This is a genomic window from Oleispirillum naphthae (assembly GCA_027864655.1).
GTDB lineage: Bacteria > Pseudomonadota > Alphaproteobacteria > Rhodospirillales > Rhodospirillaceae > Oleispirillum > Oleispirillum naphthae.
The window spans coordinates 1-56898 of sequence record JAQAZG010000005.1 but is presented as its reverse complement, the minus strand read 5'-3'; the positions used below and the strand labels follow the sequence as shown (position 1 = coordinate 56898).

General features: G+C 68.8%; 49 protein-coding genes, 1 tRNA gene and 1 pseudogene (1 of these 51 only partly in view). 21 read left to right on the top strand and 30 right to left on the bottom strand.

Annotation, left to right across the window (positions count from 1 at the left end; all coding sequences use genetic code 11):
- From O7R11_RS07075 to O7R11_RS07025, 11 genes are all read right to left on the bottom strand, one after another.
- On the bottom strand, positions 1–467 hold the beginning of the coding sequence (locus O7R11_RS07075; RefSeq protein WP_337996801.1) for an ABC transporter ATP-binding protein. The gene continues 697 nt to the left of window position 1, outside the view; only the first 467 of its 1164 coding nucleotides appear in the window; the start codon lies at positions 465–467; its stop codon lies off the left edge, out of view.
- Positions 464–1525: a FecCD family ABC transporter permease gene (locus tag O7R11_RS07070; RefSeq protein WP_337996800.1), complete on the bottom strand. Its 1062-nt coding sequence runs from the start codon at positions 1523–1525 to the stop codon at positions 464–466. Before O7R11_RS07070 ends, O7R11_RS07075 begins: the two co-directional genes overlap by 4 nt.
- Positions 1526–1527: 2 nt before the next feature.
- Positions 1528–2640, bottom strand: coding sequence for an ABC transporter substrate-binding protein (locus tag O7R11_RS07065; protein WP_337996799.1), 1113 nt, complete (start codon positions 2638–2640; stop codon positions 1528–1530).
- Positions 2622–3437: a hypothetical protein gene (locus O7R11_RS07060; protein ID WP_337996798.1), complete on the bottom strand. Its 816-nt coding sequence runs from the start codon at positions 3435–3437 to the stop codon at positions 2622–2624. The genes O7R11_RS07065 and O7R11_RS07060 overlap by 19 nt, the downstream gene beginning before the upstream one ends.
- Positions 3438–3447: 10 nt before the next feature.
- Positions 3448–4215, bottom strand: coding sequence for a cytochrome c biogenesis protein CcsA (ccsA, locus tag O7R11_RS07055; protein WP_337996797.1), 768 nt, complete (start codon positions 4213–4215; stop codon positions 3448–3450).
- 133 nt (positions 4216–4348) lie between these two features.
- Positions 4349–5335 (bottom strand): Bug family tripartite tricarboxylate transporter substrate binding protein, encoded by a 987-nt coding sequence (locus tag O7R11_RS07050; RefSeq protein WP_337996796.1) that lies wholly within the window; start codon positions 5333–5335, stop codon positions 4349–4351.
- A 193-nt stretch (positions 5336–5528) separates the two neighbouring features.
- Entirely contained in the window at positions 5529–6587 is a 1059-nt protein-coding gene (locus tag O7R11_RS07045) for a LacI family DNA-binding transcriptional regulator (protein WP_337996942.1), read from the bottom strand.
- Between the two features lie 52 nt (positions 6588–6639).
- A complete protein-coding gene (garD, locus tag O7R11_RS07040) occupies positions 6640–8163 on the bottom strand; it encodes a galactarate dehydratase (protein ID WP_337996795.1) in 1524 nt (507 codons plus the stop codon).
- The gene (locus tag O7R11_RS07035; RefSeq protein WP_337996794.1) at positions 8160–9665 is read right to left on the bottom strand and encodes a tripartite tricarboxylate transporter permease; all 1506 of its coding nucleotides are present in this window, start codon (positions 9663–9665) and stop codon (positions 8160–8162) included. Before O7R11_RS07035 ends, garD begins: the two co-directional genes overlap by 4 nt.
- A gap of 21 nt (positions 9666–9686) precedes the next feature.
- A complete protein-coding gene (locus tag O7R11_RS07030) occupies positions 9687–10127 on the bottom strand; it encodes a tripartite tricarboxylate transporter TctB family protein (RefSeq protein WP_337996793.1) in 441 nt (146 codons plus the stop codon).
- A 76-nt stretch (positions 10128–10203) separates the two neighbouring features.
- Positions 10204–11247, bottom strand: coding sequence for a type 2 periplasmic-binding domain-containing protein (locus tag O7R11_RS07025; protein WP_337996792.1), 1044 nt, complete (start codon positions 11245–11247; stop codon positions 10204–10206).
- Between the two features lie 315 nt (positions 11248–11562).
- Between O7R11_RS07025 and O7R11_RS07020 the strand changes: the two genes are divergently transcribed.
- The 4 genes from O7R11_RS07020 (at position 11563) to glxR (ending at position 15634) form a co-directional block, all read left to right on the top strand.
- Positions 11563–12912, top strand: a complete 1350-nt coding sequence (locus O7R11_RS07020) for an enolase C-terminal domain-like protein (RefSeq protein WP_337996791.1) — start codon at positions 11563–11565, stop codon at positions 12910–12912.
- A 136-nt stretch (positions 12913–13048) separates the two neighbouring features.
- A complete protein-coding gene (locus O7R11_RS07015; protein WP_337996790.1) occupies positions 13049–13762 on the top strand; it encodes a FadR/GntR family transcriptional regulator in 714 nt (237 codons plus the stop codon).
- Between the two features lie 189 nt (positions 13763–13951).
- Complete coding sequence (locus O7R11_RS07010) at positions 13952–14728, top strand: aldolase/citrate lyase family protein (RefSeq protein WP_337996789.1); 777 nt, start codon at positions 13952–13954, stop codon at positions 14726–14728.
- Positions 14729–14752: 24 nt separating this feature from the next.
- Positions 14753–15634, top strand: coding sequence for a 2-hydroxy-3-oxopropionate reductase (glxR, locus tag O7R11_RS07005; protein ID WP_337996788.1), 882 nt, complete (start codon positions 14753–14755; stop codon positions 15632–15634).
- A gap of 63 nt (positions 15635–15697) precedes the next feature.
- On the opposite strand, the gene O7R11_RS07000 is transcribed toward glxR, so the two are convergent.
- The 7 genes and pseudogenes from O7R11_RS07000 to O7R11_RS06970 form a co-directional block, all read right to left on the bottom strand.
- A complete protein-coding gene (locus O7R11_RS07000; RefSeq protein ID WP_337996787.1) occupies positions 15698–16558 on the bottom strand; it encodes a MurR/RpiR family transcriptional regulator in 861 nt (286 codons plus the stop codon).
- 189 nt (positions 16559–16747) lie between these two features.
- Positions 16748–17566, bottom strand: a complete 819-nt coding sequence (locus tag O7R11_RS06995; protein WP_337996786.1) for a nitroreductase family protein — start codon at positions 17564–17566, stop codon at positions 16748–16750.
- Between the two features lie 73 nt (positions 17567–17639).
- Positions 17640–19004, bottom strand: a complete 1365-nt coding sequence (dcuC, locus tag O7R11_RS06990; RefSeq protein WP_337996785.1) for a C4-dicarboxylate transporter DcuC — start codon at positions 19002–19004, stop codon at positions 17640–17642.
- Positions 19005–19052: 48 nt separating this feature from the next.
- Positions 19053–20180 carry a M20 family metallopeptidase gene (locus O7R11_RS06985; RefSeq protein ID WP_337996784.1) on the bottom strand — a complete coding sequence of 376 codons (1128 nt, stop codon included), beginning with the start codon at positions 20178–20180 and terminating at the stop codon, positions 19053–19055.
- A 466-nt stretch (positions 20181–20646) separates the two neighbouring features.
- A complete protein-coding gene (locus O7R11_RS06980; protein WP_337996783.1) occupies positions 20647–21855 on the bottom strand; it encodes a putative capsular polysaccharide synthesis family protein in 1209 nt (402 codons plus the stop codon).
- 126 nt (positions 21856–21981) lie between these two features.
- Positions 21982–22263, bottom strand: a pseudogene (locus O7R11_RS06975) (sulfate adenylyltransferase subunit CysD); the annotation flags it as partial.
- Between the two features lie 246 nt (positions 22264–22509).
- Positions 22510–22599 (bottom strand) — tRNA-Ser (locus O7R11_RS06970).
- Between the two features lie 193 nt (positions 22600–22792).
- On the opposite strand from O7R11_RS06970, the gene rplU reads away from it, so the two are divergent.
- The 14 genes from rplU to O7R11_RS06900 all read left to right on the top strand — a co-directional run bounded on the left by rplU (position 22793) and on the right by O7R11_RS06900 (position 36043).
- Positions 22793–23095, top strand: a complete 303-nt coding sequence (gene rplU / locus O7R11_RS06965; RefSeq protein WP_337996782.1) for a 50S ribosomal protein L21 — start codon at positions 22793–22795, stop codon at positions 23093–23095.
- 26 nt (positions 23096–23121) lie between these two features.
- Positions 23122–23382, top strand: a complete 261-nt coding sequence (rpmA, locus tag O7R11_RS06960; protein WP_337996781.1) for a 50S ribosomal protein L27 — start codon at positions 23122–23124, stop codon at positions 23380–23382.
- A gap of 91 nt (positions 23383–23473) precedes the next feature.
- A complete protein-coding gene (obgE, locus tag O7R11_RS06955) occupies positions 23474–24511 on the top strand; it encodes a GTPase ObgE (RefSeq protein ID WP_337996780.1) in 1038 nt (345 codons plus the stop codon).
- Positions 24512–24736: 225 nt separating this feature from the next.
- Positions 24737–25888, top strand: a complete 1152-nt coding sequence (proB, locus tag O7R11_RS06950) for a glutamate 5-kinase (protein WP_337996779.1) — start codon at positions 24737–24739, stop codon at positions 25886–25888.
- Positions 25889–25914: 26 nt separating this feature from the next.
- A complete protein-coding gene (locus O7R11_RS06945; RefSeq protein ID WP_337996778.1) occupies positions 25915–27180 on the top strand; it encodes a glutamate-5-semialdehyde dehydrogenase in 1266 nt (421 codons plus the stop codon).
- An 8-nt stretch (positions 27181–27188) separates the two neighbouring features.
- Complete coding sequence (locus O7R11_RS06940; RefSeq protein ID WP_337996777.1) at positions 27189–27845, top strand: nicotinate-nucleotide adenylyltransferase; 657 nt, start codon at positions 27189–27191, stop codon at positions 27843–27845.
- Between the two features lie 47 nt (positions 27846–27892).
- Positions 27893–28381: a ribosome silencing factor gene (gene rsfS / locus O7R11_RS06935; protein ID WP_337996776.1), complete on the top strand. Its 489-nt coding sequence runs from the start codon at positions 27893–27895 to the stop codon at positions 28379–28381.
- A gap of 9 nt (positions 28382–28390) precedes the next feature.
- The gene (gene rlmH, locus O7R11_RS06930) at positions 28391–28849 is read left to right on the top strand and encodes a 23S rRNA (pseudouridine(1915)-N(3))-methyltransferase RlmH (protein WP_337996775.1); all 459 of its coding nucleotides are present in this window, start codon (positions 28391–28393) and stop codon (positions 28847–28849) included.
- 339 nt (positions 28850–29188) lie between these two features.
- On the top strand, positions 29189–30736 hold the full coding sequence (gene gpmI / locus O7R11_RS06925; protein ID WP_337996774.1) for a 2,3-bisphosphoglycerate-independent phosphoglycerate mutase: 1548 nt from the start codon (positions 29189–29191) through the stop codon (positions 30734–30736).
- Between the two features lie 10 nt (positions 30737–30746).
- Complete coding sequence (locus tag O7R11_RS06920) at positions 30747–31970, top strand: murein hydrolase activator EnvC family protein (RefSeq protein ID WP_337996773.1); 1224 nt, start codon at positions 30747–30749, stop codon at positions 31968–31970.
- On the top strand, positions 31967–33265 hold the full coding sequence (locus tag O7R11_RS06915) for a S41 family peptidase (RefSeq protein WP_337996772.1): 1299 nt from the start codon (positions 31967–31969) through the stop codon (positions 33263–33265). The genes O7R11_RS06920 and O7R11_RS06915 overlap by 4 nt, the downstream gene beginning before the upstream one ends.
- A 30-nt stretch (positions 33266–33295) precedes the next feature.
- Positions 33296–34732: a divergent polysaccharide deacetylase family protein gene (locus O7R11_RS06910; RefSeq protein ID WP_337996771.1), complete on the top strand. Its 1437-nt coding sequence runs from the start codon at positions 33296–33298 to the stop codon at positions 34730–34732.
- Complete coding sequence (locus tag O7R11_RS06905; RefSeq protein ID WP_337996770.1) at positions 34729–35244, top strand: RNA pyrophosphohydrolase; 516 nt, start codon at positions 34729–34731, stop codon at positions 35242–35244. The genes O7R11_RS06910 and O7R11_RS06905 overlap by 4 nt, the downstream gene beginning before the upstream one ends.
- Before the next feature lie 91 nt (positions 35245–35335).
- Positions 35336–36043 (top strand): GGDEF domain-containing protein, encoded by a 708-nt coding sequence (locus tag O7R11_RS06900; protein ID WP_337996769.1) that lies wholly within the window; start codon positions 35336–35338, stop codon positions 36041–36043.
- Between the two features lie 63 nt (positions 36044–36106).
- On the opposite strand, the gene atpC is transcribed toward O7R11_RS06900, so the two are convergent.
- The 6 genes from atpC to O7R11_RS06870 form a co-directional block, all read right to left on the bottom strand.
- On the bottom strand, positions 36107–36532 hold the full coding sequence (atpC, locus tag O7R11_RS06895) for an ATP synthase F1 subunit epsilon (RefSeq protein WP_337996768.1): 426 nt from the start codon (positions 36530–36532) through the stop codon (positions 36107–36109).
- Between the two features lie 15 nt (positions 36533–36547).
- On the bottom strand, positions 36548–37969 hold the full coding sequence (atpD, locus tag O7R11_RS06890; protein ID WP_337996767.1) for a F0F1 ATP synthase subunit beta: 1422 nt from the start codon (positions 37967–37969) through the stop codon (positions 36548–36550).
- A gap of 59 nt (positions 37970–38028) precedes the next feature.
- Positions 38029–38937 carry a F0F1 ATP synthase subunit gamma gene (locus O7R11_RS06885; protein WP_337996766.1) on the bottom strand — a complete coding sequence of 303 codons (909 nt, stop codon included), beginning with the start codon at positions 38935–38937 and terminating at the stop codon, positions 38029–38031.
- A 23-nt stretch (positions 38938–38960) separates the two neighbouring features.
- Positions 38961–40493 (bottom strand): F0F1 ATP synthase subunit alpha, encoded by a 1533-nt coding sequence (atpA, locus tag O7R11_RS06880; RefSeq protein ID WP_337996765.1) that lies wholly within the window; start codon positions 40491–40493, stop codon positions 38961–38963.
- The gene (locus O7R11_RS06875) at positions 40493–41044 is read right to left on the bottom strand and encodes a F0F1 ATP synthase subunit delta (RefSeq protein WP_337996764.1); all 552 of its coding nucleotides are present in this window, start codon (positions 41042–41044) and stop codon (positions 40493–40495) included. The genes atpA and O7R11_RS06875 overlap by 1 nt, the downstream gene beginning before the upstream one ends.
- 267 nt (positions 41045–41311) lie before the next feature.
- Positions 41312–43537, bottom strand: a complete 2226-nt coding sequence (locus O7R11_RS06870; protein ID WP_337996763.1) for a primosomal protein N' — start codon at positions 43535–43537, stop codon at positions 41312–41314.
- A 131-nt stretch (positions 43538–43668) separates the two neighbouring features.
- Here O7R11_RS06870 and O7R11_RS06865 point away from each other — a divergent pair, with 131 nt between their 5' ends.
- The 3 genes from O7R11_RS06865 (at position 43669) to O7R11_RS06855 (ending at position 46686) form a co-directional block, all read left to right on the top strand.
- Positions 43669–44409, top strand: a complete 741-nt coding sequence (locus tag O7R11_RS06865) for a DUF484 family protein (RefSeq protein ID WP_337996762.1) — start codon at positions 43669–43671, stop codon at positions 44407–44409.
- The gene (locus O7R11_RS06860) at positions 44388–45347 is read left to right on the top strand and encodes a tyrosine recombinase XerC (RefSeq protein WP_337996761.1); all 960 of its coding nucleotides are present in this window, start codon (positions 44388–44390) and stop codon (positions 45345–45347) included. Before O7R11_RS06865 ends, O7R11_RS06860 begins: the two co-directional genes overlap by 22 nt.
- A gap of 235 nt (positions 45348–45582) precedes the next feature.
- A complete protein-coding gene (locus O7R11_RS06855) occupies positions 45583–46686 on the top strand; it encodes a methyl-accepting chemotaxis protein (protein WP_337996760.1) in 1104 nt (367 codons plus the stop codon).
- Here O7R11_RS06855 and O7R11_RS06850 read toward each other — a convergent pair whose 3' ends face one another.
- From O7R11_RS06850 to O7R11_RS06825, 6 genes are all read right to left on the bottom strand, one after another.
- Complete coding sequence (locus O7R11_RS06850) at positions 46687–47379, bottom strand: response regulator transcription factor (RefSeq protein ID WP_337996759.1); 693 nt, start codon at positions 47377–47379, stop codon at positions 46687–46689.
- Complete coding sequence (locus O7R11_RS06845; protein ID WP_337996758.1) at positions 47379–48956, bottom strand: sensor histidine kinase; 1578 nt, start codon at positions 48954–48956, stop codon at positions 47379–47381. Before O7R11_RS06845 ends, O7R11_RS06850 begins: the two co-directional genes overlap by 1 nt.
- A gap of 24 nt (positions 48957–48980) precedes the next feature.
- Positions 48981–50435 carry a TrkH family potassium uptake protein gene (locus tag O7R11_RS06840; RefSeq protein ID WP_337996757.1) on the bottom strand — a complete coding sequence of 485 codons (1455 nt, stop codon included), beginning with the start codon at positions 50433–50435 and terminating at the stop codon, positions 48981–48983.
- A 365-nt stretch (positions 50436–50800) separates the two neighbouring features.
- Positions 50801–52216 (bottom strand): dihydrolipoyl dehydrogenase, encoded by a 1416-nt coding sequence (lpdA, locus tag O7R11_RS06835; RefSeq protein ID WP_337996756.1) that lies wholly within the window; start codon positions 52214–52216, stop codon positions 50801–50803.
- A gap of 228 nt (positions 52217–52444) precedes the next feature.
- Complete coding sequence (gene odhB / locus O7R11_RS06830) at positions 52445–53677, bottom strand: 2-oxoglutarate dehydrogenase complex dihydrolipoyllysine-residue succinyltransferase (protein WP_337996755.1); 1233 nt, start codon at positions 53675–53677, stop codon at positions 52445–52447.
- Between the two features lie 48 nt (positions 53678–53725).
- Positions 53726–56728: a 2-oxoglutarate dehydrogenase E1 component gene (locus tag O7R11_RS06825; RefSeq protein WP_337996754.1), complete on the bottom strand. Its 3003-nt coding sequence runs from the start codon at positions 56726–56728 to the stop codon at positions 53726–53728.
- Positions 56729–56898 lie beyond the last annotated feature (170 nt).

The window sequence follows — 56898 nt, the reverse complement described above, 5'->3', positions numbered from 1 at the left end:
AGGGCGCGGGCGAGCACCGCCTTCTGGCGCTCGCCGTCGCTCAACTGGTCCACCGGGCGGTCGGCGAGATGGTCCGCCGCCACCGCGGCGAGGGCGGACATCACCACCGCCACGTCGGCGGGGGCGAGGCGGCCCATGAGGCCGGTGTGCGGATAGCGCCCGAGCGCGGCGAACTCGAACACCGAGAGCAAGGGCGGCCGCGCCGGGTCGGTCAGGCCCACCGCCATGACGCGGGCGAGGTCGATCGCGCGCATCGCCTGCAAGTCCCGGCCGCACACCCGCACCCGTCCCGACACCGGCTTCAGGTGGCGCGACAGGGTGCGCAGCAGCGTGGTCTTGCCCGCGCCGTTGGGCCCGAGCAGGGAGACGAACTGCCCGGCCTCCACCGCGAGCCCGACGCCGGAAAGCACCGCGCCGCGATAGCCGACGCAGAGGTCCTCGCAGGCCAGAACGATTCCGCCGCTCATCCCTTCATCCCCCTCTTCATCAACAAGGCGATCACCACCGGCGCGCCGAAGAACGCGGTGATCGAAGACAGCGGCAGTTCCACCGGCGACAGCCACATCCGCGCGATGAGGTCGCACAGGCTGGTCACCGCCGCGCCCATCAGGCAGGCCCCGGGGATGAGCACGCGGTTGTCGGAGGTGCCGAAGCTCAGGCGCGCCATGTGCGGCACCGCCAGCCCGACGAACGCCACCGGCCCCGCCATCGCGGTGACCAGTCCGGCGAGCGAGGAGGCGAGCAGCAGAATCAGCACCCGGAAGCGCCGGATGTTCACCCCCATCGAGGCGGCGTAGTCTTCCCCCAGCAGGAAGGCGTTGAGCGGCTTGCTCATCAGGTAGATGCCGCCGAGCAGCGCCCCGCCGAGCAGCACCAGCACCTCGATCTCCACCCACTTGAAGCCGGAGAAGCTGCCGAGCTGCCACAGCACGAAGCCCTTGATCCGCTCCTTTTCCGCCAGAGCGGTGAGGATGGCGGTCACCGCGCCGCACAGGTAGCCGGTCATCAGGCCGACGATCAGCAGGGTGACGCCGTTCTTCACCCGGCCGGCGATCGCCGCCACCAGGAAGGTCACGCCATAGGCCCCGAGGCACGCGGCGATGGTGTTGAGGTAGGGGCTGAAGACGGCGAAGCCGAGGCCGAGGGTGGTGAGCATCACCAGGGAGACCATCACCGTCGCGCCGGAGGAGATGCCGAGAATGAACGGCCCGACGATGGGGTTGCGGAAATACACCTGCAACAGCAGGCCCGAGGTGGCGAGGAACGCGCCGCCGAGCACCGCCGCGATGGCGCGCGGCAGGCGGATGTTCCACAGGATGAAGCCGGCGTCGTCGGCGGCACCGGGGTGGAGCAGAGCCTCCCACAACCGGGCAACCGGATACGCGACCGAACCGATGCGGACGTTGGCCAGCATCAGCGCGGCGACCAGCGCCGCAAGGCCGCAGAACACCAGGAAGCGGCGCTGCGCCGCCTGCGACAGCGCGGGCCGGGCGAGCGCGGCGGGGGAACGGACGAGACTGGTCATGCTCAACGGTCCTTTGCGGGCGCGGGATCTTCATCCGGCAGTTCGACGAAGAACCGCAGTTCGTGGCCCGGATAGGCCTGCGGGTGGAGGATCGCCGCGATCTCGGTGAGGATTTCGTCCAGCCGGTCGGCGGACTGCGCATAGTGCGGCAGCGGCGCGTAGGTTCTGCCCTCCGGCCCGAGCGGGCGGACGCGGGCGAGCAGCGGGTTGGTGCGGGCCAGCGCCGCCTTGGAGGTCGCGCCGCGGTCCGGCGTGCGGTAGGTGAAGTAGATGTCGGCGTCCTTGCCGCTGTAGAGGAAGCGCTCCGTCGAGATCTCGATGCACGAGGTGCCGTAGACGTCGTCGAACAGGTAGTCGCTCTGCGCCAGGCCGATCAGTTCCGACACCCAGGCGTTGCCCGGCTCCACCAGGACGCGTTTTTCGAAGATGTCGCCCCACATCGCCTTGGGCTGCGGCATGCCCCTGGTGCGGGCGCGGATGCTCTCCAGCGCGGCGCGCAGCTTGCGGTAATAGTCCTGGGCCTGCGCCTCCTTGCCGAAGAAGGGGGCGATGAACTCGACGAAGCGGATGTGGGTGTTGAGGCAGGTGGCCACCGGCGTGGACGTCACCACCGTGGGAATGCCCAGGCTGTCCATCATCGGCACGATCGAGGGGTCCCAGGTCAGCACCAGGTCGGGGTGCTGCGCCTTGATCCGCTCGTAATCGACGCGGCTGAAGTCGCCGACGAAGGCGATGCGGCCTTCGTCGAAGCCCCGGCGCATGTAGTCCACCGCCCACTTGTCGCGCGGATAGGTGACGCCGACGATGCTCTCCTCCTCCCCCAGCGCCTTGAGGATGCCGGTCTCGAAGGGGCGGTAGGCGACCACCCGGCGCACCGGCGCCTCCACCACCATGGCGGGGGAGAACCCGGCGGGGTGCGGCGCGCCGCGCGGCACCAGGGCGAGGGCGCGCCCCGCGCCGTCGCGCACCTCGGTGTAGGCGGCCTTCCGGTTGACCGAGAACTCGCCGATGCTGAGGAAATCCGGCGTCTTGTCCTTCGCCTCGTCCTTGCAGGCGGCGAAAAGCGGCAGCAGCGCAAGAACCGGGAGGAGGAAGCTCAAGCGTGGGGTGTGCATGGATGGTTTGCCTTTTTCATGCCGCGGCCGAGGAGGTAGAGCCCCAGGCCGACGGCGAACAGCGCCAGCCCCGCCAGATAGACCGGCGCGGAGGGGTCGCGGCGCAGGGTGATGCGGATGAAATCGCCGCGCCGCATGCCGCCCTTCGCCTTGCGGGGGCCGAAATCGTTGAGGTAGAGGCCGTAGCCGCCGAAGCGCACCGGCCGGTTGAAGTCGAGCGCCGCTTCGCGGCTCTCCGCCGCCGCATCGAGACGCAGGCGCGCGTTGGCATGCAGCACGTAGCCGTCGAAGGCGGCGAGCCGTTCGCCGCGGTAGGCCTCGGGGGCGAAGCCGAGGAAGGTCACCACCCCGCCGCCGGGCAGTTGCAGCGATTCCCCGGCGCGCAGGCCGCGCCCCGGCAGGCTGGTGGAGAAGAGATAGCTGCACACGTAGCCGGTGAGGATCAGCAGCACCGCGTAGTGCATGATGTGGGGGGCGAACCTGACCACCCAGTCGCGCTTCCAGCTGCCGGTGGCGAGGATCTGCAACACCCGCTCGGTGGTACAGGCGAAGGTGTTGGCCGCCAGCGCCGCCAGCAGCGCGAGAAGGCCGAAGAACCATGCCGTCGCCGCCGGGTTGTAGACGCCGTAGGTGCGCAGCCAGTCGAACAGGCCGACGTCGCCCAAGGGCACGAACACCCCGAGGTTGGCGCGCAGCGACACATACCCCAGCGCAAGGTCGAGGGTGAGGAGGAAGCACAGCGCCACGGTCGCGCGGATGCTGCCGAGGGTGCGCCAGAAGCGCAGCGGAAGACTCATCGCACGCCGCTCACCAGGAAAAAGGGGGATGGAACGGCCCGAGGTCGGGGCCGCAGTTGAGCACGAGGATCAGCCCCACCCCGGCCACCGCCATCGCCGCGCGCGCGGGCGCGCTCCACGAGCGGGTGAGGTGCAGGTGGATCAGCCCGACGTAGAAGAACCAGGTGGCCATGGCGGTGATGATCGAGGCGTCCTCCCACACCACCGGCGTGCCCCAGCCCGCATAGCACCACAGCTCGCCGCCGAACAGCGAGAGGGTCCAGAAGGCGAAGCCGCGCGCCAGCCAGGAAAAGGCGCGCCGCTGCGCATCCTCGCCCGCCCCCGGCGCGGCGAGCGCGGCGGCGGCGTGGATGCCGCAGAGGAAGAGGGCGGCGCGGCCGAGCAGCCCGAAGGCGAGCAGGGCATGGGCGAACGGCGAGATGGTCTTGATGAACGGCAGGTAGAAGTCCTTGGGGAAGACCGCCGCGAGCGCCCCCACCGCGAACCCCAGCAGCAGCACGCCGCGCAGTACGAAGAGGCGCTGCGCCCCGTCCTGCCGCCGCAGCGCGGCCAGGCCCAGCGCCCCCAGCACCGGCGGCAGGCCCGCCGCGCCGAGGAACATCGGCGTCATCGGCCAGGCGCGCCAGTAGCGCGCCCCGAGATAGGCCGCGCCGCACGCCGTGGCGAGAACCAGCAGCATCCGCGCGGCGGCAACGCCGCGCCGTCCGGCGAAAGCGGCGGCGGCCCCCAGCCCGAACAGCAGGGCGGACAGTTCGGCGATGTGTCTGACTTCGTTCATGCTTGCCCGCATCCGCCCCGCCGCGACACGACGGTCGCGCAGTCGAAAATTCCCCCCTGCGGGAGCCCTGCGGGCATCCCGAAGTTTTGGTACACTATAACATAGATTTTTGGCTTTCAAGCGCGGCGCGGCGCTACTTCGTCTTGCCGTTCATGCCGTAGAGGCCGATGGCGCGGATGACGTTGCCCGCAACCACCGCGTCACGCTCCGCCAGGCGCTTGAACTCCGCGCTGCGGCGGTAGTCCACGTCCTCGCCCATGCCCGTCATCTTGGCGAGGAAGGCCTTGTCGTGGAAGGTCTTGTCCAGCGCCGCCACCAGCTTGGCGCGCACCGCGGCGGGCAGGCCCTTGGGCGCGATCAACCCCTTCCACGCCGCCCAGGTGAAGTCCACGCCCAGTTCCTTGGCCGTTTCCGCGTCCGGAAAGGCGGGGATGCGTTCGTCCTCGAACACCATCACCACCCTGAGGTTGCCCGCCTTGACATGGTCGATCAGCTCGGCGGGATGCGCCACCACCGCCTGGATGTGGCCGCCGATGCAGGCGGTGATCGCCGCGATGGAGCCGCCGAAGGGGAGGCTCTTCACCTGCACCCCCGCGGCCATGGCGAAGCCCTCCATGGCGATCTGGTTGGCGCCGCCCGCGCCGGAGTTGCCGACGGTGAGTCGCCCCGGGTGCGCCTCGGCATAGGCGAGGAAGGCCTTGCCGTCCTTGATCGGCGCGTTCTTGTTGACCGCCACCACCATCAGGTTGCGGCCGATCAGGGCAAGGAAGTCCACATCCTGGATCGTGTAATCGATGCCGCCGTAGTGGGGCAACATCGCCAGCGGGCCCTGCGAGCCGGTGCCGAGGGTGTAGCCGTCGGGCCTGGCGTGCAGGGCGGCGCTGGTGCCGATGCCGCCGCCGCCGCCCGGCTGGTTGCGCACGAGCACCGTGCCGCCGAGGTATTTCTCCAGGGTCTGGGCGATCAGGCGGGCGGTGAGGTCGGTGCCGCCGCCGGCATTGTAGGGAACGATGATCTGCACCGGACGCGCCGGGTAATCGGCGGCGGCGGCCGCCGCCACGGCGGCAAGGGCGGCGGCGGAAAGGGCGAACGCGAACAGACCGGAAGCCAGGCGTTTCATTGTTCCCTCCACTTTCATCGTTCGCCCCGCCCGCATCGGGCATCGCCGGGGCGTCCCCTGCCGGAAGCCCGTTTCCCGCATTCCTTGCAAATGGGGAACCGCCGGGAAAGGTCCAGGACCCCGGCGTCGAAAGCGCCGCGGCCTGCCGGGAAAACCGGCGTCGCGGGAGGCGTGCCGGAGAAAGGGGCCGCTTCTAGGCGGTTTCCCGTTCGACGATGGAGAAGCCGAGGTCCACCACGGCTTCGCCCGGGTCCTCGTCGTTGACCCGCGCCAGCAGCGCCTCGGCGGCGAGCAGGCCCATGCGCACGCGGTCGATGCGCACCGTGGTCAGAGCGGGATAGGTGAAGGGCGCGAAGTCCTGGTCGCCGAAGCCGATCACCGCCAGTTCCTCCGGCACCTTGAGGCCGCGCGCCTGCGCCTCGATCAAGACGCCGTGGGCGAGGCGGTCGGAGCTGCAGAACACCGCGCCGCCGGTGAAGCCCGCGTCCAGCATTTCGGCCATGCGGCGGCGGCCGTATTGCAGGCTGGAGCCGGGCGGCGTGACCGCCTTGGGCAGCTCCCCGGCGATGCCGAGGCGGGAAAGCTCCTCCTCGAACGCCTGGCCGCGCTTGATCGCGCGGGCATCGCCCGCCACCACCAGGCCGAAGCGGCGGTAGCCCTTGCCGTGCAGGTAGGCGGCCACCGCGCGTCCCACCGCCTCGTGGGAATAGCCGATCACCATGTCGAGCGGCGTCGGCGTGATGTCCCACACCTCGACCACCGGAATCTTCGCGGCGAGCAGGGTGCGGCGGCAACCGAGGGAATGGTTGATGCCGATCAGGATGATGCCGTCGGGGCGGCGGCCGAGCACCGCGGCGACCACCGCCTCCTCTTCCTCCTGGCTGTAGCCGGATTCGCCCAGCAGCACCTGGTAGCCGTTTTCGCGGATGCGGCGGGTGAAGCTCTGGATGGTCTCGGCATAGACCAGGTTGGCGATCGACGGCATGATCGCGGCGAACAGGCGGCTGCGGCTGGAGGCCAGCCCCCCCGCCAGCAGGTTGGGCAGGTAGCCGGTCTGCTCGATCGCGCGGTTGATCCGCTCCAGGGTGTCGCGCGCCACCTTTTCCGGGTGGTTGATCGCCCGCGACACCGTGGCCGGGGCGACGCCCGCGCGCTCCGCCACGTTTTCCAGGGTGACGCCGTGCCCGGCCTGCCGCCGCGCCGCGCGGCGGCGCGCGGTGCGCGCGCGGGCGTCCTTCTTGCGGTACGGCATGTCCGGCACGCGGTCCTCCACTTCTCCTCCCCCTGATGGGGAGTGCAGCAGATTACGTTACCGGCCCCGGGTTGAACAAGACCAAGTCGTTGTGCAGGCCCAGCCGGTCCGCCGCCACGGTCTTGCGGCCGCCGGCGACGTCGAGGATGAGGTGGAAGAGTTCCCAGCCCACCTCGGGCAGGCTCGCCGCGCCGGTGGCGATGCGCCCGGCGTCGAGGTCGATGAGGTCGTGCCAGCGCGCCGCCAGGGCGGAGTTGGTGGCCACCTTGACCACCGGCGCGGCGGCGAGGCCGTAGGGCGTGCCGCGGCCGGTGGTGAACACCTGCAGCGCGATGCCGGAGGCGAGCTGCAACGTGCCGCAGACGAAATCGCTGGCGGGGGTGGCGGCGAAGATCAGCCCCTTGCGGCGGATCCGCTCGCCGGGGCCGAGCACGTCGGAGATCGGCCCGGCGCCGGACTTCACCACCGAGCCGAGCGCCTTTTCCACGACGTTGGAGAGGCCGCCCTTCTTGTTGCCGGGCGAGGGGTTGGCGCTGCGGTCCGCGCCGCCGCGCGCGAGGTAGCGGTCGTACCAGTCCATCTCGCGGATCAGGGCGTCGGCCACCGCGTCGTCGGCGGCGCGCGCCACCAGCAGGTGGATGGCGTCGCGCACCTCGGTGACCTCGGAGAACATCACGCTGCCGCCGCCGCGCACGATCAGGTCGGCGGCGAAGCCCACCGCCGGATTGGCGGTGACGCCGGAAAACGCATCCGAACCGCCGCACTGCACGCCGATCACCAAGTCGGAGAGCGGGCAGGTCTCGCGGCGGCGGCGGTCGAGCCGCGCCAGATGCTTCTCGGCGCGGGCGAGGATCGCCGCGACCATCTCCTCGAAGCCGGAAAACGCCTCGTCCTGCAGGTTGACGATGCTGCCCGCGCCCTCCAGCAGAGTTTCGGGCAACAGCTTCTCGCAGCCCAGGCCGATGATCAGCACCTCGCCGCCGAAGTTGGGGTTGCGCGCGAGGTTGCGCAGGGTGCGGATCGGAATCGCCGCATCCGGCGCGTTGATCGCCACGCCGCAGCCGTAGGCATGGTCGAGGGCGACCACGTCATCGACGTTGGGATAGCGCGGCAGAAGCTCGCGGCGGATGCGCTCCACCACGTGGGCGGCGACGCCCGCGACGCACTGCACGCTGATCGAGATGCCGAGCACGTTGCGGGTGCCGACGCTGCCGTCGGCATTGCGGTAGCCTTCGAAGACGTAGCCCTCCAGAGGCTTCGCCGGGGGGATGCTGCGCCGCAGCCGCGGCACCGCGGCAAGCGCGGGCGCAGCGGGCAGGCGCACGTCCGCCTCGGTGACGCAGACGCCGCGGGAAAGCACCCGCGCCGCATGGCCGATCACCTCGCCGTAGCGGACGATCGGCCCGCCCGCGGCAATGTCGGCGAGCGCCACCTTGTGGCCCATCGGCACGTTCTCCGCCAGCACCGTGCCGTCGGCGAGGCGCTGCCCGGCGCGCGCGCCCTTGGCGGCGACGACGATGGCGACGTTGTCGATGTCCCGGACCTTGACGCTGAGCGCGGTCTCCGGCGCGGTCATGGCGCGGCGTCCTGCTTGCCGCGGCGGGCCGCCTTGCGGATGTTGTGGATGGAGTAGGCGAGCGACACCGCGATCAGCCCCCACAACGCCATGGCGATCGGGCTCTTGGTGAAGAATATCCACAGCGAGCCGTAGGACTCGATGCTCTTCACGAAGTAGATCTCCGCGTCCTTGCCGAGGATGAAGCCGATGATCAGGGGCGTCACCTCCAGGCCCATCTTCTGCCCGAAGTAGCCGAACAGGCCGAACAGCAGGAAGGTCCAGACGTCGAACATGATGCCGGAGTTGGCCGAATAGGCGCCCACCGTGCACATCACCACGATCACCGGGTAGAGCAGGTACTTCGGCACCTGGATGATCTTCACGATGTGGCGGATGGCGAAGAACATGATGGCGAACATCACCAGATTGGCGAGGAACAGGTTGATCACCATCATGTCCCAGGTTTCGAGGTGCTCGCCGATGAACAGCGGCCCGAGCTGCAACCCCTGGAGGGTGAACGCGCCGATCATCACCGCGGTGGTGGAATCGCCGGGAATGCCGAGGGAGACCAGGGGGATCAGCGCGCCGCCGGTCAGCCCGTTGTTGGAGGCCTCGGAGGCGATCACCCCTTCGGGCACGCCGGTGCCCATCTTCTCCGGCGCCTTGGAGAGGTTCTTCTGCTGGGTGTAGGCGAGCACCGAGGCGGCGGAACCGCCGATGCCGGGCAACAGGCCGACGAAGGTGCCGATCGAGGCGGAGCGGATGAGGTTGCCGATCTGCCCCTTGAACACCGAGAGCGAGAAGGTCTTTGCGCCGCTCAGCTTGAATTGCGAGGTCGCCTCGGCGGGCACGCCCTTCTCCGCCTCGGCGAGCAGCACCGAGAGGCCGAACAGGCCGATCAGCACCGAAAGCAGGGAGAAGCCGTCGGAGAGGAAGCCCTCCATCCAGCCGAACATCAGGCGCGTCTCGCCGTTGCCGCCGTTGTTGATGTCGTAGGTGCCGACCAGGCTGAGCCAGATGCCGAGCACGCCGCTGAAGATGCCGGTGAGCAGGTTCTTCGACAGCGAGGCGATGATGGTGAGCGCGAAGAGGATGATCAGGAACTTCTCGACATAGGAGAACTTGATCGCCAGATCGGCGAGCGGCGGCGCGAAGAAGAACAGCACCGTGGCGCTGAACAGCCCGCCGAACAGCGACGGGACGATGCCGATCTTGAGCGCGCGCTCGGCCTCGCCCTTCTTCGCCATCGGGTGGCCGTCCATGGTGGTCATGATCGACGACGGCGTGCCCGGAATGTTGACCAGGATGGCGGGCACCAGGCCGCCGGAAATGCCGCCGACGTAGAGCGCCAGCAAGAGCGACAGGCTGTTGTCGATGTTGAGGCCGTAGGTCATCGGCAGGCACACCGCCACCGCCATCGTCGCGGTCATGCCGGGGATCGCGCCGAAGACGATGCCGACCGTCACCCCCGCGAAGATCAGCACGGCGGTCATCGGCGTGAAGAAGGACAGCGCATCCATGATCGGGTCCTCGTGCGGCGCTTACGGCAGGGTGAGGTTGAAGAAGGTGGTGAAGGCGTACCACGCGACGAGCGGCAGCCCGACGGAACACGCGGCGATCAGCGTCAGTTTCCGCCGCGTCGGGCCGTGCACGTAGAGCAGCGACAGCGCGGCCATGAAGACGATGGAGGTGAAGAGGAAGCTGAGCCCGGTGTTGGGGGCGAAGTCGGAGAAGAAGTCCATCGCCACGAAGTAGACGACGATGAGGCCGAGGCTGCCGAAGAAGCGCACATGGTCGAACCCGGGCGCGGGCAGCAGCATGCCGACGCCGCCCGCGCGCAGCCGCGCGATGAAGGCGGGGCCGCGCAGCGCCGCGATGAGGACCAGGAGCGCGAGCAGAATCCCGGTGACGATGTAGGGGAAGAACAGGTGAGACCGGTCGAACTCGATGCTCAGCCTGAGGAATTCGGGACCGCGGGACATCTCTTTCCTCCTCGACTTCCGGCGAACGCAACCGACGGCCCGGCCGCCCGCGGGCGGCCGGGCCGGACCATGCGGATCACCGCGTCGCGGCGATCAGGGCCTTGGACTGCTCGGCCTTCTTCTTCAGGTAGACCGCAGCCTCCTTCGAGGGATGGAAGTTCGGGATGAAGAACGCCTTCTTCAGCGTCACCTGGACTTTGCCCTCGGCGAAGATGTCGGAGAGCGCCTTGTCGAGATAGGCGACGGCCTTGGGATCCATCTTCTTGTTGTAAAGGAAGAAGAATTCCTTGTCGAAGGTGAAGTCTGCCTTGCCGTCGAGGGTGACGTGGACGTTGGGCGAGGTGAACTTCAGGAGTTCGTCGCGGCCGGTAGCGCCCATGCCCTCGGGGTTGGCCTGCGAGATCGTCGATGAGGGCGAAGGCAGCCAGAGGAAGCGCATCGCCTTCTGATCTTCGGCGGGCAGGCGGGTGTACTGCTCGTTGGCCTGCACCGAGCCGTGGATCACCTCGGCCTGGCGGTCGAAGAGGAGCTGGTTCTTGTCGCCCTGGGAGCCGGTCTTCACCGAGACGAGGTTGCCCTCCTTGCCGGGGAAGCGGATGCCGACGGCGTTCTTGAGGGCGCCGTAGTAGACCTCGGAAACGCCGCCCGGCTGGATCGCCACGCGCACGCGCTCGCCCTTGCCGCACGCCTGGATGACGTCCTCGATGGTCTTGAGCTTCGAGTCCTTGGCCCCGACGAAGGCGTCGCCGGGATTGATCGACACGGTCGGCCCGATCCGGAGGTCCTTGAAGATGTCCGGATAGCCCTTCAGCCCCAGCAGATGGCCGAGATAGGACTGGTCGTGGAAGAACATCACGGTGCTGCCGTCGGAGACCCGCGTCACCGCGGCGAAGGCGGCGGAAACGCCGACCGCATCGACCTTGGCGTTGATGCCGAGCTTCTTGGAGAGCGCCTCGGCGACGATGGCGGCGTTCTGATAGGTGTCGCCGCCGGTGGAGCTGGATCCGATGACGATACGCAGGTTGCCGGAGATCGGCTTGTCCGCGGCCCCGGCCGGGCCCGCGGCCACGCCGACGGCGGCGCCGAGAGCCAGACACATTCCCAACAAACGTGCCTTCATGGTCTTGATCCTCCCTGTTTTTCCGAACCAAACGGTTACTTTACAACGGGTTCCTTTCGCTCGGAGCGTCCATTCCCTCTCTCCGGGGGTTTTATGAAAACGCTTCCATCACTGTGCACGCATTTCCGCTATTGGGGTCTTTTCGCCGATGCAAGTCAAGCGCTTTTCATGCCGCATTCCGCCGTATTTTGGTGCATAATCGGGCGGCGGCCGTGGATTTTCAGCGGCTGCAATAAGCTAAGGTTGCGCTTTCATAAACGGAGACGCGCGCAAAGGCGCGCGCCGGGCACCGGCGAACCGGACAAGGAGCAAGGAATGATGACGGAGCAGACGCCGCACGCAGGGGGAGCCCCCCGGATCACCGCGATGCGGGTGGTGCCGGTGGCCGGACACGACAGCATGCTGCTCAACCTCAGCGGCGCGCACGGCCCCTTCTTCACCCGCAACGTCGTCATCCTCTCCGACTCCGCGGGCAACACCGGCCTCGGCGAGGTGCCCGGCGGCGAGGCGATCCGCCGCACTTTGGAGGAATCGCTCCCCCTGGTGGTCGGCCGCTCCCTCGGCGAGATCAACCGCGTGCTGCGCGAAATGCACGCCGCCTTCGGCGCGCGCGACGCGGGCGGCCGCGGCCTGCAAACCTTCGACCTGCGCACCGCCATCCACGCCCAGACCGCGGTGGAAGCGGCGATGCTCGACCTCTTCGGCCAGTTCCTCGGCCTGCCGGTGGCCGACCTGCTGGGCGAAGGGCGGCAGCGCGAATCGGTGAAGATGCTGGGCTACCTCTTCTACATCGGCGACCGCCGCAAGACCGACCTGCCCTACCGCGCGGCGCAAACCGGCGACGACTGGCTGCGCCTGCGCGACGAGGCGGCGCTCACCGCCGCGGCGGTGGTGCGCCTCGCCGAGGCGGCGGAGGCGCGCTACGGCTTCGCCGACTTCAAGCTCAAGGGCGGCGTGCTCGCGGGCGAGGCGGAAATGGAGGCCTGCGCCGCGCTTGCCGCGCGCTTCCCCGAGGCGCGGGTCTCGGTGGACCCCAACGGCGCGTGGCCGCTGGAAGAAGCGGTGCGCCTCGCCCGGGCGTTCCCCGGCGTGCTCGCCTATGCGGAGGACCCCTGCGGCGCGGAAGACGGCTATTCCGGCCGCGAGGCGATGGCGGAATTCCGCCGCGCCACCGGGCTCCCCACCGCCACCAACATGATCGCCACCGACTGGCGGCAGATGGGGCACGCGGTGCAGCTCCACGCCGTGGACATCCCGCTCGCCGACCCGCACTTCTGGACGATGCGCGGCGCGGTGCGGGTGGCGCAGATGTGCCGCGACTGGGGGCTGACCTGGGGCTCGCACTCCAACAACCACTTCGACATTTCCCTGGCGATGTTCACCCACGCCGCGGCCGCCGCGCCGGGCAACGTCGCCCCGATCGACACCCACTGGATCTGGCAGGACGGCGAACGCCTCACCCGCGAGCCGCTGAAGATCGTAAACGGCGCGATCGCCCTGCCGCAGCGCCCCGGCCTCGGCATCGAACCGGACATCGAGCGCATCGAGGCGGCGCACCGGCTTTACGTGGACAAGGCGCTGGGCGCGCGCGACGACGCCGCGGCGATGCAGTTCCTCATTCCCGGCTGGAAATTCGACAACAAGAGGCCCTGCCTGGTGCGCTGAACCGCGCCGACTTGTCTGATAAGTATGTCCCTACGTTGCCGATATGCCGACTCGGCGCACGGTTCCGCAACGGAGCGGCTATACTTGTCAGACAACTTTGCCTATACTGGCGGGAGTTTCGACCCGGAGACCCCGCATGCAGCCGCGCGCCCGCCAGTCCCTCGCCGAACAGATCGTCCGCATCCTCGTCGGGCGCATCGCCGACGGCTCCCATCCCCTCGGCTCCCGCCTGCCGAGCGAACACGACATGACGGCCGAATTCGGCGTCAGCCGCACCGTGGTGCGCGAGGCGGTGGCCGAGTTGCGCGCCACCGGCCTGGTCGCCACGGTCCAGGGGCGCGGCGCCTTCGTGGTGCGGCAGAAGCCGCCGGAGGTCTTCCGCATCGAGGGGACCGGCGGCTCGCCGCTCGCCGAGATCGTCTCCGCCATGGAGCTGCGCATCGCGCTGGAATCCGAGGCGGCGATCCTCGCCGCGTCGCGGCGCAGCGCGGAACACCTGGCGTCCCTCGCCGCCGCTCTGGCGGAAATGGACGCCGCCATCGCCGCCGGAGAAGACGCGGTGCCCGCCGACATGCGCTTCCACCGCGGCATCGCCGAGGCCACCGGCAACCCCCACTTCGTGCGCCTGTTCGACTGCCTGGGCGACGGCATCATTCCGCGCACCCGCCTGCCCTCGTTCCGCGCCGCGGGAGCGGGCCGGGCCGACTACCTGCGCGCCGTGCTGCGCGAGCACGAGCAGATCTTCCACGCCATCGAACTCTCCGACCCCGAGGCGGCGCGCGCCGCCCTGCGCCTGCACCTCACCGGCAGCCGCCTGCGCCTGCTGAAGATGATGGACCGCGCCTCGTGAGCCCCCTTGCGGCTTGACTCGCCCCGCGCCCGCGCCTAGCATTTTCCACGCTTGTATGATGTCTGCCGTATTGGCGCCTCCCCGGCCTCAGCACGGCGGCACGGCGGCGACGGGCTTCCCGTCCCGGGTTCGCGCGATGCGCCCGCCGACCGACGCCGTCCCCCACCTCCTTGCGCACGAGGACCTCAAATGCACGTGGACTTGCCCGTCAATGTCTTCAAACACCGTCTCCTCGCCGGCGAACAGCAGATCGGCCTGTGGTCGCACCTCTCCAGCCATGTCTCCACCGAGGTGATCGCCGGGTCCGGCTTCGACTGGGTGCTGATCGACGCCGAGCACTCGCCCAACGACGTGCTCGCGGTGCTGCCGCAGTTGCTGGCCTGCACCGGCGGCACCGCCGCGCCGATCGTGCGGGTGCCGTGGAACGACACCGTGCTGATCAAGCGCTACCTCGACATCGGCGCGCAGTCGCTGCTCATTCCCTATGTGCAGAACGCCGCCGAGGCGCGCGCCGCGGTGGAGGCGATGCGCTACCCGCCGCGCGGCGTGCGCGGCTTCGCCGGGGCGACGCGGGCGTCGCGCTTCGGCCGGGTGCCGGACTACCACACCCGCGCGGAAGAGGAACTCTGCCTGCTGGTGCAGGTGGAAACCGCCGAGGCGCTCGGCAACCTCGAAGCGATCGCCGCCACCGACGGCGTCGATGGCGTGTTCATCGGCCCCGGCGACCTCGCCGCCTCGATGGGCCACCTCGGCCAGCCGGGCCACCCCGAGATGCAGGCCGTCGTGGTGGACGCGATCAAGCGCATCCGCGCCTGCGGCAAGCCCGCGGGCATCCTCACCGCCGACGAGAAGCTCGCCCGCATCTACATGGCGGCGGGCACCACCTTCACCGCGGTGGGGGCCGACGTCGGCATCCTCGCCCGCGGCACCGAACAGCTCGCCGCCCGCTACAAGGGCGCGCTCTGACCCCCGGACCACGGAGTTTTCCAGATGACCAAAATCGCATTCGTCGGCCTCGGCATCATGGGCGTCCCCATGGCGAAGCACCTGATCGACGCCGGGCACGACCTCTTCCTCTACAGCATCCCCGCCGTGCCCGCCGCGCTGGTGGCGGCGGGCGGCACCGCCTGCGCCAACTCGGCGGAGGCGACGCGCCAGGCCGACATCGTGATCGTCATGGTGCCCGACACCCCGGACGTGGAGGCCGCGCTGTTCGCCGAGAACGGCATCGCCGCGGGACTCTCCGCGGGCAAGATCGTGGTGGACATGAGCTCGATCTCGCCGGTCGCCACCAAGGACTTCGCCAAGCGCATCGAGGCGCTGGGCTGCGCCTACCTCGACGCGCCGGTCTCCGGCGGCGAGGTCGGCGCCAGGGAGGCCAGCCTCACCATCATGGTGGGCGGCCCGGAAAAGGCCTTCGAGACGGTGAAGCCGCTGTTCGAGCTGATGGGCAGGAACATCACCCTGGTCGGCGGCAACGGCGACGGCCAGACCACCAAGGTGGCCAACCAGATCATCGTCGCGCTGACCATCGAGGCGGTGGGCGAGGCGCTGCTGCTCGCCTCCAAGGCGGGGGCGGACCCGGCGCGGGTGCGCAAGGCGCTGATGGGCGGCTTCGCCAACTCCCGCATCCTCGAACTGCACGGCGACCGCATGGTGAAGCGCACCTTCGAACCGGGCTTCCGCATCGCCCTGCACCAGAAGGACCTCAACCTCGCGCTCTCCACCGCGAAGGCTCTCGGCCTCAGCCTGCCCAACACCGCCACCGCGCAGGAACTGTTCAATTCCTGCGCCGCGCACGGCGGCTCGGCCTGGGACCACTCGGCGATGGTCAAGGCGCTGGAGCTGCTGGCGAACCACGAAATCGCCTGACGCCGCATCCGCAACACGAAAAAGCCGGGCTTCCCCAAGCCCGGCTTTTTCGTGCGCGGACGGCTACTTCTGAACGAAAACGTTGAGCTGCTGGGTCAGCGCATTCATCACCTCGTAGCGGACGTCGAACCCTTCCGGGTCGCTCTCCACCAGGCCTGCAAGCAGCGCCTCCAGCATCACCAGGGCGGAGCAGCGGCTCTTGAAGCGGCTCTGCCCTTCGGTATGGACGAACAGGGTGTGCCGCGCATAGGGCAGCAGCGGGCTGCCGTGGCGGTTGGTGAGGAGGATCGTCTCGCAGCCGAGCTGGTGGAAATGTTTCAGAGCGGTCAGCGTCGCCATCGGGTGGCGGTCCACGGCAAGGGCGAAGAGCACCGCGTCGGGACCGGCATCGACGATCTCTTGGCTCAGGGTGGATGTGTCGCCGCCCAGCATGTGCAGGTTGCGGCGCGCATATTTGGCGAGGACGTAGAAGTAGTGGAGGATGGCGTGCCCGGAAGCCACCGACATCAGGTAGAGCGGGCGTTTTTCGTCGGCGAGCAGCGCCAGGACGCGGGCGAAGGCGTCGGCATCGGCCTGCTCCAGGGTGCGCTCCAGAACCGTCGCGCCGGTGGCGAAGGTGGTTTCCATATGGCCCGCCGGGACGTGGGCCTTGGCGGTGCGGCGCTCGCCCGGCGTGTCGAAGTTCTGCACCACTTCGTCGCGCAGGGAGCGGATGAAGACGTGAAAATCGGCATAGCCGAGACGCCGCACGAAGCGGGTGACCGTCGTCTTGCTCACCCCGGTGCGGGCGCTGATCTCCGCAAGGTTGGAAAACGCGATGTGCGGGTATTGCGTCGCAAAGTAGTCGAGCAGCTTGCGCTCGCTCGGCGTGGCCGCCCCCACAAGCGGCAGTCTCTGCAGCAGGTTCTGCTTTTCGGAAGACATCCCCCGGGGCCCGCCTTGTCGATACCCTGGAAACCGTGGCCGCCGTGCGCGCCGCCGCCAGTGTAGCCAGAGCGCCTCGCAATTGCAAAGGCCGTAGAGACGGACACGCCCGCTTCCCGGCTCCGGCGGCTGGGGGGGAGGCCGGAGCGGCGGAAGCGGGCGGCGGGGACCGGGCGCGGCTTCGTCCGCCTAGAGCCAGCGGACCACCTGGGTGTTGCGGACAGGCACGCGATAGGCCGGATACCTGGCGTTGCCGAACACCATTGCGCCCTGGACCACCATATCCGGGGCGATGCCGAGCCGGTCCCGCACCGCCGGGGAGGCGGCGGCTGCCCGGATGAAATACCCCGCCCAACAGCAGCCGACGCCGTGGGCATGGGCCGCGAGATTGAAGAAGGTCAGCGCGATGGCGCTGTCCACCGCCCCCCAGACGGCATTGGGCGGCGTACAGGCGGCGACGAGATGCGGCGCGCCGCGCAAGATGACGTCGGAACCGGCGCGGAAGCGGCTGACGATGGAATCGATGGCGTAGCGCTTGCCGGCCACCGGATCGGTGCGGGCATCGGTATCGAACCACTGCGCGATGAGTTCCGCCAGTTCGCGCACGGTCTCCGGACGCTCCACGACGATCCACCGGACGACCTGATTGTTGCCGCCGCTGGGGGCGAGGCGCGCCGCCCCCAGAAGCCGCAGGATGACCTCGTGAGAGACCGGCTGACGGGTGAAGGAGCGCACCGAACGGCGGCTTTTCAGGAACTGCTCGGCCTGCTCGGGACCGATCCGCAGGGCTGCCTCGACCGGCTCGACCCGGCCGTCCGAAAAACGTTCGAGCGAGACCGCGCCGGTGGGGCAGAACGCCAGGCACTGGCCGCACAGATTGCAACGCGACTCCATGCCTTCGGGGAGGTGCGGAAAACCGCCCTCCATCCGCAGCAGGTCCTTGGGACAGACGTCGGCGCAGATGCCGTCGCCGGTGCAGAGTTCATGGTCGATGGCGACCCGTGACATAGCGCTGGCCCTCCGATGGGGAAGAACGATGCCGGGAGCGCCGCCCGGGAAGGGGCGGCATCCGGCGATCATGTTACAGGAACAGGAAGCTTGCGCTCACCATGACGACGATGCCCACCCCCATCGGCAGCATGGTGCGCCGCACCACCGCGATGGGACTGATCCCGGCGGCGCCGGCGACGGCGATGATCACGCCCGCCACCGGCGACATCGCGCGGAACATGCCGGAGCCGAACTGCATCGGCGTGACCAGGGCCTCGATCGACCCGCCGAGACCGGAAGCGACCGTCGGAGCCAGGGTGGCGAAGCTGGAATAGGCGCCGACGCCGCTGCCGGTGAGGAGGGTGACGGCCCCGACGATGGCGGTCAGCACCATGGTCATGCCGCTCATGCCGAACCCGGCGGTGCGGGCGCTGTCGATAAGCAGCGAGATCAGGCCGGTGGTCTTCAGCCCGGCGGCGAACATCTCCGCCGCGATGATCAGGGAGACGATGGTGGCGAACATCGTGCCCATGCTCTTGAACAGCGTCATGGCGTCGGCGAACACCTTCTTGGGGTCGCGCCAGCGCACCAGCTCGGAAACCACGGCGAAAACCCACACCAGCAACAGGGCGGACACCGTATCCAGCCGGATCGTCTCGTGCACCAGGCGGCTGAACACGATGAGCAGAACGATCGGCAGCAGCGGGAACAGGGCGTACCAGAGCGGCGCGTCCTTGAGTTCCTGCACCTTGACCTCCTTCGGGGTCTCATAGATGTCGCCGCCCTTGAGGTCGTAGTGGCGCTGCACGAAGAAGTGCATCACCGCAACGGCGATCAGGGTCGGAATGGCGACGGGCAGCTGATACTTGACGAAATAGATGATGGGTTCGATCTGCGCGACCTTGGCGGCGAGAATCGCGGTGCCGCTGGCCGGGCCGAGGGTCATGCCCGCGCTGGTGCCGATCACCGCCGCCGCAGAAGCCGGGGAAACCCCGACCGCGGTCAGCATGGGAAACACCACGACGAGCAGCAGCATGGCAAGACCGGCGGCGCTCGGGATCACCGTGACCAGAAACTGGCCGAGCAGATAGGCGAGGCTCAGCACCAGATAGGGCTGATGGAACGCCTTGAGCGGCCGGCTGCTGATGCGCACCAGAACATCGGAAGCGCCGATCTGGCTCATGTAGGCGGCAAAGCCCCCGGCCACCATGATGAGGAAGCCGATGCCGGAGCTCTGCCGCGTGGCGATGGAGCGCAGCAGGTCGATGATATCGAACCAGACAAGCCCGGAAGACGGCATCTTGCCGGGCAGAATGTTGGTGACGCCGAAGAGAACGGCCAACGCCACCATGAACAGACCGGAGAGGAGCAGCACCATGTGGGTCTGGTAGCGCTTGACCAGAAGGTACCCCGTGACGCCCGTGATACCGATCGCAATATAAGGAAGTAATGCCATGGTATATCTCACTTTTTGGACGTTACCGACGGTTCGTTCCGCCGGATCCTAAACGGATTGCAGAGTGGAAAGCGTGCTGACGATGTCCTTGAATTCCGCGAACCTCGCCTCGAGGTCCGTGGTGTCGATGAATTCGTTCTGGGTGTGGGCGCCGCCGCCCACCGGGCCGATGCCGCAAAGCGCGGGCTTGCCCATGGCGCTGGCGAAGGAGGCATCCGAACCGCCGCCGACGAAGGCCCACTTCGGGGTAATGCCGTGGCGCAGGCTGACCTCGTCCACCACCGCGCAGATGCGCTCGGTCGCCGCGTTCGGCTTCATCGGCGGCCGGGTGATGCCGCCGCCCAGCGCAAACGATACGCGCGGGTTGAAAATGCCGCGGGCGCGCACCGCCGCATCGATGGCGAGCGAATCCTCGTAATCGACGGTGCGGATATCGACGCGCAGTTCCGCCTCATCGGGGATGGTGTTGACGCTGGCGCCGCCATGCGCCATGCCCGGGTTCACCGTGATGCCCTTGCCCGGGTCCTCCAGGGATTTGAAGAAGAGAATCCAGTTGGCCATCTCGGTGACCGCGCATGCGCCGTCCTGCGGGTTGTTGCCCGAGTGCGCGCTCACGCCGGAGAACTTCAGGGTATAGCGGAGAATGCCCTTGCGCTGCTTGATGTGCGCGCCGTTGGCGCGCACGCACTCGGTGGCGAAAATCACCTTGCTGCCGCGCGACAGGTCCTCGATCACCGCCCGGGTGTTGGGACAGCTGATCTCGTGCTCGCCGTTGAAAAACACCCCGACGTTACCCAGCGCCCCCTTCTCCGCCACCAGTTGTTCCAGGGCGTGGAGCGCAAACAGACAACCGCCCTTCATATCTGCGGCGCCGGGGCCGCGCAGGCGGTCTCCCTCGATGCTGAAGGGACGGCGCTCCGCCTCTCCGGCGGGAAACACCGTGTCGATATGGCAGAGGATGAGCAGATCGAAGTTGCGGGCCGCCGACGGGGTGCAGAGCACGCTCTTGCCCAGGGTTTCCGGCGCAGGCTCGAACCATTCCGTCTTCCAGCCCATCGCCGAGAACCGCTGCGCGAACCATTCCGCAACGAAGTCCACGCCCGCCTTGCAGTAGGTGCCGCTGTCGATGTTGACCAGGCTCTCCAGCTCCTCGAGATACCGCTTCTTGTCCAGCATTCGCCTGTCCCCTTGCGGAATGGCACGAAACCCACGCGCCGGTTTATGGAATGAATTTTTCATACCATTTTGAATAAAAGGACGAAACTAAAATAATATTTTGTGCGGCGGCATGACGCCGTGGTACAAGGGTGGCTTTGCTGCGGCCGCCTCCACCCTCTCGGGTGGGCGGTTGAAGCCCGTGAAAATTATAGAAAAAACCGCTCTCGGCCGGGGCGAATCGGGCCGACTCAGGCTGATCCGCCGGGAGGAGGCGACCTCCCTCCCCACTCCCCGCACCGGATCAGCGGCGGCGCATGCCCACGGAATCGCGCCGCGACGGCCTTTACAATAGACGGCGCGGACCACCCGGCGCCGCCGGGCCCGGTCGGCCACGCCATGGATGAAAAAAACCGGCCCCCAAGGGTCCGGCTTTTTCATGGCGGAGAGGTACGGGACCACCCGGAAGGGACGGAGAACGTCCTTGTCAGAGGTGCTCGAGCACCATGGACAAGGTCCGATGATCGAGGGCGGTGAGAACCGTCGGCGCGGGCGGCTCCACCGCCCAGGATTCCACGAGCCATGGCGCATAGCGCCACAGGGAATCCGCGTCGCAGGCCCCCAGCATCAAGAACAAGGCGATGTACGAGAACCCCCCGCCATCGTAGACGAACAGGTCCAGATCGACCGTTCGGATCTTCCCCCCGGAAAGGAAGGTCAAAAGAGCCCGCGCCAAGGATTCGGCCGCGCCCGCCGGGATATCGGCCCGCGGCGGCGGCGCTTCGGGAATCCGGCGGTGTTCGATGAGATTGCAGATGGCATCCGATACCATTTCCGCGGTTTCGAGCGGAAAAGCGGTCGAGAAAAGACCGCCGAGCGCCCTTTCCTCGAAACTCATGCCTTCCGCACCCTTGTTGCTCCAGCGCGCTCTAAAATCATCCAGCATACCCTCCGGGTAAAAATTCCTCACCCGGTCATCGCCATACAGGCATTCGATATCATCGTCGCTGATATTGATTACGTTATGCGAAAAATTATACAGTAATGATATGTTCTTAACCTTTGCATTATTCTCATGAGGAATTGGTTTTATTTTAACTCCCAGGTATTCCGACAGGGCATTGCCGATAAACTCATTGAATCCTTCATATCGATAAAAAAGTAAATTGAACTTACCCTTTCTGATGATGGACCACCCCCGCTCCCTGTCGAAATCTTCCGAAAAAATGTCTATTCCAGTAAAATTCCTTAATTCCGTTCCCAGGGTGGGCAGCCACGCCGCGCGATATTGCTTAACGGGTTCTCTCTCCAGGTATTCTATCATATCTCTAAGGCCCTCTTTCGTCCCGGCCATGATTTTGGCATGCCGCAAACCGTCCGTTTCGCTCAAGTATTGGAAATACCCGGACAACGCATAGGATACAGGTTCCCTGATGCCGCAAATAACGTTCACACTATCGGACGTGGCCGCGATGTTCCTGGCTCTCAGTGCGAGTTCGATTTGTTTGACGTGTTGATGCATAAACTCGTCAAACCGGCTTTTTTCCGCATAGAGGGCGATAATATCAAGACCCCTCCGAATGGAATCCGGGCAGAGAAAATGGATCTTGATCGCCTCCATTCCAGCCGAGTTTAAATATTGTGTAATCGATGTGGAGCCGGTCTTCCCGAGCGTAAGCTGAATAACGGCGGACATGGTCACCTCCTTGGCGCTGGCGCATCGACGCCAACGGAAGATTCATACTGGTGCCGAGCCATGCGAAGATGGAGGCATGGCCTGGACCGTCAATCGATGAGTCCCGAACCCGGTTGCCGGCCCACCCCTATTCTTCTCCGTCGATCCCGCCCGGCCGTGGCCGATCAGCCGCCCCTGCCGTTCCGAGGTGCGGGCGCACTGCATCCCGGCGACGATCTCGGGCAGGGTCGCGGCATCGGATTCGATGGCGGTGGTGAGCGGATAGCAGCCGAGGGTGCGGAAGCGCGTCTTCTTCATCATCGGCTTTTCGCCGGGGGCGGGCGGCAGGCGGCCGTCGTCGGCCAGGATCAGCATGCCGCTGCGCTCCACCGCCGGCCGCACCGCGGCGAAGCAGAGCGGCACGATCGGGTTTTCGAAGCAGGCGGCCACTCCGCGCAGGATGTGGATGCTCTCGGCCTCCAACCGGCGGGGGCGCGACAGGGAAGCTGCGTGCAAAACGAACCTCTGACCCCGAGGGAAACCCTTGGGAAAATTACTCTCCGCCACGCGCGCGCGCAAGCCGCGATGACCGGACCGCCGCCGAACCCGGCGGATTCTCAGCCTCGGCCCTCTCCGCCATGAAAAAGGGGCACCCTTGCGGGAACCCCTTTTTCATGGCGGAGAGGGTGGGATTCGAACCCACGGGACGCTTGCGCGCCCAACGGTTTTCGAGACCGCCCCGTTCGACCGCTCCGGCACCTCTCCTTAACGCCGCGGTCGGCGAAGATGGGCTTTCTACAGGCGCTTTCTGCCGCCGTCAAGCGCCGTTGCGCGAACCGCTTTCCCGAGCGGCGGAAAAGCGTTGACAGGGGCCGTCCTGCGGCTATAGTACGCGCCTCTTTCGCGGACCGTGAACGCGGTACCGCGCTTCTTTGGTGTTTTACGAAGGCGGTTTACCATGTTTGCAGTCATCAAGACGGGTGGCAAGCAGTACCGGGTCGAAGCCGGCGACGTCATCGTCGTCGAGAAGCTGCCGGTCGAAGAAAACGGCGCTGTGACTTTCGACGAGGTCCTGATGGTCGGCGACAAGGTCGGCGCGCCCACCGTGGCCGGCGCCACCGTCACCGGCGAGGTCATGAAGCAGGCCCGCGACAAGAAGATCATCGTCTTCAAGAAGAAGCGCCGCCAGAACTACCGGCGCAAGAACGGCCACCGCCAGTACATCAGCGTCGTGCGCATCACCGACATCGCCGTCGCCTGAACCGACGAGAGCAGGAGTAATACGAGATGGCTCACAAAAAAGCAGGCGGCAGTTCCCGCAACGGGCGCGACTCCGCGGGTCGCCGCCTCGGGCTGAAGAAGTCCGGCGGTCAGGCGGTCGTCGCCGGCAACATCCTGGTCCGCCAGCGCGGCACCCAGTATCATCCGGGCGACAACGTCGGCCTCGGCCGCGACCACACCCTGTTCGCCCTGGTGGACGGCAAGGTGGAGTTCAAGAAGGGCGCGAAGAACCGCACCTTCATCGGCATCGCGCCGTCCGCGGAATAACCCGCCGCGCGGCATCCGCCGCGTTCCGGTGGGGGGAAACAAGGGGAATGGTCGTCCATTCCCCTTTTTGCATCGCTGGAGGAAACCCCGCGTGAAGTTCCTCGATCAGGTCAAGATCTTCGTCAAGTCGGGCGACGGCGGAAACGGCTCCCTGAGCTTCCGGCGGGAGAAGTACATCGAATTCGGCGGCCCGGACGGCGGCGACGGCGGCCGCGGCGGCGACGTGGTGCTGGAGGCGGTGGCCAACCTCAACACCCTGATCGATTTCCGCTACCAGCAGCACTTCAAGGCGCAGCGCGGCCACGGCGGCATGGGGCGCGACCGCACCGGCGGCGCGGCGGACACGCTTCTGATCAAGGTGCCGGTGGGCACCCAGGTGCTGGCCGAGGACCGCGAGACCCTGCTCTACGACATGGACGCCCCCGGCAGGCGCGTGGTGGTGGCCAAGGGCGGCGACGGCGGCTTCGGCAACGCGCACTACAAAACCTCGACCAACCAGGCGCCGCGCCGCGCCGACCCCGGCTGGCCGGGCGAGGAGATGTGGCTGTGGCTGCGCCTCAAGCTGATCGCCGACGTCGGCCTGGTCGGCCTGCCCAACGCCGGGAAGTCCACCTTCCTCTCCCGCGTCACCAAGGCGCGGCCGAAGATCGGCGACTACCCCTTCACCACCCTCTTCCCCAACCTCGGCGTCGCGGTGGTGGGCGGGCACGAGTTCGTCATCGCCGACATCCCCGGGCTGATCGAGGGCGCGCACGAGGGCGCGGGCCTGGGCGACCGCTTCCTCGGCCATGTGGAGCGCACCTCGGTGCTGCTGCACCTGATCGACGGCACCGCCGAAGACGTGGCGGAAAGCTACCGCATCATCCGCGGCGAACTCGCCGCCTATGGCGGCGGCCTCGACGAAAAGGCGGAGATCGTCGGCCTCAACAAGTGCGACTCCCTGCCCGAAGACGAAGTGGACGCCAAGCTCGCGGCGCTTGCGGCGGAAACCGACTCGCCGGTCCTGGCGCTTTCCGGGGTTTCGGGCTACAACCTTCAGGCCGTTTTGCATACACTTGCCGCCTATGTGCGCGGCGACGTGGAGGAAACGGAAGACGACGCCGCGGACTGGCAGCCCCTGGAGGAGTAGGGCGTATTTTCGGGGGAAGGAAAAACTTTGCGGGGGGACTCGGTCCCCCCACGCCCCCCATAAGTTTTTTCGCCGCGAAGCGGCAGGCAACGTGCCGTTTGCAACCGCCCCGGGCTTATGGCGCTTCGCGCAAAAACTTTAAGTCATGGGGTGCGCGAGGGGACCGAATCCCCTCGCAGAGTTTCGGTTTTTCCGGGGCGGCGACCCCCGATGGAGCATGAGGCGATGCAGGCGCATTCGGAGCGGAATCCTCTTTCGGCGGCGAAGCGCGTCGTCGTCAAGGTCGGCTCCGCCCTCCTGGTCGATGAGGCCAGCGGCGAGATCCGCCAGGGCTGGCTCGATTCTCTGAGCGACGACATTGCGGACCTGCGCGCCCGCGGCAAGGAGGTGGTGGTGGTCACCTCCGGCGCCATCGCGGTGGGGCGCGGCCCCCTGGGCCTGGCGGGCAAGACCCTGCGCCTGGAGGAGAAGCAGGCGGCGGCGGCGGCGGGGCAGGCGAAGCTGATCCACGCCTATCAGGACAGCCTGGCGCGGCACGGCATCGCCGTGGCGCAGGTGCTGCTCACCATCGCCGACACCGAGGCGCGGCGGCGCTTCCTCAACGCCAGCAACACCCTGGAAACCCTGTTGAAGCTCGGCGTGGTGCCGGTGGTCAACGAGAACGACACCGTGGCGACGCAGGAAATCCGCTACGGCGACAACGACCGCCTCGCCGCGCGCATCGCGCAGATGACCGCGGCGGGCGCGCTCATCCTGTTTTCGCTCGACATCGACGGGCTCTACACCGCCGACCCCACCAGCGACCCCACGGCGCGCCACATTCCCGAGATCACCGGAATCGACGGCGAGATCGAACGCATGGCGGGCAAGCCGAAGGGCGCGGGTTCCGGCGGCATGGTGACCAAGCTTCTCGCCGCGCAGGTGTGCATGGCCGCGGGCTGCCACATGGCGATCGCGCGCGGCCGCGGCGCCCACCCCATCGCCGCGCTGCTGAACGGCGCGCGCGCCACCTGGTTCATCCCGGAGGAAGACCCGCCCGCGGCGCGCAAGCGCTGGATCGCGGGCTCCCTCAACCCGCGCGGCGCGTTCACCGTGGATGCGGGCGCGGTGGCGGCGCTGCTGCACGGCAAGAGCCTTCTGCCCGCGGGGGTGACCGCGGTGGAGGGGCGCTTCGACCGCGGCGACGCGGTGGTGGTGAAGGATGCCGAGGGCCACGAGCTGGCGCGCGGCCTCTCCGCCTATGCCGCCAAGGATGCGCGCCTGATCGTCGGGCATAAAACTCAAGACATAGAGTCCCTGCTCGGCTACCGTGGACGCAGCGAAATCATTCACCGCAACGACCTGGTTTTGACCCGCGCCAACGGGCACGCCTCCTGACCCCCACTTCTGCCGGAGTCCCTGCCATGACCACCGCCCTCGCCGACGTGATGCACGCGATCGGGCGCGAAGCCCGCGCCGCAGCCGCAGTGCTGGCGGGCGCGCCCACGCAGGCGAAGAACGCCGCGCTCGCCGCCGCCGCCGCGGAGATCCGCGCCCGCGCCGCGGAGATCGCGGCGGCCAACGCGGCGGACGTGGCCGACGGCGTGAACAAGGGCCTTTCCGCCGCGCTGCTCGACCGCCTCACCCTCACCCCGCCGCGCATCGAGGCGATGGCCGCGGGCCTGGAGGCGGTGGCTGCGCTGCCCGATCCGGTGGGCCGCTCCCTGGCGAAGTGGGACCGCCCCAACGGGCTGTCCATCGAGCGCGTCGCGGTGCCCTTGGGGGTCATCGGCGTGATCTTCGAAAGCCGCCCCAACGTCGCCGCCGATGCCGGGGCGCTCTGCCTCAAGGCGGGCAACGCGGCGATCCTGCGCGGCGGGTCGGAGAGCTTCCGCTCCGTTTCGGCGATCCACGCGGCGCTCGCCGCGGGGCTCAAAGCCGCCGGTCTGCCGGAGGCGGCGATCCAGGCGATCCCCACCACCGACCGCGCCGCCGTGGGCATGCTGCTGACGATGACCGAGTTCGTCGATGTCATCGTGCCGCGCGGCGGCAAGGGCCTGATCGAGCGCGTCACCGCGGAGAGCCGCATCCCGCTGTTCAAGCACCTGGACGGCCTCTGCCACACCTACATCCACAGCGCCGCCGACCCGGCGATGGCGCGGGAGGTGACCCTCAACGCCAAGATGCGGCGCACCGGCATCTGCGGCGCCACCGAGACCGTGCTGATCGACCGCGCGGCGCTCGCCACCCACCTGCCGGGCGTGCTCGACGCGCTGATTTCCGCGGGCTGCGAGGTGCGCGGCGACGCCGAAGCGGCGGCGCTGGATGCGCGCGTGCTGCCCGCGGGCGCGGCGGACTGGGACACCGAATACCTCGACGCCATCGTCTCCATCCGCACCGTCGCGGGGCTCGAGGAGGCGCTCGCCCACATCGCGGCGCACGGCTCCCACCATACGGATGCGATCATCACCGCCGACCCGGCGGCGGCGGAGGCGTTTCTTGCCGCGGTGGACAGCGCCATCGTGGTGCACAACGCCTCCACCCAGTTCGCCGACGGCGGCGAGTTCGGCATGGGCGCGGAAATCGGCATCTCCACCGGCCGCTTCCACGCCCGCGGCCCGGTCGGCCTGGAGCAGCTCACCATCTACAAATACAAGGTGCGCGGCACTGGCCAGGTGCGTCCGGTCTGACCCATAAGATGCAGATCCACCAGCGCCTCGTCCGCAAACGCCCGCTTCCCCCCGCCGGAGACCGCCGCCACCGCGCCGTCGGCCTGCTCGGCGGGTCGTTCAACCCGGCGCACCCGGGCCATCGTTTCATCAGCCTGCGGGCGATCAGGGCGCTCGGCCTCGACGAGGTGTGGTGGCTGGTCACGCCGCAGAACCCGCTCAAGGACAGCCGGGTGATGCTCTCCCTGGCGGAACGGGTGCGCCGCGCCCGGCTGATCGTGCGCCACCCGCTGATTCGCGTCACCGACATCGAAACCCGCCTCGGCACCCGCTTCACCGCCGACACGCTCTGCGCCATGCGGCGGCGCTTCCCATGCATCCGCTTCGTCTGGCTGATGGGCGCGGACAACCTGATGCAGATGCCCCACTGGGACCGCTGGGAACGCATCTTCGCCACCGTTCCGGTCGCCGTGTTCGACCGCGAGCCCTATACATATCAGGCCTTAAGCAGCCGCGCGGCGCAGCGCTTCCGGCATCAGCGGCGCACCGGCCCGCGCCTGCACCGCCTCGCCGAGAGCGCGCCGCCGGTCTGGGCTTTCCTGCCCGGACGGCGGCACCCGGCCTCGGCCACCGCAATCCGGGAAAAAACCGGACTCGACAAACTTCTCAAAAAACGCAAGAAGTGAAGATTGACGCAACCGCAGCAGAAACTGCGGGATGCGCCGAACAACCGATGGAGACGACCATAACTTCTCTGAGAACCTCCTCCGACGTCCAGGAGCCGCCCAGTCGCGGTAAGGACGCCATCGCCGATGCCGCCGATCTGGTGCGCGTCGTGTGTCGCTCGCTCGACGACGACAAGGCCGAGGACATCTCGGTCATCGATCTCTCGGGAAAAACCAACATCGCCGACTTCATGGTGATCGCCTCCGGACGGTCGTCGCGGCAGGTCGGCGCGATCGCCGACCACATGTTGCGCCGCCTCAAGGAGGCGGGGCTGCGCCCGGCCACCGAGGGCAAGGCGAATTCCGACTGGGTGATCGTCGATGCCGGATCGGTCATCGTCCACATCTTCCGGCCGGAAGTCCGCGCCTTCTACAACCTGGAAAAGATGTGGGGCCACATCCCGGCGGCCGAGGAAACCGAAACCGCGCGCCCTTTCGGCACGGCGGGGTTCCCGCCGCCCCGCGGGCCTGAAGCGGCGGCGCGCCTCAACGCCTGAGGCGACGCCATGCGCTTTCTCATCGCCGCGGTCGGGCGCGGCGGCAAAGGACCGGAACAGGCGCTGTTCGCCCACTACGCGGCGCGCCTGCGTCCGCCTATAGACCTGCGCGAAGTGGAGGAGCGCCGCCCGCTGCCCACCGCCGAACGCCAAGCCCGCGAGGCGGAAAAACTCCTCGCCGCGGTGCCGCTGGGCGCGCGCATCGTCGCGCTGGACGAACGCGGCAAATCGCTTTCCAGCACCGACCTCGCCGCCACCCTCGGCGCCTGGCGCGACCAGGGCGCGCCCGCCGCCGCCTTCCTCATCGGCGGAGCGGACGGCCACGACGAAAGCGTGCGCCAACGCGCCGACCTCACCCTCGCCCTCGGCACGATGACCTGGCCCCACCTCCTGGTGCGCGGCCTCATCGCCGAACAGATCTACCGCGCCCAGTGCATCCTCGACGGCCACCCCTACCACCGGGCGTGAGGAAAACCAGGCCGGGGCTCCGCCCCTGGACCCGCCGGGGACTCGGTCCCCGGACCCCATAAATTTTGGTTTTTGCGCGCAGCGCCATAGAGCCATCGCGCGGCGTGACGGTTGATTGCCGCTCCGCGGCGAAAAAAGTTATGGGATCAAAGGGTCCGAGACCCTTTGCGGGTCCGGGCAGAGCCCGGCCTGGTTTTACCTGCCCCTGGGAGGACCGAGTCCCCTCGCGAAGTTTTTTCTTCATGCGCACCAGGGCGCTTGTGGTCTCCGCCATAGCATGGGGGCCATGAACCGCCTATATTGAGTGCCCGGTTTTGCCACAACCTCCCGGATAATGCGATGACTGAGAAGACTGCCGTTCCGAAGCCCGTTGTCTTGTGCGTCCTCGACGGCTGGGGGGAGCGTCCGCCAGGGCCGGACAACGCCATCGAGTTGGCGAACATCCCCAACTGGCGCCGTTTCATCGCCGAGAGCCCGAACGCGCTGCTCAAGACTTCGGGTCTGGCGGTGGGCCTGCCGGAGGGGCAGATGGGCAATTCCGAGGTCGGGCACATGAACCTCGGCGCGGGGCGGGTGGTGATGCAGGACCTGCCGCGCATCGACGCGGCGATCGCAGGCGGCGAGGTCGAGGCCTCCCCGGCGCTGAACGAACTGATCGCGGCGCTGGCGGAGAGCGGCGGCGCCTGCCACCTGATGGGCCTGATGTCGCCCGGCGGGGTGCATGCGCACCAGGCGCACATCGCGGCGTTGGCGCGGATTCTCGACGCACGGGGGATTCCGGTGCGGGTGCATGCGTTCATGGACGGGCGCGACACGCCGCCCTCTGCCGGGCGCGGCTATCTCAAGGATTTCGAAAAGGCGGTGGCGGACTGCGAGAACGTGGCGGTGGCCACGGTGAGCGGCCGCTATTTCGCCATGGACCGCGACAAGCGCTGGGACCGCGAGCAGAAGGCCTACGACGCGATGGTATCCGCCGCGGGCAAGGGCGCGCCGACCGCCGACGCCGCGATGGCGGCGGCCTACGAGGCGGGCGAGACCGACGAATTCGTCGCGCCGCGGGTGGTCGGCCCCTATGCGGGCATGGCCGACGGCGACGCGGTGCTGATGGCCAACTTCCGCTCCGACCGCGCACGGGAGATTCTCACCGCGCTGCTCGACCCGGCATTCGCGGGCTTTGCGCGGGCCAAGACCGTGGGCTTCGTCGGGCGCGTCGGCATGGTCAGCTATTCCGACGAGCTGGACGCCCTGATGACCGCGATCTTCCCGCCGCAGACCCTGGTCAACGTCCTCGGCGAGGTGGTCTCCAAGGCGGGGCTGAAGCAGCTGCGCATCGCCGAGACCGAGAAGTACGCCCACGTCACCTTCTTCCTCAACGGCGGCGAGGAGAAGGTCTTCCCCGGCGAAGAGCGCATCATGGTGCCGAGCCCGAAGGTGGCGACCTACGACCTCCAGCCCGAGATGTCCGCGCCGGAAGTCACCGACAAGCTGGTGGCGGCGGTGGAGAGCGGCGTCTTCGACCTCATCGTCATCAACTTCGCCAACGGCGACATGGTGGGCCACACCGGCATCATCGAGGCGGCGGTGAAGGCGGCGGAAACCGTGGACCTCTGCATCGGCCGCCTCGACGCCGCGGTGGCGAAGATGGGCGGGACCCTGTTGATGACCGCGGACCACGGCAATGCGGAGCAGATGCGCGATCCCGTCACCGGCGGCCCCTACACCGCCCACACCACCGGCCCGGTGCGCGCGGTGCTGCGCCATGCGCCCGCGCGGGTGAAGGCTCTGCGGGAGGGTGCGCTGTGCGACGTCGCCCCGACGCTGCTGAACCTGATGGGCCTGCCGCAGCCTGCGGAAATGACCGGGCGCTGCCTGTTCGCCGAGGATTGAGGCTTTGCCCATGGGGCCGACGCGCCTCCTCGCCGTTCTGTTCTGCCTGTGCACCGCCCTTCCGGCGGCGGCGGCGGAGCCCGCGTCGCCCAAGGCCGATCTCTCCCGCGTCGAGAAGTCGCTGAAGGAGGAGCAGAAGCGCCACGAGGAACTCAAGCGCAAGGCCGAGGCGCTCTCCCGCGACAGCCAGGAGGTGAAGCGCAAGATGGTGCGCGCCGCCGCCACGGTGCGCCGCCACGAGGCGGAGCTGACCCGCCTGGAGGACAAGCTGCGCGCCCTGCAGAAGCAGCAGCGCGCCCTGCAAACCGCGATCGACCGCCGCGGCGACCAGATGGTGACGGTGATCGCGGCGTTGCAGCGCCTCGCCTGGCGGCCCACCGAGGCGCTGATCGCCCAGCCCACCCCGCCCGCGGACACGGTGCGCTCCGCCATTCTGCTGCGCTCCGCGGTGCCGACCATCGAGGCCTCGGCGCGCGACCTCAAGGGCGACCTCGACAAGCTCTCCGCCCTGCGCGCCCAGATGAAGGGGCAGAAGGACCGCATCGCCGCGGTGACCTCCGACCTCGCGCACACCCACGACGAGTTGAAGACGCTGTTCGCCGACAAGGCGGCGATGCAGAAAGAGACCGCCCATGCCTCGGAGGAGGCGGCAACGCGCATGCAGGCGCTGGCGCGCGAAGCCGGAGACCTCAAGGAACTGATCGCCAAGCTGGAGGCGGAACGCGCCCGCCAGCGCGAAGAGGCGCGCAAGCGCGCCCTCGAACGCGCCAGGCAGGGCCGCACCGCGGCGCGGCCGCCGCCGCGCGCCGAGCCCGCGCGCCCGCCCAAGGGCTTCGGCGCGGCGCAGGGCACCCTGCCGCTGCCCGCCGTCGGCGAGGTCGCCCAGAAGTACGGCCAGATCACCCAGGCGGGCGTCCACGCCAAGGGCCTCACCATCGCCACGCGGCCGCGCGCGCAGGTGATTTCCCCCTTCGACGGCGTGGTTTTGTTCGCCGGACCGTTCCGCGGCTACGGGCAACTCTTGATCATCGAATACGGGGACGGATATCATATACTTTTGGCGGGGATGAACAGGATCGACGCCGCCGCCGGACAATCGCTGTTGGCGGGGGAACCCGTCGGCGCGATGGCCGACGCGGCTTCCCCGGAACTTTATGTGGAACTTCGCCACGACGGCCAACCCATCAACCCACTCCCCTGGCTCACCGCCGGCAAAGGCAAGGGACAAGGATGACGCGTAACTCCATGATCGCCCTCGGGCTCGGCGCATTGCTGCTGACCTTCGAGGCACCCGCGGGCGCTGCTGCACGCAACGACGACTCCGCGTACGAATATCTCAACCTGTTCGGCGACGTGTTCGAACGCGTGCGGCGCGACTATGTCGAGGAGGTCAGCGACAAGCAGCTGATCGAGGCGGCGATCGGCGGCATGCTGCAGTCCCTGGACCCGCACTCGGCGTATCTCGACAAGGAGAGCTACGCCGACATGCAGGTGGACACCAAGGGCGAGTTCGGCGGCCTGGGCATCGAGGTCACCATGGAGGCCGGTCTGGTCAAGGTGATCTCGCCGATCGACGAAACCCCCGCCGCCGAGGCGGGGGTGCAGGCGGGCGACCTGATCACCCACATCGACCATGTGCCGGTGCTGGGCCTCGCGCTCACCGAGGCGGTGGACAAGATGCGCGGTCCGGTGGGCACCGAGATCGTCATCACGGTGCGGCGCGGCGCGAAGGAAACCTTCGACATCAAGCTGAAGCGCGCGGTGATCAAGATCAAGTCGGTGCGCGCCCGCAGCGAGGGCGAGATCGGCTATCTGCGCATCACCTCGTTCAACGAGCGCACCGACGTCAACCTGAGGAAGGCGGTCAAGGAGATGCGCGCCGAGAAGGGCAAGGCGTTGAAGGGCTTCGTGCTCGATCTGCGCAACAACCCCGGCGGCCTGCTGGAGCAGGCGGTGGCGGTGGCCGACGACTTCCTCGACCACGGCGAGATCGTCTCCACCCGTGCCCGCGACGCGCGCGAGACCGAGCGCTACAACGCCGCGAAGGGCGACCTCATCGACGGCATGCCGCTGGTGGTGCTGATCAACGGCGGCTCGGCCTCGGCGTCGGAGATCGTCGCGGGCGCGCTGCAGGACCAGAAGCGGGCGATCCTGATGGGCACCAAGAGCTTCGGCAAGGGCTCGGTGCAGACGATCATTCCGCTGCGCGGCCACGGCGCGATGAAGCTCACCACGGCGCGCTACTACACGCCGTCGGGGCGCTCCATCCAGGCGGTGGGCATCGAGCCGGACATCGAGGTGCCGTCGGCGAAGATCGAGGTGCTGGAGCCGCGCCGCCAGATGAAGGAGGCGGACTACCGCAACGCCCTGGACAAGAAGCCGGAAGACGCCGCGGACGAAAAGCCGCAGGCGCCGGAAACCCCGGCCAAGCCGGCCTCGCCGCAGGACAAGGCCGCCGAGGACTACCAGTTGCAGCGGGCGTTCGACCTGCTGAAGGGCCTGGCCCTCTACGCGGCCAAGCCGTCGTAAGACCGGGACGCGCGAACCAGGGGGGAGCAGGTGGGCAAATCTTCCGGCAACGGCCCGGACTCCGGCAACGGCGCACCGCCGCGCCGGGGTCTGTTCGCCCGCCTGTTCCGGCGCAAGGCGGAGGACTCCGACGCCTTCGGCCAGGAACCGGAAGCGCCGGCCGACCCCTTCGGCCTGGTGGACGAGGCGCAGGACGCCCGCTTCCGGCGGCGCAAACGCCTGATGGCGGTGGCGATGCTGCTGCTGCTCGTGGGCGGCGGCGGCGGCGCGGCGGCCTATTTCTGGCTGACGCCCGCAGGCGAGGAACAGCCCGCCGCGGCGGCCGCGCCGGAGACCACGCCCAGCCGCGGCAGGCGCGTGGTCCGCTCCATGCCGCCCGCGCCCGGCCCGGAAAATCTGAGAAGCGCCCTGATCCGCCCGCCGGGCAGCGTTCCCATCGACAACCCGGACGTGGCGCGCCGCATGGGCACCCTCTCCGCCACGCCGTCCGGCGCGCCCGCCGCCGCGCCGCAGGCCCCGGGGCAGGCCCCCGCCGCCGCCCCGGCCAAGCCCGCCGCGCAGGCCGCGCCGCCCGCCGCCATGGCCGCAGGCCCGGAGATGCCTTCGCCGCGCGCCGACCGCAACGCCGCCTCCAAGCCGCCGCGGCTCGCCGACCTGCCCAAGCTCCCGCCGCCGCAACAGCCGCTGCCCAAGGCGCCGCTGCCGGAACTGCAGCAGCGCACCGCGGGCGGACTGGTGCTGCCCGCGGTGGCCGCCGACGGCCGCCACGCCTGGCAGGCCTATGGCCGCCCCTTCACCGCCCAGGCGCGCATTCCGCGGGTCGCGGTGATCGTGCGCGTCGGCCTCGCCGCGGAGCCCACCCGCGCCGCCATCGAGTCGATGCCGCCGGAGGTGACGCTCGCCTTCGACGTGGACGCGCCGCAACTGCGCGCCGGGCTGGCGCAGGCGCGCGCCGCGGGGCACGAGACGATGCTGGAACTCGGCATGGAGGCCGCCGCCTTCCCCGCCGTCGATCCGGGCCCGGAGGGCCTGCTCACCGCCCTCGGCGAAGACAAGAACCGCGAGCGGCTGGACCGTGCGCTCGCGCGCGGCGACGTCTACGTCGGCCTGCTCGCCCGCGACGGCGAGCGCTATGCCGCCTCGCCGCCGCATTTCGCCGCGCTGATGCAGGACCTCGCCCGCATGGGCATCGCCTATGTCGCCTCCGGCCGCGCCTCCCCCCTCGAAACCGCCCGGATGCGCCCGGCGCACGCGGCGGTGGATGTGGCGATCCCCGCGGGCAGCTTCCGCGAGCGCGTCGCCGCCTACATCGCCCATGCCGAAACCCTCGCCCGGTCGCGCGGCGGCGCGGTCGTCGTCGCCGACGCCACGCCGCTCAACCTCTCGATGCTGCACGCCTGGTTCGGCGCCTTCCCCGGCAAGGCGTTGCAACTCGCCCCGCTCTCCGCCGTGGTGAAGGACCAATGACCGCTTCCCTGCCCTATGCCGAACGCCCCTACCGCCTGGGCGTCGGCCTCGTGCTCTTGAACCCCGCCTCCCGGGTCTTCGTCGCGCAACGCATCGACACCCCGGAGCCCGCCTGGCAGATGCCCCAGGGCGGCATCGACGCGGGCGAAGATCCGCGCACCGCCGCCTTCCGCGAAATGGCCGAGGAGATCGGCACCGGCGCGGCGGAGGTGCTGGCCGAAACCCCGGACTGGCTGACCTACGACCTGCCGCCCGCCATCGCCGACCGGGTGTGGAAGGGGCGCTTCCGCGGGCAGAAGCAGAAATGGTTCCTGATGCGCTTTCTCGGGGCGGACGCGGACATCGACATCGCCACCGCGCACCCCGAGTTCTCCACCTGGAAGTGGGCGGACTTCGACACCCTGCCGGAGATGATCGTCCCCTTCAAGCGGCCGCTCTACCGCGCGGTGGTGGAGACCTTCGCGCCGCGCGTCGCGCTGCTGCGCGGCGGGGCGGGAACCGCCTCGTATTGATCTTCCGCAACTCATTCATATATATAAGATAAACCTTTATCAGAGTAAGGGTATATTCGCCGCAGGAGGAACAGGGGAAGGACACCCGCCGGTGAAACACTCGACACGCATCGCGATCGGTTATCTCGGCCTGTCGATTCTCTGGATCGCCGTCTCCGATCCGTTGCTGTCCACGCTGTTTCCCACAGCCTTCCCCACGATCAGCCTCTACAAGGGCTGGTTCTTCGTCGCCGGGACCGCGCTTCTGCTCAAGCTCTGGCTCGCCGCGGAGGAAAGACACCGCAACGTGGTGCTGGCGAAATTGCAGGAAAGCGCCGTCACCGATGTGCTCACCGGCATGCGCAACCGCGCCGCCTTCATCGAGCACCTGGAGCATGCGGTGCGCCTGGCGGCACGCGAGAACCGGGCCTTCGGCCTGCTGTTCATCGACGTGGACAACTTCAAGAGCGTCAACGACGCCCACGGCCACGCCGTCGGCGACGGCCTCCTGTGCGAAGTGGCGCGGCGCATCGCCGCCACCATCCGCGCCGCCGACATCGCGGCGCGCCTGGGCGGCGACGAGTTCGTCGTGCTGGTGGACAACGGCCACGACATCACCGTGCTCGGCGCCCGCCTCCTCGCCGCGATGCGCCACCCCTTCGTCATCGCGGACATCCCCCTCGTCGTCACCGTGAGCATCGGGCTCTCCCGCTTTCCGGAACACGGCGCCACCGCCGATGCCTTGCTGCACGCCGCCGACGTGGCGATGTACCGGGCAAAAAACGATGGACGAGACCGCCTCGTCGATGCGTCCGGCTGACTTTCCCGCATGCAAAAACCCCCGCCGTCTCCGGCGGGGGTTTTTGCGGTGCGCGGCGCGCGCTCAGTGGTAGGCGAGATCGCCCTTCGCCGCGGCGACCATCGCCTGCGCGATCAAGAGCTCGTTCTCGGCGCGCAGCATCGTTTCGTCGTCGCCGTCGAGCGACGCCTGGTAGGCGATGTTGGCGGCGTCGAAGCGCTTCTCCGCGGCGGCCGGCGACAGGTCGGAGACCAGCGCCGCCTCCTCGGCCAGCACCGTGCAGGCTTTCTCGGTGACCTCGGCAAAGCCGCCCGCCACGAAGATGCGCTCCTTCGGCTTGCCGGCCGCGAAGATCACGATCACCCCGGGACGCACCGTGGCGAGCAGCGGGGCGCGGTGCGGCAGGGCGGCGAAGTCGCCCTCCGTCCCCGGCACCACCACCATCTCCACCGGCTCGCTGAAGAACAGCCGCTCCGGCGAGACGAGTTCGAAAAGCGTGGTCTCTGCCATCTCGGGTTCCTTCCCTTAAGCGGCTTCCGCCATCTTCTTGGCCTTGGCGACCGCCTCTTCAATGGTGCCGACCATGTAGAACGCCTGTTCCGGCATGTGGTCGTAGGCGCCTTCGATGATCCCCTTGAAGCCCTTGATGGTGTCTTCCAGCTGCACGAACACGCCCGGCGTGCCGGTGAACACCTCGGCCACGTGGAACGGCTGGGAGAGGAAGCGCTGGATCTTGCGGGCGCGGGCCACGGTCAGCTTGTCCTCTTCGGAGAGTTCGTCCATGCCGAGGATGGCGATGATGTCCTGCAGCGACTTGTAGGTTTGCAGCACGCGCTGCACCTCGCGGGCCACCCCGTAGTGCTCCTCGCCGACGACGCGCGGGTCGAGAATGCGCGACGTGGAGTCGAGCGGGTCCACCGCCGGGTAGATGCCGAGTTCGGCGATCTGGCGGGACAGCACGGTGGTGGCGTCGAGGTGCGAGAAGGTGGTCGCCGGGGCCGGATCGGTGAGGTCGTCGGCGGGCACGTAGACCGCCTGCACCGAGGTGATCGAACCCTTCTTGGTGGTGGTGATGCGTTCCTGCAGGGCGCCCATGTCGGTGCCGAGAGTCGGCTGATAGCCCACCGCGGAGGGAATGCGTCCGAGAAGCGCGGACACTTCGGAACCCGCCTGGGTGAAGCGGAAGATGTTGTCCACGAAGAACAGCACGTCCTGGCCTTCCTCGTCGCGGAAGTACTCGGCCAGCGTCAGGCCCGAGAGCGCGACGCGGGAGCGCGCGCCCGGCGGCTCGTTCATCTGGCCGTAGACCAGGGCGCACTTGGAGTTCGGCCCCTCGAGGTCGATAACCCCGGACTCGATCATCTCGTGATAGAGGTCGTTGCCCTCGCGGGTGCGCTCGCCGACGCCGGCGAACACCGAATAGCCGCCGTGGCCCTTGGCGATGTTGTTGATCAGTTCCATGATCAGCACCGTCTTGCCGACGCCCGCGCCGCCGAACAGGCCGATCTTGCCGCCCCTCGGATAGGGTTCCAGCAGGTCCACCACCTTGATCCCGGTGACCAGCACCTCGGTCTCGGTGGACTGCTCGGCGAAGGTCGGGGCGGAACGGTGGATCGGCAGGGTCATCTTGGTCTTGATCGGGCCGCGTTCGTCCACCGGTTCGCCGATGACGTTGAGGATGCGGCCCAGGGTCTCCGGACCCACCGGCATGACGATCGGGACCTTGGTGTCGAGGACCTCCTGGCCGCGCACCAGGCCGTCGGTGGCGTCCATGGCGATGGTGCGCACCACGTTCTCGCCCAGGTGCTGCGCCACTTCGAGAACCAGGCGGCGGCCGTGGTTGTCGGTTTCGAGCGCGGTGAGGATCGGCGGAATCTCGCCGGGGAACTTGACGTCCACGACGGCACCCATGACCTGGGAGATCGTACCGACGTTTTTCTTCGCCATGAGTGTCACTCCTATCGAACGGCGGACGGGCGGAACCCGCCCCGGAATTGCCTGCGCGCCTAGACGGCCTCGGCGCCGGATATGATTTCGATCAGTTCGCTGGTGATCACCGACTGACGCGTGCGGTTGTAGGTGAGCGTCAGGTCGTCGATCATGTCTCCGGCGTTGCGGGTGGCGTTGTCCATCGCGGTCATCCGCGCGCCGTGTTCGGACGCCTGGCTTTCCAGCAGGAAACGGAACATCTGCACCGACATGTTGCGCGGCGCCAGAGCCTTGAGGATTTCCTCCTGCGACGGTTCGTAGTCGTAGGGATCGGCGGGCGGAACCGCCGCGGCCTCGTCCTCGTCGGCGTCCGCGGCGGGCGCGGGTTCGGCCGAGGCGAAGGGAATCACCTGCTGCCAGGTCACCACCTGGGTCATCGCCGACTGGAAGCGGTTGTAGACCCCCCAGCAGACGTCGAAGACGCCGTCCTCGAACATCTCGATCAGGGTCTTGGCGATCTCGTCGCCCTCGGCGAAGGCGACGCCCTTGCGGCCGAGGTGCTGCCGCCCCTCGATGATGTCGTGGCCGAACTCGGTGCGCAACAGGTCGCGCCCCTTGCGCCCGACGGTGAAGAACTTCACCGTCTTGCCCGCTTCGGTGAGCTCGCGCACCTTGGCGCGCACGCTGCGCGTCACCGAGGCGTTGAACGCGCCGCACAACCCGCGGTCGGAGGTGAAGAGGACGATGAGGTGGACCTGATCCTTGCCGTTGCCGGTCATCAGGCGCGGCGCGGCGGCGTCCTCGCCGAGACCGGCGGCGAGGTTGCACATCATGCGGTTCATCCGCTCGGCATAGGGGCGGGCGGATTCCGCCGCCTCCTGCGCGCGGCGCAACTTGGCGGCGGACACCATCTTCATCGCCGACGTGATCTTTTTCGTCGACTTGACCGAAGTGATGCGCAGCCGCAGATCTTTAAGGCTCGGCATGGGCTTTCACCTTCCGCGAAGGGTTATTCGAACGCCTTGATGAACGCATCCATCGCCGCTTTCAGCTTCGCCTCGACCTCCTCGGAGATCTGCTTTTCGGTGCGGATCGACTCCAGGATGTCCGGATGGCTGGTGCGCAGGTGGCGCATCATCCCGGCTTCGAAGCGGGTGACGTCGCCGATCTCGATGCCGTCGAGGTAGCCGCTGGTGCCCGAGTAGAGGGCGACCACCTGCTCTTCGATCGGCTGCGGCGAGAACTGCGGCTGCTTCAGCACCTCGGTGAGGCGCGCGCCGCGCGCCAGCAGCTTCTGCGTCGCCGGGTCGAGGTCGGAGGCGAACTGCGCGAACGCCGCCATCTCGCGGTACTGCGCGAGTTCCAGCTTGATCGAGCCTGCGACCTTCTTCATCGCCTTGATCTGCGCGGCGGAGCCGACGCGCGACACCGAGATGCCGACGTTCACCGCCGGGCGGATGCCCTTATAGAACAGTTCGGTCTCGAGGAAGATCTGGCCGTCGGTGATCGAGATCACGTTGGTCGGGATGTAGGCCGAAACGTCGCCCGCCTGGGTTTCGATCACCGGCAGCGCGGTGAGCGAACCGGAGCCGTGGTCGTCGTTCATCTTCGCGGCGCGCTCCAGCAGGCGGGAGTGCAGGTAGAACACGTCGCCGGGGAACGCCTCGCGCCCCGGAGGACGGCGCAGCAGCAGCGACATCTGGCGGTAGGCGGTGGCCTGCTTGGTGAGATCGTCGTAGAAGATCACCGCGTGCATGCCGTTGTCGCGGAAGAACTCGCCCATGGCGCAGCCGGTATAGGGCGCGAGGAACTGCAACGGAGCGGGCTCCGACGCGGTGGCGGCGACGATGATGGTGTAGTCCATCGCGCCGTTGTCCTGCAGGATCTTGGAGACCTGGGCGACGGTGGAGCGCTTCTGGCCGATCGCGACGTAGATGCAGTAGAGCTTCTCGCTCTCGTCCTTCGCCTTATCGTTGATGCGCTTCTGGTTGATGATGGTGTCGAGGATGATCGCGGTCTTGCCGGTCTGGCGGTCGCCGATCACCAGCTCGCGCTGGCCGCGGCCGATCGGGATCAGGCTGTCGATCGCCTTGACGCCGGTCTGCATCGGCTCGTGCACCGACTTGCGCGGAATGATGCCCGGCGCCTTGACCTCGGCGAGCGTCGTCTTGACGTCGGTGAGGTCGCCGCGGCCGTCGATCGGGTTGCCGAGGCCGTCCACGACGCGGCCGAGAAGGCCCTTGCCCACCGGCACGGAGACGATGTCGCCGGTGCGCTTCACCACGTTGCCTTCGCCGATCGTGCGGTCGTCGCCGAAGATCACGATGCCGACGTTGTCGGTTTCGAGATTCAGCGCCATACCCTTGATGCCGCCGGGGAATTCGACCAGCTCGCCGGCCTGGACGCCGTCCAGCCCATAGACGCGGGCGATGCCGTCACCGACCGAGAGAACCTGTCCGACTTCGGCCGACTGCGCATCGACGCCGAAATTCGCGATCTGATTTTTCAGAATGGCGGAGATTTCCGCAGCGCGGATTTCCATCAGCCGACCCCTTTCATAGAGAGTTGCAAGCGTTGCAGCTGCGAACGCAGCGAGCTATCCACCATGTGCGAGCCGATCTGCACGACCAGGCCGCCCAAAACCTTCGGATCCACCGCGACCTCGATGTTGACGTCGCGGCCGGTAGCCTTTTTCAATGCCTTTTTCAGAGACTCGCGCTGCGCCGCGGTAAGTTCGCGCGCCGCGGTCACCGCGGCGGAAACCTCGCCCCGGCGTTCCGCCAGCTTGGTCAGCACGGCGTCGCAGATCGCGGAAAGCGCGAACAGGCGGCGATTGCCGGCGATGAGCAGCGCGAAGCGCCGCGTCAGGTCGCCGACTCCCGCCTTCTCCAGCACCGCGCCGATTCCCTTGACGTGGTCGGCGCGGGAATAGGTCGGGGTCGTGATGAAATACCGGAAATCCGCGCTTTCGGCGACGATCGCCCGCAGTTTTCCGATATCGGCTTCCACCGCTTCGAGCGCGCCGTCCTGTTCGGCCAGCTCGATGAGAGCCTCCGCATAGCGGTCGGCAAGCCCCAAAATCTCAGACGTCATCGATGACACTGGGACAAACCCCCAAAGCTAGAGTGGGTTCCGGGGACGGTATCCCCGCGAATTATGACGGTACTGTACGCCTTCCCCCGATTGCGCGGAGGATGTTTATCATTCTTGACAAGCCCCCGCAACCCCGCACGCCGCCAGGGCAGGCGGGATTTTACAAGAAAATCTCCGCTTGCAAACCGCGAATGCGGTCCGCCGCGCCGAAAGCGGGGGTTTTCCGCCGCGCCGCCGCCGGGGGGGTGGGGGAGGAACCGCGCCGGTTCACATGAAGCCGTAGGGGTCGATATCGACCTTGACGCGCACCGCGCGGGGAATCGGCACGGCGGCGAGCCAGGCGCGCAACAGCGGCTGCAGGCGCAGGCCGCGCGGCGCGGCGACGAGCAGGCGGAAGCGCGACCAGCCGCGCAACCGCGAAAGCACGGCGGGCGCGGGACCATAGAGCCGCGCCCCGGCGTCGCCGGGGAAGGCGCGGCCGATTTCCGCCGCGGTGCGGGCGGCCATCTCCTCCGACGGCGCGGCGACGATCAGCGCGGCGAGGCGGCCGTAGGGCGGCATGCCCAGCGCGCGGCGCGACGCCTGCTCCGCGGCGACGAAGGAGTCCCGGTCCCCGGCGGCGAGCGCGGCGATCACCGGCTGCGCCGGATCGTAGCTCTGCAACAGCACGCGGCCCGGCCGCGCGGCGCGCCCGGCGCGGCCCGCCACCTGGTGCAGCAGTTGGTAGGTATGTTCCGCGGCGCGCAGGTCGCCGCCCGCCAGCCCGAGGTCGGCATCGACCACGCCGACCAGGGTGAGGCCGGGGAAATGGTGCCCCTTGGCCACCACCTGGGTGCCGATCGCCACGTCCACCTCCCCCGCCGCGATGCGCGCCAGCGCCGCGGCCATGGCGGCGGGACCGGCGGCGTGGTCGCTGGAGAGGATCAGCCGCCGCGCCGCGGGAAAGCGCGCCGCCACCTCCTCGTCGAGGCGCTCGACGCCGGGGCCGCAGGGGACGAAGCTCGCCTCCGCGCCGCAGGAGGGGCAGGTCTCGGGCAGCGGCGCGGCATAGCCGCAGTGGTGGCATTGCAGGCGGGCGCCGCGGCCGTTGCGGTGCTCCACCAGCCAAGCGGTGCAGCGCGGGCATTGCAGGCGGTGGCCGCAGCAGCGGCACAGCGTCAAGGGCGCATAGCCGCGGCGGTTGAGGAAGAGCAGGGTCTGCTCCCCCTTCTCCATGGTCTCGGCGATCGCCGCCACCAGCGGCGGGGCGAGCCAGCCGCGCCCCCAATCGCCCTTTTCCGGCGGCGCGGCGCGCAGGTCGATCACCGAGACCGCGGGCAGCACCGCGCCGCCGTGGCGGTCCGGCAGGGCGAGCGCGGCATAGCGCCCGGCGCGCACGTTGGCGAGCGTCTCCAAGGACGGCGTGGCGGAGGCGAGCACCGCCGGAATTTCCGCGATGCGGGCGCGCACCACCGCCATGTCGCGCCCCTGGTAGATCACCCCCTCCTCCTGCTTGAAGGCGGCCTCGTGCTCCTCGTCCACGACGATCAGCCCGAGGTCGGAAAACGGCAGGAAGAGGGCGCTGCGCGCGCCGATCAGCACCCGCACCCGCCCGTCGGCCACGGCGCGCCAGGTGTCGCGGCGCAGCGCCGGGGAAAGCTCGGAATGCCACACCGCGGGCGCGGCGCCGAAGCGCCGTTCGAAGCGGCCCAGCCACTGCGCGGTGAGCGCGATCTCCGGCACCAGCACCAGGGCCTGGCGGCCTTGGGCGAGCGCTTCGGCGATCGCCTCGAAATAGACCTCGGTCTTGCCCGAGCCGGTGACGCCGTCCAAAAGCGTCACCGAGAACCCCGCGCCGATGCCCTTCGCCAGGGCGGCGGCGGCCACCGCCTGCGCCGGGCCGAGCACCGGCGGCGCGGCGGTTCCCTCAGGCTCGGCGAAGCGGCGCGGCGGCAGCGCGACGCGCACCAGGCCGCCCTCGGCGAGCAGCGCGGAAACCACCGCCGCCCCCACTCCGGCGCGGCGCGCCGCCTCCGCCTGCGGCAGGGGCGGGCAGCCCGCCAGAGCCTCCCACAGCTTCTGCCGCGCCGCGGTGCGGCGTGCGCCTTGCGGCCACGCCGCGCCGCGCGCCACGCCCCAGGCGGGCGCGTCGTCCTCCAGCGCCGCGGGGACGGAAAGCGCCATGCGCAGCACCGCGCCCTTGGGGCTCATCGTGTAGTCGGCCACCCAGTCGATGAAGCGGCGCAGCGCCGCGGGGAACGGCGGCCGCGCGGAAACCTGGAGAACGTCCTTGACGCGGCGCTCCTCGAGGCCGCCCTCGGCCGCGCCCCACACCACGCCCCACACCGCGCGCCCGCCGACCGGCACCCGCACCACCGCCCCCGGCGGCGCATCCATGCCCGCGGGCACGCGGTAGTCGTAGAGCGTGGCCAGCGGCAGCGGCACGCACACCGCGGCCCTGCCGCCGCCCGCGGGCGGCGCGCCGCCATCGGATATGGCACTGGGCGCGATCATCGGGTACACTCCGGACGATTCGGGGGAGGCGTCCCACCTCGCCTCGTGCTTAGCAAACCACAGGCGTTCCATGCCATGACTTTCTTGTTGTGCCCCGCAAAAGCCGCCTGCGCGCGGCCGGGATTCGCGCCGTGAGCGCCCAGGACCTGCTGGCCGCCGAAACCCTGCCCGCGCCGGAGGATGTGGAAGCCTTCCTGCGGAGCTATCCGGATTTCCTCGCCGAGCGCCCCGACCTGCTGCGCACGATGTCGCCGCCGTCGCGGTTTTCCGGCGACGACCCGGTGGCCGACTTCCAGGCGGCGATGATCCGCGGCCTGCGCCTCGACCTCGACCGCCTGTCGCGCACCTCGGTGGACATCCTGGCGATGAGCCGCACCAACCTCACCCGGCAGCAGCGCACCCACTCCGCGGCGCTGCGCCTCGCCGAGGTGGAGACCCCCGCCGACTTCCACCGCGTGCTCACCCGCGACTGGCCGCGCATTCTCGACGTCGATGCCGTCGCCCTGATCCTCGAGGACGCCTCGGCCGACGGCGTGCACGAGGGGCCTTCCGGCATCGCGCGGGTGCCCGCGGGCACCGTGGAGCGCCTGTTCCCCCTGGGCGGGCGCATCCGCCTCGCCGCCGAGCGCAGCGGCAACCCGCTGTTCGGCGCGCTCGCCCCGCGCATCCGCTCCGACGCGCTCGCCCGCCTCGACGAACCGGCGGGGTGGGAGCCGGGAGGCACCGCGCCGCATGCGGTGCCGGTGGGGGTGCTGGCGCTGGGGTCGTTCTCCGCCGGAACCTTTCACCCCGAGCAGGCGACCGACCTCCTCGACTTCCTCACCCGCCTTCTGGCAATCGTGCTGTCGCGATGGTGCGCACCGACCCCTTGAGCGGCTTTTCCGCCGCGCCCGGCCTTGCCGCCGCGGCAGCCGAGTGGCGGCAGTGGCTCGCCGCGGAGCGCCGCGCCGCGGCCAACACCCTCGACGCCTATGCCCGCGACGTGGCGCGGTTCGCCGCCTTCCTCACCGCATACCTCGGCGCGCCGCCGGACCTCTCCGACCTCGCGGCGCTCTCCACCCGCGACTTCCGCGCCTATCTGTCGGCGCGCAACGCCGCGGGCATCGGCTCCGCCTCGCTGGCGCGCGAGCTTTCCTCGCTGCGCACCCTGTTCAAATGGCTGGAGCGCGAAGGCCTCTGCGCCAACGCCGCGCTCGCCGCGCTGCGCACGCCGCGCCGCACCCAGTCCCTGCCGCGCCCGCTGTCCGCCGACGAGGCGCTGGACGCGGTGCGCGCCGCCGCGACGGCGGAGGCCGAACCCTGGATCGGCAAGCGCGACGCCGCCGCCCTGCTGTTGATGTACGGCGCGGGCCTGCGCATCGGCGAGGCGCTGGCCCTTTCCGCGGCGGAGAAGCCCACGGGCGGCGCGCTGCGCGTCACCGGCAAGGGCAACAAGACCCGCATCGTGCCGGTGCTGCCGGTGATCGCGGAGGCGATCGGCGCCTACCTCGCCGCCTGCCCCTACCGCCTCGCGGGCAAGGAGCCGCTGTTCGTCGGCGCGCGCGGCGGGCGGCTCAATCCCGGGGTGCTGCAGCGCCAGGTGCGCCGCCTGCGCGGCCTGCTCGGCCTGCCGGAAAGCGCGACGCCGCACGCGCTGCGCCACAGCTTCGCCACCCACCTGTTGGAGTCGGGCGGCGACCTGCGCACCATCCAGGAGCTTCTGGGCCACGCCTCGCTCGCGGCGACGCAGCGCTACACCAAGGTGGACACCGTGCGGCTCAAGGCGGTGCACGCCGCGGCGCACCCGCGCGGCCGCCATACCCCCGACTAACCCCCGGAAACTGCCGACTTTTTATGCGGCTATATTCATGTGCATAAATTGTATGCGCTGAACTTGGGGATAGATTTCCCCCCGGATTGCCCAGATTGTGGCAACCGATTGAATTATAATGATTTTATTATGGCCCGCGATTCTGCGCGGATGGCGCGGTTCTTGCGATTCTTCCCTATCCGAATGGAGGGGGAACCACCACCCGTCATCTTTTCACGCAAGACGAGGACCGACCATGCCGCGCCGCATGCGCCTGATCATGAGCACCATCCAGAAAGACGTCCAGGGCTTCGCCAAGAGCAGCGAAGCGATCGCCGGCCAGACCCAGCTTCTCGCGCTCAACGCCACCATCGAGGCGGCGCGGGCGGGCGAGGCGGGCAAGGGCTTCGCCGTGGTCGCGGGCGAGGTCAAGACTCTGGCCCGCCAGGCCGCCGTCAACTCCGAGGAGATGCGCTCGGTGGTGCTGAACCGCATCAAGCAGGGTCTCGACATCAGCGACACCCTGGTCAAGGACCTGGAGGGCACGCGCATCGTCGATATGGCGCAGACCCTGGTGCAGCTGATCGTCCGCAACCTCTACGAACGCACCGCCGACGTGCGCTGGTGGGCCACCGACGAGGCGTTCCGGCGCGCCCTCGAGGACCCGTCGGAGGAGCGCGCCGCCCGCGCCGTGGACCGCCTGGCGACGATCAACCGCTTCTATTCCGTCTACCTCGACCTGGTGCTGGTGAACATCGACGGCACGCCCGTCGCCTGCTCGCAGCCCGACGGCTTCCCCGAGGTGATGCGCGCCAGCTACGCCGCCACCCCGTGGTTCAAGAAGGCGATCGCCACGCAAAGCGGCGACGACTACATCGTCGATGACATCTTCACCGACCCGGTGCACCGCAACTCCCCGGTGGCGCTCTATGCCGCCGCGGTGCGCGAGGGCGGCCACGTGGACGGCAAGGCGGTGGGGGCGCTCGGCGTGTTCTTCGACTGGGGGGCGCAGTCCCACACCATCGTGCGCGACGAGCCCACCTTCTCCGCCGAGGAGTGGGAGCGCAGCCGCGTTCTGCTGCTGGACGCGCGGCACCGGGTGATCGCCGCCTCCGACGGCGAGGGCCTCTACCGCACCTACGACTTCAACCCCGAGAACCGGAGCAAGGGCATCATCATCACCAGGGACGGGCGGCTCATCGCCTTCGCCAAGACCATCGGCTACGAGGCCTACGACGGGCTCGGCTGGATCGGCGTGATCGAGCAGAAGCGCCTCTCCGACGACGAACTGCGCGCCCAGATGGACAGGATCGCCTCGTTCCGCACCACCGTGACGAAAAGCAACGTGCTGGCGATGTAGCTATTCCGACAGGCGGTAGCCCACCCCCGGCTCGGTGTGGATGAAGCGCGGCGCGTTGGGGTCGTCGCCGAGCTTCTGCCGCAGGTGGCCGATGTGCACCCGCAGGTAATGGGTCTGATCGGCGAAGGCGTCGCCCCACACCGCGCGCAGCAGCGCCTCGTGCGTCAGCACCTTGCCGACGTCGCGGGTGAGCAGGCGCAGGAGGTCGAACTCCTTGCGGGTGAGGCGCACCTCGCCGCCGTCCACCGACACGCGGCGCGCCGCATAATCCACTTCGAGGCCGCCGCGGCCGTAGCCCGCCTCCGCCGCCGCGGGGGCCTCGCGGCCGCGCAGCAGAGCCCGGGCGCGCGCCACCAGCTCGGCGATGCCGAACGGCTTGGTGACGTAGTCGTTGGCGCCGCCGTCCAGCGCCAGCACCTTGCCCGCCTCGTCGGCGCGCACCGAGAGCACCAGAATCGGCGCCGACGACCACTCGCGCATGCGGCGGATCACCTCCTGCCCGTCGATGTCCGGCAGGCCGAGGTCGAGGACCACCAGGTCCGGCGACTCCTCCGCGAGCTTGCGGATCGCATCCTCGCCGCGCGCCGCCTCGATCACCGCATAGCCGTGGGCATAGAGGCTGATGCGCAGGAACTTGCGGATCTGCGCCTCGTCGTCCACCACCAGGATGGTCTGCCGTTCCGCCGTGTCCATCACGCTTCTCCTTCGCCGCCGTCGTCGTCGCCGGGCGGCGGCGGCGCAAGCGGCAGGGTGATCACCATCTCCGCGCCGATGCCGAGCGCCCCGGCCTCGGCGCGGATGGTTCCGCCGTGCGCCCCCACCAGGCCGCGGCAGATGGCGAGCCCGAGCCCGGTGCCCGCCGCCCGCGAATCCCCGGCGCGCACGCGGAAGAACATGTCGAACACCCGCTCGCGGTTCTCCTCCGGGATGCCCGGCCCCTGGTCGGCGACGCGGATGTCCACATTGTCGCCGCGCCGCGCCGCGACCACGCCGATGCGCCCGCCGGGCTGCGAATACTTCGCCGCGTTGTCCAGCAGGTTGGCCAGCACCTGCTCCATCAGCACCGGGTCGGCATAGAGCAGCGGCACGTCTTCGGCCACCGCCACCTTGACCTCGAAGGGGGCGAGCAGGTCGCGCGCCGCGCCCACCGCGTGGCCGACGATATCGCGCAGATCCACCCAGTCGCGGCGCAGGCCGAGCCCGCCGTAGGAAAGCCGCGTCATGTCCAGCAGGTTCTGGACGAAGCGGTTGAGGCGGTTCGCCTCCCCCAGGATGGTGCGCACCAGGTCGGCGCGCTCCTCCGCCGAGATCACGTCGCCGACTTCCGAAAGCGTCGTCGCCGAGCCGATCACCGAGACCAGCGGCGTGCGCAGGTCGTGGGAGACCGAGGAGAGCAGCGCGGCGCGCAGGCTCTCGGTCTCCGACAGCAGGCGGGAGTCCTCCGCCGCCGCGGCCAGCAGCACCCGTTCGATCGCCACCGCCGCCTGGTCGGCGACGGCGCGCAGCAGATCCTCCTGCTCGGCGCTCACCCCGGCGCGCTCCGCCGCGAGGCCGAGGGCGAGAACCCCCACCCGCCCGCGCGCGGTGGAAAGCGGCATGAACAGGCGCGCGGCCGCAGCGCAGGCGCGCGCCCCCCGCCCGGCGGGCGCGCCCGACCGCCAGGCCGCCAGGGCGGCGGCGCGGTCGCCCTCGGGCAGGCCGTCCTCCCCCTCCTGGCCGGGCGCGGGGCGCAGAACCTCCGCATCGCGCGGCAGCGGCAGCAGCACCAGGGCCGAGGCGGTGAGCGTCGCCGCCGCGTGCCCGCGCACCGCGCCGATCACCTCCGCCAGGGTCGAAGCCGCCGCCACCTTGCTGCTGAAGGCATAAAGCTGGGCGGTGCGCTGCGCCGCCTGCCGCGCCGACATCAACTGGGTGCGCACGCCGCCCGCGATATGCCCGGTGAGCGCCGCGACGAGCAGGAAGAAGGCGAGGGTCAGGCTGTCGCCCTCGTGGTCGATGAAGAAGGTGTAATAGGGCGGCGTGAAGAAGAAGTTGTAGATCGCCGCGCCGAGAATCCCCGCATAGATCGCAGGCAGCGCGCCATAGCGCATCGCCACCAGCAGCACCGCGGAGAGGAACACCAGGGAGAGGTTGGGCAGCGGCAGAACCTTCTCCAGCCCATAGGCGATGCCGCCCGCCACCACCACCGCGCCCAGCCCCCAGGCATAGGGCACCAGGCGCTGCCGCAGGGGCGTCTCTTCGCGGATCAGGGAGGTTTCGGAACCGGTCATCGCAGGGCACCCCGCAAACGGCGCTCAGTCGCGCCAGAACGCCATGGTCAGCAGCACGTAGACGGTTGTCAACTCCAGCCGCCCGAGCAGCATCGCCGCGGAGAGCACCCACTTCGCCGCATCCGGAATCTCGCGGAAGTTCCCCGCCGGGCCGATCAGCTCGCCCAGCCCCGGCCCGGCGTTGGCCATCGCCTGGGCGACGCCGCTGGTGGCGGACAGATAATCCATCCCCGAGACCATGCAGGCGGTGGTAAGCCCCGCCCAGGTCAAGAGATACATGAAGAAGAAATTGCGCACCGAGCCGATGGTCCCCTCGTCCACCACGTGGCCCTCGTGGCGCACCACCGCCACGCGGTGCGGCGACAGCGCGCGGCGCATCTGATCGACCATGCCGCGGAAGAGAATCTGCCAGCGGAAGATCTTGATCGCGCCCGCGGTGGACCCGGCGCAGCCGCCGATGAACATCAGCAGCATGAACGCCGCCACCGCCCACTCGCCCCAGGCCCCATAATCCGCGGTGGCGAAGCCGGTATCGGTGAGCACCGAGGTGACGTTGAACGCCGCCTGCCGCAGCGCCGCGGCGAACGGCACGTGCCCGGTGTGCCAGCGCAGAGCGGCGACGGCGAGAATCGCCACGCCGAGCACCGCGAGGAAGGTCGGCACCTGCCGCTCGCGGGAAAGCGCGCGCCGCCAGTTCATCGCCAGGCGGGCATAGAACACCAGCGGCAACGCCCCCAGCGTCATGAAGACGATCAGCACCGCCTCGATCGGCACGGAGCGGAAATACCCCACCGAGGCGTCCTTGGTGGAAAAGCCGCCGGTGGCGATCGCCGCCATCGCGTGGTTGACCGCATCGAACAGCGGCATCCCCGCCGCCACCAGCGCCACCGCGCAGGCGAGAATCAGCCCGCAATAGACCAGCGCGGTGATCCCCACCACGTGGAAGGCGCGCGGCACCGGACGTTCCGAAATGTCGGAGGATTCGGAGTGGAACAACTGCATGCCGCCGACGCGCAGGAACGGCATCATGATCATCGCCATGGCGATGATCCCCAGCCCGCCGATGCCTTGCAGCATCGACCGCCACAGCAGCAGCCCGGGGGCCATGTCGTCCAGCCCGGTCAGCACCGTCGAGCCGGTGGTGGTCAACCCCGACATCGCCTCGAAGAAGGCGTTGGTGAACCCGATGTGCAGGGAACAGAAGGCCAAGGGCAACGCCGCAAACGCGGTCACCACCACCCAGCCCAGCGTGGTGAGCAGAAAACCGGTGCGCACCGACATCCGCCGCGTGGCGTTGCGGTTCGCCTCCATCAGCGACAAGCCGACATAGAACGTCACCGCCATCGAGGCGAGGAACACCCGCCAGTCCGGATTTCCGTCGAAATAATCCACCGCCGCCGGAACCGCCATCGCCGCGGCGATGAGGTTCAGCAGAAAACCGACGGCATAGAACACGAACTGCAAAGACGCGAACGACATGACACGCAACCGTAGCCGAGAACCGCTCCAGGCTGCAGTCTGCCGCTCCACCCGCCGCCGCGCAGCTAAAGTTCCCGCAGAGTCTTTACGCGGAGTTTATGCGCGGGGAAAAGCCAGGCCGGGCGCTGCCCGGACCCGCAAGGGGCCGGAAGGCCCCCTTGACTCCATAACTTTGGTTTTTGCGCGTAGCGCGATGGAACCATCACGCGGCGTGACGGTTGATGGCCGCTTGCTCGGAAAATGCATCTAGCATTTTCCTCGTCCTCGGCCATGTCCCTCCGAACGCCTTTGGCGTTCTCCGTCGCGGCGAAAAATGAGTTATGGGGTGCGCGAGGGGACCGAGTCCCCTCGCAACGTTTTAGTTTTTAAATATGGATCGCGCGCTTGGCGGTATCGAGCGCCGCCTCCTTCACCGCCTCGGAGAGCGAGGGGTGGGCATGGCAGGTGCGCGCGATGTCCTCGGCGGAGGCGGAGAATTCCATGGCCACCGCCACCTCGGCGATGAGTTCCCCCGCGCCGGGGCCGATGAGGTGCGCGCCGAGCACGCGGTCGGTGCGCTTGTCGGCGAGGATCTTGACGAAGCCCGGCGCATCGCCGTTGGCCTTGGCGCGGGAATTGGCGATGAACGGGAACTTGCCGACGGCATAGGCGGTGCCCTCCGCCTTGAGTTCCTGCTCGGTCTTGCCGACGGAGGCGACCTCCGGGTGGGTATAGACCACCGAGGGGATGATGCCGTGGTTCACGTGGCCCGCCTGTCCGGCGATGGTTTCCGCCACCGCCACGCCTTCCTCTTCCGCCTTGTGGGCGAGCATCAGGCCGCCGGCCACGTCGCCGATGGCGTAGATGCTCGGCACGTTGGTGCGCCCGTGCGCATCCACCGGAATGAAGCCCTTCTCGGAGACCGCAACCCCCGCCGCCTCCAGCCCCAGGCCCTCGGTGTAGGGGCGGCGGCCGATCGCCACCAGCACCACGTCGGCCTCCAGGGAGAGCGCGTCGCCGCCCTTGACCGGCTCCACCGAGACCGTGGCCCCGGACTTGCCGGCGGTCACGCCGGTGACCTTGTGGGCGAGCTTGAAGCTCATTCCCTGCTTCTCCAGGATGCGCTGCATCTGCTTGGAGACCTCGTCGTCGAAGGGCGGCAGAATCTTGCCGAGGAACTCCACCACCGTGACCTCGGCGCCGAGGCGCGCCCACACCGAGCCGAGCTCCAGGCCGATCACCCCCGCGCCGATCACCACCATCGACTTCGGCACCTTGGGCAGGGCCAGCGCGCCGGTGGAGGAGACCACGGTCTTTTCGTCCACGGCGACGCCCGGCAGCGGCGCGGAGACCGAGCCGGTGGCGATCACCACGGTCTTCGCCGTCAGTTCGGCCTCGCCGTCCTCGCCGCTCACCTTCAGCGCGTTCGGCCCGGTAAGGGCGGCCGCGCCCTTGAAGTAGGCGACCTTGTTCTTCTTGAACAAAAACTCCACGCCCTTGGTGAAGTCGGCGACCACCTTGTCCTTGCGGCCCATCATCGCAGGCAGGTCCAGCTCCACGCCCGCCACCTTGACGCCGTGCTCCGCCAGTTCCTCTTTCGCGGTGCGGTAGTGGTGCGAGGACTGCAACAGCACCTTCGACGGAATGCACCCGACGTTGAGGCAGGTGCCGCCCAGGGCGCCGCGCTTCTCGACGCAGGCGACGGAAAGCCCCAACTGCGCCGCGCGGATCGCACAGACATAGCCGCCCGGACCGCCGCCCACCACCACCACGTCGAATGTCCTGTCCTTGTTCGTGCTCATGTTCCGCCTCTGTCAAAAAAAGCTGGGCAAGGCCAGGGCTCCGCCCTGGACCCGCGAGGAGGCTCGGCCTCCTCGACCTCATATGTTTTCGCCGCGAAGCGGCAATCGACGCGCGTCGGTGTCGCAGGAGTTCGACAGCGCTTCGCGCAAAAAACCGGTAACGGGTTCCAGGGGCCGCGGCCCCTGGCGGGGGTGCCGGGGGCGGCGCCCCCGGCCTTGGGTTTGGCGTCACACGCCGAGCGTCAGGCGCGCCGGGTCTTCCAGGGCTTCCTTGATCTTGACCAGGAAGGTGACGGCCTCGCCGCCGTCGATGATGCGGTGGTCGTAGGAGACCGCGAGGTACATCATCGGGCGGGCGGCGATCGACCCGTCGGGCATCACCATCGGGCGCTGCATCGTCTTGTGCATGCCGAGGATGGCGGACTGCGGCGGGTTGATGATCGGCGTGGACATCAGCGAGCCGTAGACGCCGCCGTTGGAGATGGTGAAGGTGCCGCCGGTCATGTCTTCCATGGTCAGCTTGCCGTCGCGCGCCTTCTTGCCGTAGCCGCCGATCTCCTTTTCGATCTGGGCGAAGGATTTGGCGTCGCAGTCGCGCACCACCGGCACCACCAGGCCCTGCGGCGTGCCGACGGCGACGCCGATGTCGTAGTAGTTCTTGAAGATCAGTTCGTCGCCCGCGATCTCGGCGTTGACCGCCGGAACATCCTTGAGCGCGGCGACCGCGGCCTTGACGAAGAACGACATGAAGCCGAGGCGCACGCCGTGCTTCTTCTCGAAGGAGTCCTTGTAGCGGGCGCGCAGGTCCATGATCGCGGTCATGTCCACCTCGTTGAAGGTGGTGAGGATCGCGGCGGTGTTCTGGGCGTCTTTCAGGCGCTCGGCGATGCGGCGGCGCAGGCGCGTCATCTTGACGCGCTCCTCGCGCGGGTCGGCGGCGCGCGGCGGCGGCGGCGCGGCGGGCGCGGCGGGCAGCGGCGCGGCGGCGGCGGGCCCGGCCATCACCTTGGTGCGGCCCTCCATGAAGTTGACCACGCCCTCCTTGGTGAGGCGTCCGCCCTTGCCGGTGGCGGGGATCGCCGCCGGGTCGAGGGCGTTTTCGACGATCATCTTGCGCACCGCGGGGGCAAGCTCGTCCGCGCCCGCGGGAGCGGCGGCGGGCGCTGCGGCGGGAGCCGGGGCGGCGGCCGGGGCGGGAGCGACGGAGGCGATGACCTGCGCGCCCGCCTCGCCCAGGCGGGCGAGCAGCGCGCCGACTTCCACCTCGGCGCCCTCGGGGGCGACGATCTCGACCAGGGTTCCGGCGGCGGGGGCGTTGACCTCCACCGTCACCTTGTCGGTCTCCAGTTCGACCAGAGGCTCGTCGGCGGCGACCGCCTCGCCGACCTGCTTGAACCATTTCGCGACGGTGGCTTCGACCACCGATTCCCCTAGCGTCGGGACGACGATTTCATAAGGCATGGCGTTTTGACCAGTTTTTCTGTCTCGGATCAGGTAAACGGCTGGGGGTCAGCCTTTCTTCTTCGGTACGGAACCCTGCGGCAGCAGGCGGCCGAGCTGGGTGCTGCGGCGGAACGGCTGGAAGATGTCCTCCCGTTTCGCGGTCAGCGCCTGTTCGACGATGCCCTCCTGCTCGGCGACGTGGTTGCGGTGCAGGCCGGTGGCGGGGGAAGCCGCGGCGCGGCGTCCGACGTAGGTCGGGCGCGGGTCGGGGCGGCCCAGCTCCTCGGCGAGAAACTCCAGGCGCGGGTGGACGAAGAGCCACGCGCCCATGTTGGCCGGTTCCTCCTGCACCCAGACGATCTCCGCATTCGGATAGCGCGAGAGGTGCTTGCCCAGGGTGTTCTTCGGCCAGGGATAGAGCTGCTCGACGCGGACGATGGCGACATCGTCGATGCCGCGCTCCGCCCGCCCCGCCGCGAGGTCGAAATAGACCTTGCCGGAGCACAGAAGCACGCGGCGGATCTTCTCGTCCGGGGCGAGGGCGGTTTCCACCTCGCCGAGGGTGCGCATGAAGCGCGTCTCCGGCAGGAAGTCGGCGAGCGGGCTGACCATGCGCTTGTCGCGCAGCATCGACTTCGGCGTCATCAGGATCAGCGGCTTGCGGAAGTTGCGGTGCACCTGGCGGCGCAGCGCGTGGAAGTAGTTGGCCGGAGTGGTGTAGTTGCCGAACTGGATGTTGTCCTCGGCGCAGAGCTGGAGGTAGCGCTCGGGCCGCGCCGAGCTGTGCTCCGGCCCCTGGCCCTCGTAGCCGTGCGGCAGCAGCAGCACCAGGCCCGACATGCGCAGCCACTTCGACTCCGCGGAGCTGATGAACTGATCGATGATCACCTGCGCGCCGTTGGCGAAGTCGCCGAACTGGCCTTCCCACAGCACCAGCTGGTGCGGTTCGGCGAGGGAATAGCCGTATTCGTAGCCGAGCACCGCGTTCTCGGAGAGCGGGCTGTCGAGAATCTCGAAGCGGCCCTGGGTTTCCGACACGTTGGCGAGCGGCACGTAATGCTCCTCGCTGTCCTGGTCGGTGAGCACCGCGTGGCGCTGCGAGAAGGTGCCGCGGCCGCAATCCTGGCCGGAGAGGCGCACCGGGGTGCCCTCGGCCAACAGGGTGCCGAAGGCGAGCGCCTCGGCGGTGGCCCAGTCGATGCCCTCGCCGCTTTCCATCATCGCGCGCTTCGCTTCGAGCTGGCGCAGGATCTTGCGGTTGCCGTTGAACCCCTTGGGCACCGAAGAGATGGCGCGCCCCACCGCCTGCAACGCGGCGAGTTCGACGCCGGTGCCGTCCTCGGAGAAGGAGCCCCCCTCCTCGCCGTCCTCGGCGTCGCGGCCCTGGCTGAGGCCCGCCCAGCGGCCTTCCAGCCAGTCCGCCTTGTTGGGGCGGAACGACTTGGCGGCCTCGAACTCGGTTTCCATGCGCTCGTGGAAGGCGGTGACCAGGGCGTCGCCCTCGCCCGCCGCGATCACGCCGCTTTCGGTCAGCGCGCGGGCATAGACCTGGCGCGTCGTCGGGTGGCGGGCGATCTTGCGGTACATGATCGGCTGGGTGAATGCCGGTTCGTCGCTCTCGTTGTGGCCGTGGCGGCGGTAGCACACCATGTCCACCACCACGTCGGTCTTGAACTCCTGGCGGAACTCCACGGCGATGCGCGCGACGTGCACCACCGCCTCCGGGTCGTCGCCGTTGACGTGGAAGATCGGCGCCTGGATGCCCTTGGCCACGTCGGTGCAGTACGGACCGGAACGCGAATCCTGCGGCGCGGTGGTGAAGCCGATCTGGTTGTTGATCACGAAGTGCAGGGTGCCGCCGGTGGCGTAGCCCGCAAGTTGCGAGAGCATCAGGCACTCGGCGATGACGCCCTGGCCCGCCAGCGCCGCATCGCCGTGGATGAGGAGGCCCATCACCTCCTTGCGGTCGGCATCGCCGCGCTGGTCCTGCTTGGCGCGCACCTTGCCCAGCACCACCGGGTCCACCGCGTCGAGGTGCGACGGGTTGGCGGTGAGCGACAGGTGCACCGGGATGCCGTCGAACTCGCGGTCCGCCGAGGTGCCGAGGTGGTACTTCACGTCGCCCGAGCCCTGCACGTCTTCCGGGTTGGCCGGGTTGCCCTGGAATTCCGAGAACATCGCGCGGTAGGGCTTGTGCAGCAGCGTGGTCAGCATGTTGAGGCGGCCGCGGTGCGCCATGCCCAGCACCACCTCGCGGATGCCGAGCTGGCTGCCGCGCTTCAGCACCTGCTCGATGGCGGGGATCGTCGTCTCGCCGCCTTCCAGGCCGAAGCGCTTGGTGCCGGTGTATTTCAGTTGCAGGAAGCGCTCGAAGCCCTCCGCCTCGGTGAGGCGTTCGAGGATGGCGCGCTTGCCGCGGTCGGTGAAGCGCGGCTGGTTGGCCTCCGCCTCGATGCGCTTCTGAATCCAGGCCTTCTGGTCCGGGTCCTGGATGTGCATGTATTCGACGCCGATGGTGCCGCAATAGGTCTTCTGCACCACCTGGAGGATGCGGCGCAGCTTCGCCTTCTCCAGCCCGAGCACGTAATCCATGTAGATTTCGCGGTCGAGGTCGTCCTCGGTGAAGCCGTAGGAGCGGTAGTCGAGTTCCGGATGCTGCGGCGGCTTGGCCATCTTCAAGGGGTCGAGGTCGGCCATCAGGTGGCCGCGCACCCGGTAGACGCGGATCATCATCAGCGCGCGGATCGAATCGACGATGCGCCTGCGCACCTCCGCCTCGGAGGCGCCGGGTCCCGCGATCGCGGCCGCGCCCTCCTTGATCGCCTGCCCCGGCTTCTTCGGCGGCGGCGCGTCGGGGTCCGGCACGCCGATCACCTGGGCGCCGCGCTTTGCCCACGGAGTCGCCACAAAATCGCCATGAACGGCGGAGGCGTCGTCCGCCAGATCGGCGAAATAGGGAACCCAGCTTGCGTCCACGGACGCGGGGTCTTGCAGGTACCGGGCATAAAGCTCGGCGATGAAGGTGGCGTTGGCGCCGGTCAGGAAAGTGGTCTCGTTGAATCCAACCATATACCCGGGTCGACACGGCGGTTAACCGTGAAGCCTCCTCGTTCGGTGTCCGCGCCGGGCCGTCCCGGCGCTTAAAGCGCCGGACGCCGGGACGCCCCGGCGTCCGGCAGGCGGTTACAAACCCTTCATCGCGTCGCGCATGGCCTGGCCGAGGGCGGCGGGGGAGGCCG

Excerpts from the sequence above, each read along its gene's own strand:
- O7R11_RS07070 (WP_337996800.1), bottom strand. The coding sequence starts at position 1,525 with ATGACCAGTCTCGTCCGTTCCCCCGCCGCGCTCGCCCGGCCCGCGCTG.
- O7R11_RS07065 (WP_337996799.1), bottom strand. The coding sequence starts at position 2,640 with ATGCACACCCCACGCTTGAGCTTCCTCCTCCCGGTTCTTGCGCTGCTG.
- O7R11_RS07060 (WP_337996798.1), bottom strand. The coding sequence starts at position 3,437 with ATGAGTCTTCCGCTGCGCTTCTGGCGCACCCTCGGCAGCATCCGCGCG.
- ccsA (WP_337996797.1), bottom strand. The coding sequence starts at position 4,215 with ATGAACGAAGTCAGACACATCGCCGAACTGTCCGCCCTGCTGTTCGGG.
- O7R11_RS07050 (WP_337996796.1), bottom strand. The coding sequence starts at position 5,335 with ATGAAACGCCTGGCTTCCGGTCTGTTCGCGTTCGCCCTTTCCGCCGCC.
- O7R11_RS07045 (WP_337996942.1), bottom strand. The coding sequence starts at position 6,587 with ATGCCGTACCGCAAGAAGGACGCCCGCGCGCGCACCGCGCGCCGCCGC.
- garD (WP_337996795.1), bottom strand. The coding sequence starts at position 8,163 with ATGACCGCGCCGGAGACCGCGCTCAGCGTCAAGGTCCGGGACATCGAC.
- O7R11_RS07035 (WP_337996794.1), bottom strand. The coding sequence starts at position 9,665 with ATGGATGCGCTGTCCTTCTTCACGCCGATGACCGCCGTGCTGATCTTC.
- O7R11_RS07030 (WP_337996793.1), bottom strand. The coding sequence starts at position 10,127 with ATGTCCCGCGGTCCCGAATTCCTCAGGCTGAGCATCGAGTTCGACCGG.
- O7R11_RS07025 (WP_337996792.1), bottom strand. The coding sequence starts at position 11,247 with ATGAAGGCACGTTTGTTGGGAATGTGTCTGGCTCTCGGCGCCGCCGTC.
- O7R11_RS07020 (WP_337996791.1), top strand. The coding sequence starts at position 11,563 with ATGATGACGGAGCAGACGCCGCACGCAGGGGGAGCCCCCCGGATCACC.
- O7R11_RS07015 (WP_337996790.1), top strand. The coding sequence starts at position 13,049 with ATGCAGCCGCGCGCCCGCCAGTCCCTCGCCGAACAGATCGTCCGCATC.
- O7R11_RS07010 (WP_337996789.1), top strand. The coding sequence starts at position 13,952 with ATGCACGTGGACTTGCCCGTCAATGTCTTCAAACACCGTCTCCTCGCC.
- glxR (WP_337996788.1), top strand. The coding sequence starts at position 14,753 with ATGACCAAAATCGCATTCGTCGGCCTCGGCATCATGGGCGTCCCCATG.
- O7R11_RS07000 (WP_337996787.1), bottom strand. The coding sequence starts at position 16,558 with ATGTCTTCCGAAAAGCAGAACCTGCTGCAGAGACTGCCGCTTGTGGGG.
- O7R11_RS06995 (WP_337996786.1), bottom strand. The coding sequence starts at position 17,566 with ATGTCACGGGTCGCCATCGACCATGAACTCTGCACCGGCGACGGCATC.
- dcuC (WP_337996785.1), bottom strand. The coding sequence starts at position 19,004 with ATGGCATTACTTCCTTATATTGCGATCGGTATCACGGGCGTCACGGGG.
- O7R11_RS06985 (WP_337996784.1), bottom strand. The coding sequence starts at position 20,180 with ATGCTGGACAAGAAGCGGTATCTCGAGGAGCTGGAGAGCCTGGTCAAC.
- O7R11_RS06980 (WP_337996783.1), bottom strand. The coding sequence starts at position 21,855 with ATGTCCGCCGTTATTCAGCTTACGCTCGGGAAGACCGGCTCCACATCG.
- rplU (WP_337996782.1), top strand. The coding sequence starts at position 22,793 with ATGTTTGCAGTCATCAAGACGGGTGGCAAGCAGTACCGGGTCGAAGCC.
- rpmA (WP_337996781.1), top strand. The coding sequence starts at position 23,122 with ATGGCTCACAAAAAAGCAGGCGGCAGTTCCCGCAACGGGCGCGACTCC.
- proB (WP_337996779.1), top strand. The coding sequence starts at position 24,737 with ATGCAGGCGCATTCGGAGCGGAATCCTCTTTCGGCGGCGAAGCGCGTC.
- O7R11_RS06945 (WP_337996778.1), top strand. The coding sequence starts at position 25,915 with ATGACCACCGCCCTCGCCGACGTGATGCACGCGATCGGGCGCGAAGCC.
- O7R11_RS06940 (WP_337996777.1), top strand. The coding sequence starts at position 27,189 with ATGCAGATCCACCAGCGCCTCGTCCGCAAACGCCCGCTTCCCCCCGCC.
- rsfS (WP_337996776.1), top strand. The coding sequence starts at position 27,893 with ATGGAGACGACCATAACTTCTCTGAGAACCTCCTCCGACGTCCAGGAG.
- rlmH (WP_337996775.1), top strand. The coding sequence starts at position 28,391 with ATGCGCTTTCTCATCGCCGCGGTCGGGCGCGGCGGCAAAGGACCGGAA.
- gpmI (WP_337996774.1), top strand. The coding sequence starts at position 29,189 with ATGACTGAGAAGACTGCCGTTCCGAAGCCCGTTGTCTTGTGCGTCCTC.
- O7R11_RS06920 (WP_337996773.1), top strand. The coding sequence starts at position 30,747 with ATGGGGCCGACGCGCCTCCTCGCCGTTCTGTTCTGCCTGTGCACCGCC.
- O7R11_RS06915 (WP_337996772.1), top strand. The coding sequence starts at position 31,967 with ATGACGCGTAACTCCATGATCGCCCTCGGGCTCGGCGCATTGCTGCTG.
- O7R11_RS06905 (WP_337996770.1), top strand. The coding sequence starts at position 34,729 with ATGACCGCTTCCCTGCCCTATGCCGAACGCCCCTACCGCCTGGGCGTC.
- atpC (WP_337996768.1), bottom strand. The coding sequence starts at position 36,532 with ATGGCAGAGACCACGCTTTTCGAACTCGTCTCGCCGGAGCGGCTGTTC.
- atpD (WP_337996767.1), bottom strand. The coding sequence starts at position 37,969 with ATGGCGAAGAAAAACGTCGGTACGATCTCCCAGGTCATGGGTGCCGTC.
- O7R11_RS06885 (WP_337996766.1), bottom strand. The coding sequence starts at position 38,937 with ATGCCGAGCCTTAAAGATCTGCGGCTGCGCATCACTTCGGTCAAGTCG.
- atpA (WP_337996765.1), bottom strand. The coding sequence starts at position 40,493 with ATGGAAATCCGCGCTGCGGAAATCTCCGCCATTCTGAAAAATCAGATC.
- O7R11_RS06875 (WP_337996764.1), bottom strand. The coding sequence starts at position 41,044 with ATGACGTCTGAGATTTTGGGGCTTGCCGACCGCTATGCGGAGGCTCTC.
- O7R11_RS06870 (WP_337996763.1), bottom strand. The coding sequence starts at position 43,537 with ATGATCGCGCCCAGTGCCATATCCGATGGCGGCGCGCCGCCCGCGGGC.
- O7R11_RS06860 (WP_337996761.1), top strand. The coding sequence starts at position 44,388 with ATGGTGCGCACCGACCCCTTGAGCGGCTTTTCCGCCGCGCCCGGCCTT.
- O7R11_RS06855 (WP_337996760.1), top strand. The coding sequence starts at position 45,583 with ATGCCGCGCCGCATGCGCCTGATCATGAGCACCATCCAGAAAGACGTC.
- O7R11_RS06850 (WP_337996759.1), bottom strand. The coding sequence starts at position 47,379 with ATGGACACGGCGGAACGGCAGACCATCCTGGTGGTGGACGACGAGGCG.
- O7R11_RS06845 (WP_337996758.1), bottom strand. The coding sequence starts at position 48,956 with ATGACCGGTTCCGAAACCTCCCTGATCCGCGAAGAGACGCCCCTGCGG.
- O7R11_RS06840 (WP_337996757.1), bottom strand. The coding sequence starts at position 50,435 with ATGTCGTTCGCGTCTTTGCAGTTCGTGTTCTATGCCGTCGGTTTTCTG.
- lpdA (WP_337996756.1), bottom strand. The coding sequence starts at position 52,216 with ATGAGCACGAACAAGGACAGGACATTCGACGTGGTGGTGGTGGGCGGC.
- odhB (WP_337996755.1), bottom strand. The coding sequence starts at position 53,677 with ATGCCTTATGAAATCGTCGTCCCGACGCTAGGGGAATCGGTGGTCGAA.
- O7R11_RS06825 (WP_337996754.1), bottom strand. The coding sequence starts at position 56,728 with ATGGTTGGATTCAACGAGACCACTTTCCTGACCGGCGCCAACGCCACC.